48 protein-coding genes are annotated in these 57671 nt (G+C 69.3%); 21 read left to right on the forward strand and 27 right to left on the reverse strand.

Features of this window, described 5'->3' with window-relative positions; genetic code table 11:
* Positions 1–151 precede the first annotated feature (151 nt).
* Complete coding sequence (locus ACGF7Y_RS28520; RefSeq protein WP_393239296.1) at positions 152–736, reverse strand: DUF1003 domain-containing protein; 585 nt, start codon at positions 734–736, stop codon at positions 152–154.
* A 103-nt stretch (positions 737–839) separates the two neighbouring features.
* Positions 840–2120, reverse strand: a complete 1281-nt coding sequence (locus ACGF7Y_RS28525; protein ID WP_393238929.1) for a magnesium transporter MgtE N-terminal domain-containing protein — start codon at positions 2118–2120, stop codon at positions 840–842.
* A gap of 62 nt (positions 2121–2182) precedes the next feature.
* Here ACGF7Y_RS28525 and ACGF7Y_RS28530 point away from each other — a divergent pair, with 62 nt between their 5' ends.
* The 3 genes from ACGF7Y_RS28530 to ACGF7Y_RS28540 are packed head-to-tail and all read left to right on the forward strand — an operon-like array spanning position 2183 to position 4228.
* A complete protein-coding gene (locus ACGF7Y_RS28530) occupies positions 2183–3139 on the forward strand; it encodes an HpcH/HpaI aldolase/citrate lyase family protein (RefSeq protein WP_393238932.1) in 957 nt (318 codons plus the stop codon).
* 12 nt (positions 3140–3151) lie between these two features.
* Positions 3152–3643 carry a general stress protein gene (locus ACGF7Y_RS28535; RefSeq protein ID WP_040869460.1) on the forward strand — a complete coding sequence of 164 codons (492 nt, stop codon included), beginning with the start codon at positions 3152–3154 and terminating at the stop codon, positions 3641–3643.
* Positions 3644–3646: 3 nt separating this feature from the next.
* Positions 3647–4228, forward strand: coding sequence for a suppressor of fused domain protein (locus tag ACGF7Y_RS28540; RefSeq protein WP_357125316.1), 582 nt, complete (start codon positions 3647–3649; stop codon positions 4226–4228).
* Between the two features lie 12 nt (positions 4229–4240).
* Here the strand turns inward: ACGF7Y_RS28540 and ACGF7Y_RS28545 are convergent, their stop codons facing one another.
* Positions 4241–5320, reverse strand: a complete 1080-nt coding sequence (locus ACGF7Y_RS28545) for a magnesium and cobalt transport protein CorA (protein ID WP_393239298.1) — start codon at positions 5318–5320, stop codon at positions 4241–4243.
* 76 nt (positions 5321–5396) lie between these two features.
* Here ACGF7Y_RS28545 and ACGF7Y_RS28550 point away from each other — a divergent pair, with 76 nt between their 5' ends.
* The 4 genes from ACGF7Y_RS28550 to ACGF7Y_RS28565 all read left to right on the forward strand — a co-directional run bounded on the left by ACGF7Y_RS28550 (position 5397) and on the right by ACGF7Y_RS28565 (position 9815).
* Positions 5397–6251, forward strand: a complete 855-nt coding sequence (locus tag ACGF7Y_RS28550) for a PHP domain-containing protein (RefSeq protein WP_393238935.1) — start codon at positions 5397–5399, stop codon at positions 6249–6251.
* Positions 6248–6514, forward strand: coding sequence for a hypothetical protein (locus ACGF7Y_RS28555; RefSeq protein ID WP_051175505.1), 267 nt, complete (start codon positions 6248–6250; stop codon positions 6512–6514). The genes ACGF7Y_RS28550 and ACGF7Y_RS28555 overlap by 4 nt, the downstream gene beginning before the upstream one ends.
* 51 nt (positions 6515–6565) lie before the next feature.
* Positions 6566–8098, forward strand: a complete 1533-nt coding sequence (locus tag ACGF7Y_RS28560) for an FAD-binding protein (protein WP_393238938.1) — start codon at positions 6566–6568, stop codon at positions 8096–8098.
* 520 nt (positions 8099–8618) lie between these two features.
* Positions 8619–9815: an NADP-dependent malic enzyme gene (locus ACGF7Y_RS28565; RefSeq protein WP_040869456.1), complete on the forward strand. Its 1197-nt coding sequence runs from the start codon at positions 8619–8621 to the stop codon at positions 9813–9815.
* 81 nt (positions 9816–9896) lie between these two features.
* Here the strand turns inward: ACGF7Y_RS28565 and ACGF7Y_RS28570 are convergent, their stop codons facing one another.
* From ACGF7Y_RS28570 to ACGF7Y_RS28585, 4 genes are read right to left on the reverse strand one after another with little or no spacing between them, the layout of a single operon-like run.
* Positions 9897–10613 (reverse strand): ABC transporter permease, encoded by a 717-nt coding sequence (locus tag ACGF7Y_RS28570; protein ID WP_062976454.1) that lies wholly within the window; start codon positions 10611–10613, stop codon positions 9897–9899.
* Positions 10610–11278: an ABC transporter permease gene (locus ACGF7Y_RS28575; RefSeq protein WP_393238942.1), complete on the reverse strand. Its 669-nt coding sequence runs from the start codon at positions 11276–11278 to the stop codon at positions 10610–10612. The genes ACGF7Y_RS28570 and ACGF7Y_RS28575 overlap by 4 nt, the downstream gene beginning before the upstream one ends.
* A 6-nt stretch (positions 11279–11284) precedes the next feature.
* Complete coding sequence (locus tag ACGF7Y_RS28580) at positions 11285–12433, reverse strand: ABC transporter ATP-binding protein (protein ID WP_393238945.1); 1149 nt, start codon at positions 12431–12433, stop codon at positions 11285–11287.
* Between the two features lie 13 nt (positions 12434–12446).
* Positions 12447–13331 carry an ABC transporter substrate-binding protein gene (locus tag ACGF7Y_RS28585; RefSeq protein ID WP_393239301.1) on the reverse strand — a complete coding sequence of 295 codons (885 nt, stop codon included), beginning with the start codon at positions 13329–13331 and terminating at the stop codon, positions 12447–12449.
* Between the two features lie 242 nt (positions 13332–13573).
* Between ACGF7Y_RS28585 and ACGF7Y_RS28590 the strand changes: the two genes are divergently transcribed.
* The 3 genes from ACGF7Y_RS28590 to ACGF7Y_RS28600 all read left to right on the forward strand — a co-directional run bounded on the left by ACGF7Y_RS28590 (position 13574) and on the right by ACGF7Y_RS28600 (position 17150).
* Entirely contained in the window at positions 13574–14464 is an 891-nt protein-coding gene (locus ACGF7Y_RS28590) for a glycine betaine ABC transporter substrate-binding protein (RefSeq protein WP_393238948.1), read from the forward strand.
* A gap of 500 nt (positions 14465–14964) precedes the next feature.
* Positions 14965–15660: a PadR family transcriptional regulator gene (locus ACGF7Y_RS28595; protein ID WP_393238951.1), complete on the forward strand. Its 696-nt coding sequence runs from the start codon at positions 14965–14967 to the stop codon at positions 15658–15660.
* A gap of 11 nt (positions 15661–15671) precedes the next feature.
* A complete protein-coding gene (locus ACGF7Y_RS28600; RefSeq protein WP_393238954.1) occupies positions 15672–17150 on the forward strand; it encodes a DHA2 family efflux MFS transporter permease subunit in 1479 nt (492 codons plus the stop codon).
* 177 nt (positions 17151–17327) lie between these two features.
* Here the strand turns inward: ACGF7Y_RS28600 and ACGF7Y_RS28605 are convergent, their stop codons facing one another.
* The 6 genes from ACGF7Y_RS28605 to ACGF7Y_RS28630 form a co-directional block, all read right to left on the reverse strand.
* Positions 17328–17819 (reverse strand): Uma2 family endonuclease, encoded by a 492-nt coding sequence (locus ACGF7Y_RS28605; protein WP_393238956.1) that lies wholly within the window; start codon positions 17817–17819, stop codon positions 17328–17330.
* A 99-nt stretch (positions 17820–17918) separates the two neighbouring features.
* Positions 17919–19757, reverse strand: a complete 1839-nt coding sequence (locus ACGF7Y_RS28610; RefSeq protein ID WP_393238958.1) for a molybdopterin-dependent oxidoreductase — start codon at positions 19755–19757, stop codon at positions 17919–17921.
* A 230-nt stretch (positions 19758–19987) separates the two neighbouring features.
* Entirely contained in the window at positions 19988–21781 is a 1794-nt protein-coding gene (locus tag ACGF7Y_RS28615) for an AMP-dependent synthetase/ligase (protein ID WP_393238961.1), read from the reverse strand.
* A 118-nt stretch (positions 21782–21899) separates the two neighbouring features.
* Positions 21900–22817, reverse strand: a complete 918-nt coding sequence (locus tag ACGF7Y_RS28620) for an alpha/beta hydrolase (RefSeq protein WP_393238964.1) — start codon at positions 22815–22817, stop codon at positions 21900–21902.
* Positions 22818–22839: 22 nt separating this feature from the next.
* Positions 22840–23670 carry an SDR family NAD(P)-dependent oxidoreductase gene (locus ACGF7Y_RS28625; protein ID WP_393238967.1) on the reverse strand — a complete coding sequence of 277 codons (831 nt, stop codon included), beginning with the start codon at positions 23668–23670 and terminating at the stop codon, positions 22840–22842.
* Complete coding sequence (locus ACGF7Y_RS28630; RefSeq protein WP_393238970.1) at positions 23667–25196, reverse strand: flavin-containing monooxygenase; 1530 nt, start codon at positions 25194–25196, stop codon at positions 23667–23669. Before ACGF7Y_RS28630 ends, ACGF7Y_RS28625 begins: the two co-directional genes overlap by 4 nt.
* A gap of 62 nt (positions 25197–25258) precedes the next feature.
* Here ACGF7Y_RS28630 and ACGF7Y_RS28635 point away from each other — a divergent pair, with 62 nt between their 5' ends.
* The 4 genes from ACGF7Y_RS28635 to ACGF7Y_RS28650 all read left to right on the forward strand — a co-directional run bounded on the left by ACGF7Y_RS28635 (position 25259) and on the right by ACGF7Y_RS28650 (position 29469).
* Positions 25259–25900: a TetR/AcrR family transcriptional regulator gene (locus tag ACGF7Y_RS28635; RefSeq protein WP_393238973.1), complete on the forward strand. Its 642-nt coding sequence runs from the start codon at positions 25259–25261 to the stop codon at positions 25898–25900.
* A 433-nt stretch (positions 25901–26333) separates the two neighbouring features.
* Positions 26334–28322: a hypothetical protein gene (locus tag ACGF7Y_RS28640; protein ID WP_393238976.1), complete on the forward strand. Its 1989-nt coding sequence runs from the start codon at positions 26334–26336 to the stop codon at positions 28320–28322.
* Between the two features lie 629 nt (positions 28323–28951).
* Positions 28952–29122: a hypothetical protein gene (locus ACGF7Y_RS28645; protein ID WP_393238979.1), complete on the forward strand. Its 171-nt coding sequence runs from the start codon at positions 28952–28954 to the stop codon at positions 29120–29122.
* A gap of 11 nt (positions 29123–29133) precedes the next feature.
* Entirely contained in the window at positions 29134–29469 is a 336-nt protein-coding gene (locus ACGF7Y_RS28650; RefSeq protein ID WP_393238982.1) for a hypothetical protein, read from the forward strand.
* Positions 29470–29600: 131 nt separating this feature from the next.
* Here the strand turns inward: ACGF7Y_RS28650 and ACGF7Y_RS28655 are convergent, their stop codons facing one another.
* Positions 29601–30578 (reverse strand): ADP-ribosylglycohydrolase family protein, encoded by a 978-nt coding sequence (locus ACGF7Y_RS28655; RefSeq protein WP_393238984.1) that lies wholly within the window; start codon positions 30576–30578, stop codon positions 29601–29603.
* A 241-nt stretch (positions 30579–30819) separates the two neighbouring features.
* On the opposite strand from ACGF7Y_RS28655, the gene ACGF7Y_RS28660 reads away from it, so the two are divergent.
* Positions 30820–31011, forward strand: a complete 192-nt coding sequence (locus tag ACGF7Y_RS28660; protein WP_393238987.1) for a hypothetical protein — start codon at positions 30820–30822, stop codon at positions 31009–31011.
* Positions 31012–31172: 161 nt separating this feature from the next.
* Here ACGF7Y_RS28660 and ACGF7Y_RS28665 read toward each other — a convergent pair whose 3' ends face one another.
* From ACGF7Y_RS28665 to ACGF7Y_RS28690, 6 genes are all read right to left on the reverse strand, one after another.
* Positions 31173–34979: a multifunctional oxoglutarate decarboxylase/oxoglutarate dehydrogenase thiamine pyrophosphate-binding subunit/dihydrolipoyllysine-residue succinyltransferase subunit gene (locus ACGF7Y_RS28665; RefSeq protein WP_393238990.1), complete on the reverse strand. Its 3807-nt coding sequence runs from the start codon at positions 34977–34979 to the stop codon at positions 31173–31175.
* 106 nt (positions 34980–35085) lie between these two features.
* A complete protein-coding gene (locus ACGF7Y_RS28670; protein ID WP_393238993.1) occupies positions 35086–38913 on the reverse strand; it encodes an ABC transporter ATP-binding protein in 3828 nt (1275 codons plus the stop codon).
* A gap of 50 nt (positions 38914–38963) precedes the next feature.
* Complete coding sequence (locus ACGF7Y_RS28675) at positions 38964–39746, reverse strand: ABC transporter permease (protein ID WP_393238996.1); 783 nt, start codon at positions 39744–39746, stop codon at positions 38964–38966.
* Positions 39743–40732 (reverse strand): ABC transporter ATP-binding protein, encoded by a 990-nt coding sequence (locus ACGF7Y_RS28680; RefSeq protein ID WP_393238999.1) that lies wholly within the window; start codon positions 40730–40732, stop codon positions 39743–39745. The genes ACGF7Y_RS28675 and ACGF7Y_RS28680 overlap by 4 nt, the downstream gene beginning before the upstream one ends.
* The gene (locus ACGF7Y_RS28685) at positions 40729–41454 is read right to left on the reverse strand and encodes a hypothetical protein (protein WP_393239002.1); all 726 of its coding nucleotides are present in this window, start codon (positions 41452–41454) and stop codon (positions 40729–40731) included. The genes ACGF7Y_RS28680 and ACGF7Y_RS28685 overlap by 4 nt, the downstream gene beginning before the upstream one ends.
* Positions 41455–41602: 148 nt before the next feature.
* Positions 41603–42628 carry a glutathione S-transferase family protein gene (locus ACGF7Y_RS28690; RefSeq protein ID WP_393239005.1) on the reverse strand — a complete coding sequence of 342 codons (1026 nt, stop codon included), beginning with the start codon at positions 42626–42628 and terminating at the stop codon, positions 41603–41605.
* A 38-nt stretch (positions 42629–42666) separates the two neighbouring features.
* Here ACGF7Y_RS28690 and ACGF7Y_RS28695 point away from each other — a divergent pair, with 38 nt between their 5' ends.
* Together ACGF7Y_RS28695 and ACGF7Y_RS28700 are read left to right on the forward strand one after the other, a co-directional pair.
* Complete coding sequence (locus tag ACGF7Y_RS28695) at positions 42667–43461, forward strand: enoyl-CoA hydratase/isomerase family protein (protein ID WP_393239008.1); 795 nt, start codon at positions 42667–42669, stop codon at positions 43459–43461.
* A gap of 92 nt (positions 43462–43553) precedes the next feature.
* Positions 43554–44801, forward strand: coding sequence for a class I adenylate-forming enzyme family protein (locus ACGF7Y_RS28700; protein ID WP_393239010.1), 1248 nt, complete (start codon positions 43554–43556; stop codon positions 44799–44801).
* A 7-nt stretch (positions 44802–44808) separates the two neighbouring features.
* Here the strand turns inward: ACGF7Y_RS28700 and ACGF7Y_RS28705 are convergent, their stop codons facing one another.
* Entirely contained in the window at positions 44809–45555 is a 747-nt protein-coding gene (locus tag ACGF7Y_RS28705; protein ID WP_393239013.1) for a tyrosine-protein phosphatase, read from the reverse strand.
* 416 nt (positions 45556–45971) lie between these two features.
* On the opposite strand from ACGF7Y_RS28705, the gene ACGF7Y_RS28710 reads away from it, so the two are divergent.
* Both ACGF7Y_RS28710 and ACGF7Y_RS28715 read left to right on the forward strand, forming a co-directional pair.
* Positions 45972–46454 (forward strand): TetR family transcriptional regulator, encoded by a 483-nt coding sequence (locus tag ACGF7Y_RS28710; RefSeq protein WP_393239016.1) that lies wholly within the window; start codon positions 45972–45974, stop codon positions 46452–46454.
* A gap of 43 nt (positions 46455–46497) precedes the next feature.
* Complete coding sequence (locus ACGF7Y_RS28715; protein WP_393239019.1) at positions 46498–47676, forward strand: amino acid deaminase/aldolase; 1179 nt, start codon at positions 46498–46500, stop codon at positions 47674–47676.
* Here the strand turns inward: ACGF7Y_RS28715 and ACGF7Y_RS28720 are convergent.
* A complete protein-coding gene (locus tag ACGF7Y_RS28720; protein WP_393239304.1) occupies positions 47646–51023 on the reverse strand; it encodes an AAA domain-containing protein in 3378 nt (1125 codons plus the stop codon). The two genes, ACGF7Y_RS28715 and ACGF7Y_RS28720, sit on opposite strands and share 31 nt — an antisense overlap.
* Positions 51024–51139: 116 nt before the next feature.
* Entirely contained in the window at positions 51140–52930 is a 1791-nt protein-coding gene (locus ACGF7Y_RS28725) for a DEAD/DEAH box helicase (RefSeq protein WP_393239022.1), read from the reverse strand.
* 62 nt (positions 52931–52992) lie between these two features.
* Here ACGF7Y_RS28725 and ACGF7Y_RS28730 point away from each other — a divergent pair, with 62 nt between their 5' ends.
* Positions 52993–53847: a carbon-nitrogen hydrolase family protein gene (locus ACGF7Y_RS28730; protein ID WP_393239025.1), complete on the forward strand. Its 855-nt coding sequence runs from the start codon at positions 52993–52995 to the stop codon at positions 53845–53847.
* 12 nt (positions 53848–53859) lie between these two features.
* Positions 53860–54483, forward strand: a complete 624-nt coding sequence (locus ACGF7Y_RS28735) for a phosphoribosyltransferase family protein (protein WP_357044672.1) — start codon at positions 53860–53862, stop codon at positions 54481–54483.
* Between the two features lie 6 nt (positions 54484–54489).
* Here ACGF7Y_RS28735 and ACGF7Y_RS28740 read toward each other — a convergent pair whose 3' ends face one another.
* The 4 genes from ACGF7Y_RS28740 to ACGF7Y_RS28755 all read right to left on the reverse strand — a co-directional run bounded on the left by ACGF7Y_RS28740 (position 54490) and on the right by ACGF7Y_RS28755 (position 57662).
* A complete protein-coding gene (locus tag ACGF7Y_RS28740; protein WP_040869343.1) occupies positions 54490–55014 on the reverse strand; it encodes a gamma carbonic anhydrase family protein in 525 nt (174 codons plus the stop codon).
* 113 nt (positions 55015–55127) lie between these two features.
* Entirely contained in the window at positions 55128–55943 is an 816-nt protein-coding gene (locus ACGF7Y_RS28745) for an ESX secretion-associated protein EspG (protein WP_393239028.1), read from the reverse strand.
* Entirely contained in the window at positions 55940–57235 is a 1296-nt protein-coding gene (locus ACGF7Y_RS28750) for a hypothetical protein (protein ID WP_393239031.1), read from the reverse strand. The genes ACGF7Y_RS28745 and ACGF7Y_RS28750 overlap by 4 nt, the downstream gene beginning before the upstream one ends.
* Entirely contained in the window at positions 57228–57662 is a 435-nt protein-coding gene (locus tag ACGF7Y_RS28755; RefSeq protein WP_393239034.1) for a hypothetical protein, read from the reverse strand. The genes ACGF7Y_RS28750 and ACGF7Y_RS28755 overlap by 8 nt, the downstream gene beginning before the upstream one ends.
* Between the last annotated feature and the right edge of the window lie 9 nt (positions 57663–57671).

Here is a 57671-nt window from a genome sequence, read left to right on the forward strand (position 1 = left end):
CCCGAACCACTCACCACCACACCAGCAACAACCAAAGCCGAGACCGTTATCGGAGCAGATACACGCATTCGGCCACACCCAATCCTCGACGTCGTGGGAACGACCGTCGCGACAACCCCTGCGCCGGTCACTCTGGACAACGTTGTCCAGGTTACCCACCAGTCAGGTCCTTATTCGGTATTTTCGGTTGATCACTGGTTCCCGACGGTGAAACCGCTGCTGGAGCGGGCTTTCGGCCGGAGCTTTTCTTGCGGCCGCCCTTTCCGCCGCTTTCCGTCCGGGTCTCGTGATCAGGGGATTCCCCGTACTCCATTCGGTCCAGAATCCCTTTCAGTTCTTCCAATTCCCGGCGCAGGTAATCGCGGGTGGCCACTTCGCCGACGGCGATGCGCAGCGCAGCGAGTTCCCGGGCAAGGAACTCGGTGTCCGCCTTGGTCTGCGCGGCCCGCACCCGGTCCTCCTCCAGGGCGACCCGGTCCCGGTTGTCCTGCCGGTTCTGCGCCAGCAGGATCAACGGCGCCGCGTAGGCGGCTTGGGTGGAAAACGCCAGATTCAGCAGGATGAACGGGTACGGGTCCCAGCGCAGGGCGACCACGAAGATGTTCAGCAGAATCCAAACCAGCACCAGGATCGTCTGGACCGCCAAATACCGTCCGGTCCCCAGGAATCGAGCCACCCGTTCGCTGCTGCGGGCCAAAGCCTCGGCGTCCCACTCGAAGCGGAACCGGCTTTCCATCGGTGTTTCCAAACGTTGGCGCGCCCTGCTGGGACCGAGCCGCACGCCGGGGTCGTTCTCGCTCACGGTGTGTCCTTTCGGGCATGAGCGGGGCCCCGCGCGGTCACGCCCCGCCCCTCTCGTCGGTCTCTTCCTGGTCGCGCCAGTCCTCGGGCAACAGGTGGTCGAGGACGTCGTCGACGCTGACCGCGCCGAGCAGATGGTTCTCCTCGTCCACCACCGGTCCGCAGACCAGGTTGTAGGTCGCGAAATACCGGGTCACCGTGGCCAAGGGGAGATCGGGGCGCAGCGGCGCCAGGTCGGTGTCGAGAATGCCGCCCACCAGGTGGGCAGGGGGTTCGCGCAGCAATTGCTGGATGTGCACCGAACCGAGGTAGCGGCCGGTCGGCGTCGCGGTGGGCGGACGCACCACGAACACCATGGAGGCCAGCGCCGGGGTGAGGTCCGGGTTGCGCACCCGCGCCAGCGCTTCGGCCACCGTCGTCGACGGCGTCAGGATGATCGGCTTGGGCGTCATCAGACCGCCCGCGCTGTAGGGGGAGTGCTCGAGCAACCTGCGCACCGGTTCGGACTCCTGGGGGTCCATCAGGGCGAGCAGCGATTCGGCCTCGCCCTCGGGCAGCTCGCCCAGCAGGTCGGCGGCGTCGTCGGGATCCATCGCCTCCAGCACGTCGGCGGCCCTGCGCACCTCCAAGTGACCGAGCAACTCGACCTGCTCGTCGTCGGGGAGTTCCTGCACCACGTCGGCCAGACGTTCGTCGTCCAGCGCGACGGCCACCTCGATCCGCCGTTTCTCCGGCAGCTCGCGCAACTGCTGCGCCACGTCGGCCGCGCGCATGCCTTCGAACTGTTCGAGCAGTTGCGTGACGTCCTGCCCCGGCCTGCCGATCTCGTAGGGCGTCAGGCCGGACACCATGGTCCAGTCCACCACGTGCACCGTGCGCCTGCGGCCCAGCCTGCGGTGCCCGCGCACGGCGACCCTGCTGACCAGCCAGTCCCTGGAACGGGTCTGCTCGATGCCGAGATCGACCACGTGGACGTCCACGTCCGCCAGGTCGGGCAGGTCCGGGTCCTCGACCCGCACCACCGAGTCGACGACCTGTGCCAGGGCGAGCATCTCGCCAGGTCGCTGGTTGAAACGGCGCAGGCTCACCGTACCGGTGTTCAGCGTGACCACGCCGGGTTCGATCGCGGTGATCCGCAGGATCGGCACGAAAATACGCCGCCGGGTGGGCAGTTCGACGACCAAGCCGTGCACCCGCGGTTGCTGGCGGTCGGAACGGACGGCCACGACGACGTCGCGAATCCGGCCGATAGACTCGCCGTCCGGTCCCAGCACCGCCAAACCGGCCAGCCTGGCGACGTACACCCTGGTAGCTGCCATGCTGTCAGGCTAGATGTTCGCGGGCGGGTGTTCGCACCCCGCCACGATCGACGGGAGTGATCATGAAGCCGCGCCGTTCGGTGCTCGCCTGCCCGGGCAGCAATACGAAGATGATCGAGAAGGCCAAGACCTTGCCCGTCGACGAGGTGTTTCTCGATCTGGAGGACGCGGTAGCCCCGGTCGCGAAGGCCGAGGCGCGGGCCAACATCGTCGCGGCGCTGAACGACTCCGGGTGGGGAACGCAACTGCGCGTGGTGCGGGTCAACGACTGGACCACCGAATGGACCTACGCGGACGTCATTTCCGTGGTCGAGGGCGCGGGCGCGGCGCTGGACGCGATCCTGCTGCCCAAGGTGACCGACGCGGGCCAGGTGCGCGCGCTGGACCTGCTGCTGACCCAGCTGGAGAAGGCCTGCGGCCTCGACGTCGGGCGGATCGGTATCGAGCCGCAGATCGAGAACGCGGCGGGGCTGCGCGATATCGACGCGATCGCCACCGCGAGCCCCCGGGTGCAGACGCTGGTCTTCGGCCCGGCGGACTTCATGGCCAGCATCAACATGCGCACCTTGGTGGTCGGCGAACAACCGGAGGGCTACGACACCGGCGACGCCTACCACCACATCCTGATGACCATCCTGCTCGCGGCTCGTGCGCACGGCTTGCAGGCGATCGACGGCCCGTACCTGCAAATCCGGGATGTGGAGGGTTTCCGGCGGGCCGCGGCGCGCACGGCCGCGCTCGGATTCGACGGCAAATGGGTGCTGCACCCCGGACAGATCGAGGCGGCGAACGAGATCTTCAGCCCGCGCCAGTCGGACTACGACCGTGCCGAGGAGATCCTCGACGCCTATGCCTTTCACACCTCGGCGGCGGGCGGCGCGCGCGGCGCGGTGATGCTCGGTGACGAGATGATCGACGAGGCCAGCGCCAAGATGGCGCACGTGATCGCCGAGAAGGGCCGTGCCGCCGGAATGACGCGCACCACGCGTTTCACACCACCGCGGGATGCGTCGGAATAGCAGAATGGAACCATGACGAATCCCTTGGGGAACTCGAGCCGTGCGCGGCAGGGCCTCCCGACACCCCCGTCGGGCTGGCCGGTCGGCTCGTATCCGACCTATGTCGAGGCGCAGAAGGCGGTCGACTACCTGGCCGACAACCAGTTCCCGGTGCAGGACGTGACCATCGTGGGCGTCGACTTGATGCAGGTCGAGCGGGTCCTCTATCGGCTGACCTGGGGCAAGGTGATCGGCGGCGGCGTGGTGTCCGGCGCCTGGCTCGGCCTGTTCCTCGGTCTGCTGCTGAGCCTGTTCACCACCAGCGGCGCGCTGGGTCCGCTGCTCGTCGGCTTGATCGGCGGCGTCATCTTCGGCGTCATCTCGACCTCGATCCCGTACGCGGCCACCAGGGGCCAGCGCGATTTCGCCTCCACCATGCAGTTGGTGGCGGGCCGCTACGACGTGCTGTGCGATCCGAAGTCGGCCGAACAGGCGCGGGACATGCTCGCGCGGCTGGCGATCTGAGGCATGGAAGTACTGGAGACGGTCCGCACCGAGGTACTGGGCCATTTCGGGGTGGAGGCCGCGCACGTCGACGCCGCGTCGGTCACCTTCCTGGGCCTGGAGCCGATCGAGATCCTGCGCATCGCCGAGGACGATCTGGTGCACTACGTGACGCTCGGCGCCAGCAGGCATCCGATGGGCGATCCCGCCGCGGTGCACGCCGACCCGGTGCGCGGCCCGCGCGCCGAGCTGGTGCTGACGTTGCGGTCCGGGGTCGGCGCCAGCTCCGGCCTGGCCAAATCGCTCGGTGTGCTCGCCGCGGCTCCGGTCGTGGAAGGCGTTGTGCTGCAAGCGGACGCGCTGCTGGATCTGGGTGAGCCGATGTGGCGCGACGCGCCGTTCACCGCGGTTCTGCTCGGCGACAGCGAGATTCCGGCCGTGTCGCTGCCCGACCCGGCCGAGCCGGTGCGGTACTTCGCGGTGACGCCGGTGACCGCGACGGAGGCGGCGTGGGTACGCGTTCGCGGCGCGCAGGCGTTGCGGGAGGCGTGGCAGGAGGCGGGGATCGACGTGCGCGACCCGAGGCGCGGCGCCGCCAGCTTGTGATCGGTCGCCCGGCTACAGCCACTTGTTGCGGCGGAAGGTGAAGAACAAGCCCGTGCAGATGGCGAGGATGAGCACCCACACCATCGGATAACCCCAGACCTGGTGCAGTTCGGGCATGTGATCGAAGTTCATCCCGTAGATGCCGGCGATCATCGTCGGCACCGCCGCGATCGCGACCCAGGCCGAGATCTTGCGCATGTCAGTGTTCTGCTGCACGCCGATCCGGGCCAGCGCGGCGCTGATCAGCGCGCTGAGCGCCTCGTCGAAATCGTTGATCCGTTCCGCGACGGCGGCGTGCTGTTCCGCGACGTCGCGCAGATAGCGCCGGATCTCCTTGGGCACCGGCAGATCCGGTTTGTGACTGAGCTGGTCCAGCGGCGCGGCGAGCGGATTCACCGCGCGCCGCAACTCGACCACCTCGCGCTTGAGCTGGTAGATGGATTCCACGGTGACCCTGCTGCGCGGCGTGAAGATCTCCTCCTCCATCTCGTCGATATCGTCCTCGACCGACTGGGCCACCTCGATGTAGGAGTCCACCACCCGGTCGGCGATCGCGTGCAGCACCGCGCCGGGGCCGAGCGCCAATTGCGCGGGGTCCTCCTCCAGCGCCTTGCGCACCTCGGCCAGCCCGGAATGCTCACCGTGCCGGACGGCGACCACGAAGTCGGTGCCGGTGAACACGATGATCTCGCCGGTCTCCACGATCTCGCTGACACTGTTCAATTCGTGCTCGACGTAACTGACCGTGCGCAGCAACAGCAGTAGCGAGTCGTCGTAGCGCTCCAGTTTCGGCCGCTGGTGCTTCTCCAAGGCGTACTCCACGGCCAGCGGATGCAGCCCGAAGGTCTCGGCGATGTCGGCCATCTGCGTGCGGTCCGGATCGTGCAGCCCGACCCAGACGAATCCGTGTTCCTCGCGGGCTCGCGCCAGGGCCGCTTCATGCGTGAAGCGGCCGGGCACGCGCTTGCCGTCCACGTACACCGCACAGTCGACGATCGCCTGCGCCGTCGGAACCGGAATGAACCGCTGTTCGGGCGTTCGGCTGGATCCACGGAGCGAGGAGAGCGGAGAAAAGGACGGCACGCTGACGATGCTACGTCGCGGTAGGCCTCCCGGAAGGTCGCCTGCGCGTGCGGGAAGACGCCGCCGCACTGTAAGACTTGAAGGCGTGCGCATCGACCTCCATACCCACTCGACCGCGTCCGACGGCACCGACACCCCGGCCGAACTCGTGCGGAACGCCGCCGCTGCGGGCCTGGACGTCGTCGCGATCACCGATCACGACACCACGGCGGGCTGGGCGGAAGCGGTCGACGCGCTACCGGCGGGCGTGACGCTGGTCCGCGGCATGGAGATGTCGTGTGTCGGCCTCGGCGAGGACGGCTGGCCGGTACCCGTGCATCTGCTGGCCTACCTGTTCGACCCGGCCCATCGCGGCTTCGCCGAGGAACGCGAGCGGCTGCGCGCCGAACGGGTGGAGCGGCTGCGCGCCATGGCCGAGCGGATGGCCGCCGACGGACTGCCGATCGATCCCGATGCCGTGCTGGCCTCGGCCGGTCCATCGGCGGGGCGACCGCACCTGGCCCGCGCGCTGGTCGCCGCCGGTGTGGTGCCGAGCGTGGACGCGGCGTTCGACGAATTGCTCGCCCCGCACGGTCGCTACTACGCCGAGAAGGCCGACACCCCGCTGCGTCGGGCGGTGCAGATGATCGCCACCGCGGGCGGGGTCAGCGTGCTGGCGCACACCAGGGCGCGCAAGCGGGGCAGGCTGCTCGCGCTCGACGACATCCGCGAGCTGGCCGCGCTCGGGCTCGGCGGTCTGGAGATCGCGCACCCCGACCACTCCGCGGCCGACCGCGCGGTGCTCACCGATCTCGCCGCCGAACTCGGCCTGCTCACCACCGGTTCGTCGGACTATCACGGTACGAACAAGACCATCCGGCTCGGCGACTACACCACCGATCCCGCGCAGTTCGAGAAGCTGGTCGGCAAGGCATCCGGCGTGCCGGTGGTCACCGCGTGAGACTCCTGCGCGGACTCAGCGGCATCGTCGCCGGGGGCACCGTGGTGGGCATGCTGGTCGTGGTCGGCGCCGCTGTGCTCGCGGATCGGCGCGGATTCCCCGGTCCCGGCGGTGAATCGGTCACCTGGCATGTCGCGGCCGCGGTGGTCGCCCTCGCGGCGCAGATATATTCGGACCGGCACCGTGGGGTGGCCGCCTGCGCCGCATCCATGATCGTTTTTCTGGCTGCTGGACTATTGCTGTGGACGCAATGGTGGAGCTGATTTCCAGGCATTGGTTGCGGGCGGATGAATTGTGCCGGAACATTTTTCTTTGTGACTGAACTCGAGACGGATGTACTGGTAATCGGCGGTGGTCCCGCCGGTGCCTGGGCGGCCGTCTCGGCCGCGGCGGCGGGCGCCACCGTCGTGCTCGTCGACAAGGCGCACTGCGGCTCGAGCGGACCGACCGCGCGCGGCGCGATCTCCTTGTGGCACATCCCGCCCGGTCCGGCGCGGGAGGAGGCGGTGCGGCGCGCGCACGCGCACGGTGGCGGGCTCGGAGATCCTGACCTGATGCACCGCGTGCTCGAGGAGACCCATCAGCGGGTCGAGCAATCGGCCCGATGGGGTAGTCGCATCGCCGGTGACCCGGCGCGACGGCGGATGCATCTGGACGGCGCCCGCTACCTGCGGCGGATGCGCCGGGTGCTGCGGGAAGCCGGGGTGCGCGTACTCGACCATCATCCCGCGTTGCAATTGCTGGTCGATCGCGAAGGGGTGGTGGCCGGCGCGGGCGGACTGAGCGGGCACGAGGGGTTCCGGCGCTGGCGCGTGCGTGCGGGCGCGGTCGTGGTGGCCACGGGAGGCTGCGCGTTCCTCTCCGGCGCCGCCGGCACCGACGTCGACACCGGCGACGGCCTGTTGTTCGCCGCGGAAGCGGGCGCCGAGCTGTCCGGAATGGAATTCTCCTGCGGCTACGGCCTGATCTCGCCGGACAAGGCCGAGCAGGCCGCGCTCCGCGGTTTCGTCTCGCGATCCGCCCCCCTCTACGACGAATCCGGCGCCGAGTTGCCCGGCCATCGCTCGGCGGCGCTCGCGGCCATCGCCGATGGACAGCGCGTATTCGCCGCCTTGGACGACGTGCCGGTCGCCTTCCGGTCCCGGCCGACGCACCAGGGCCACGTCGACCGCGCCACGCGGGTGCCGCTGCGGGCCGTGCTGGAGGGCACCGTGCGCGGCACCGGGGGACTGCGCGTCACCGGGCCGGATTGCGCGACGACCGTCGCGGGCCTGTTCGCGGCCGGCGACGTCGTCAGCCGGGAGGCGATCACCGGCGCGGTGAGCGGATCCGGCGGACTGAGCGGGGCGTGGGCGATCGCGTCGGGTGTGTGGGCGGGCACCGCCGCGGCGAAGTTCGCGCGGACCTCGGATCGCCGCGCCCCGGCGCGCGAGGTGCCGGGAGCCGGGCTGAACGCTGTGGCGCGGATCGACCCCCGAGCGGTGGTCGGCCTCGTCCAGGAGCACACCTTGCCGTTGCGGCGCAGCTACTGGCGCAGCGCGGGCAGCCTGCGCGACAGCATCGGCGAACTCGACGGGATGTGGCCCGGCGCGGAATTCGACCTCGGCGGTAGCGGTGTGGACCTGCTGCGCGCCAGGCAGGCCGCCGCACTGCTCGCGGTGGCGCGCTGGACGAAATACAGCGCGCTCATGCGCACCGAGAGCCGTGGCATGCACCGCAGGACCGATCATCCCGGCGCGTCCGACACCTGGCGGATGCGGCTGATTTCGGGTGGCGTGCGCGGTGTGTGGGTGCGCCCCGACGCGCCGCCGAGCCTGCCGGAGCAGCCCCGCGATATCGTGGCATGATCTTCGCCCGCGCTGCCGCGGCCACGCCCGCCCGCCGCCGCGCGGGACTCACACCGGCAATGCCGCGAGCGGTGCGATCACTCACCGCGCCGGGCTCGTGAACGGGGAGTTTCCGCTTACCTGAAGGTAATTCCCGCCTCCTACCGTTGGGTGATGGAGCGCGACACGGCCCAGGGGGTAACCGGTTTGGCAACTTGCCCACCGGACTGGCAGAATGTGTCGGATTCCTTACCTACGCCACCGCCGGGTGAGGGAATCACGGAGGTCTCCGCCTCGCCGACGTACCGTCGCGACCCGCGAGATCACACCGCATGTTCTGTCCGGGCCCACCTGTCCGGTTTCTGTTTCGCGGATCAGTGCCGCGCCCGCCATCGAGATACCGGCAAGTCGTGTTCGCTCGCTCGCATCCGTCTCGAAACGTACCGGTCAGCGCACTCGATGAGCGTAGTGAAACGACTTATACCCATTACCCAGTGGTAACCGTCCCCCGGTTTAGCCCGACCTGAGCAGGAGTGAAATCGTGTCACCTGTGACTGATGCACCGAATTCCACCGCAAGCCTGTCCGAAATCACAAACGACGAAATCTTCGCGGGACATCTCGGCGGCAAGCTCTCGGTCGAACTCAGTGCGCCGCTGGAGACTCAGCGTGATCTGTCGATCGCCTACACCCCGGGTGTCGCCCAGGTCAGCCGCGCGATCGCCGAGGACGAGGCGCTGGCGAAGCGCTACACCTGGACCGATCGGCTCGTGGTCGTGGTCAGCGACGGCACCGCCGTGCTCGGCCTCGGCGACATCGGCCCGCGCGCCTCGCTGCCGGTCATGGAGGGCAAGGCGGCGCTGTTCAAGAAGTTCGCCGGCCTGGATTCGATCCCGATCGTGTTGGACACCAAGGACGTCGACGCGATCGTCGAGACACTGATCCTGCTGCGCCCGAGCTTCGGTGCGGTGAACCTGGAGGACATCTCCGCGCCGCGCTGCTTCGAGATCGAGAAGCGCGTCATCGAGGCGCTCGACTGCCCGGTGATGCACGACGACCAGCACGGCACCGCCATCGTGGTGCTCGCGGCGCTCAACGGCGCGGCCAAGGTGCAGGGCCGCGGCATCGAGGGCCTGAAGGTCGTGGTGTCCGGCGCGGGCGCGGCCGGTGTCGCGTGCACGAACATCCTGCTCGCCGCGGGTGTCCGCGACGTCACCGTGCTCGACTCGAAGGGCATCGTCAACCGCGAGCGCGGCGACCTCAACGAGGTGAAGGCCGAGCTGGCCACCCGCACCAACCCGCGCGGCCTCACCGGCGGCGCGGCCGAGGCGCTGGCGGGCGCCGACGTGTTCCTCGGCCTGTCCGCCGGTCTGATCGCCGAAGAGCTCATCGCGTCGATGGCGCCGGAGTCGATCGTGTTCGCCATGTCCAACCCGGACCCGGAGATCCACCCCGAGGTGGCGCGCAAGTACGCCGCGATCGTGGCCACCGGCCGCAGTGATTTCCCGAACCAGATCAACAACGTGCTGGCGTTCCCCGGCGTCTTCAAGGGCGCGCTGGACGCGGGAGCCCGGCGGATCACCGAGGGCATGAAGATCGCCGCCGCCGACGCGATCCTCAGCGTCGTCGCCGACGAACTCGGTCCGGACAAGATCGTGCCCAGCCCGCTGGACCCGCGGGTCGCCCCGGCCGTCGCCGAAGCGGTCGCCGCGGCTGCCCGCGCCGAGGGCGTCGCGTAACGCGCATTCTCAGGCAGCGACAAGGACGCCCCGTTCATCTCGAACGGGGCGTCCTTGTCGTAGGAACGGTGTTCGCCGTGATCAGCCGGTGGTCTGCAACTCGGCAGCGGGTGCGGCCACGGGGCGTGGCGCGCGGCGCAACCGGTCCACACCCGGCGCGCTCGCCCACACCGCGAACGCGAGCAGGCCATCCAGCACCATCGCCAGCACGGCCACCAGCAGCGCGCCAACCAGCACCCGGTCGTAGCGGTAGAGGCTGATGCCGTCGAAGATGTACCGGCCCAGCCCGCCGAGGTTGACGTAGGCGGCGATCGTCGCGGTGGCCACCACCTGCAGGGTCGCGCCGCGCAGCCCGGTGAGCAGGATGGGCAGCGCGTTGGGCACCTCCACCCGGAACAGGATCTGCCGCTCGGTCATGCCCATGGCGCGTGAGGCGTCCACGACGTCGGCGGGAACGTTCGCGATGCCGGCGTACGCGCCCGCGAGCAGCGGGGGAATGCCGACCGTGACCAGGGCGAGCAGCGGCGGGACCAGGCCCAGGCCGAGCAGCAGCACCAGGAACGTCAGCAGGCCGAGGGTCGGCAGCGCGCGCATGGCGTTGGCGAACCCGACCAGCACCGCCGCCCCCCGCCGGGTGTGGCCGATGATCAGGCCGAGCGGTACTGCGATCACCGCGGAGACGGCGATGGTCAGGAAGCTGTACCAGAGGTGCTGGACGATCCGGGTCCCGATACCGGACGGACCGCTCCAGTTGGCGCCGTCGGTGAAGTAGTGCCAGGCGTCGAGGAACAGATTCACGTGGCAGCGCCTTTCGCCTTCGCCGTCCTGGCATCCGCGCGCACCCACGGCGTCGCCCAGCGGCCCAGCGCGTACACCGCCCGGTCGGCGATCAGCGCCAGCGCGAGCGTCACGATGACGCCCGCGATGATCTCGTCCGGGTAATCGCGCTGGTAGCCCTGAGTGAACAGCTTGCCGAGCCCGCCGACGCCGATCAGCGCGCCGACCGAAACCATCGCGATATTGGTCACCAGCACCACCCGAAGGCTGGACACGAAGACCGGCACGGCCAGCGGCATGTCCACGGTGAGCGTGCGGCGCAGCGGGCCGTAGCCGACGGCGTCGGCCGCGTCGAGCACGGTGCCGGGCACCGAATCCAGGGCGGCCGGGACCGCGATCACCAGCAGCGCCGTGGAGTAGATGGTGAGCGCGATGACCACGTTCAGCGGATCGATGGCCGAGATGCCCACCAGCGGCGGAATGATCACCAGCAGTGCGAGTGAGGGGATGGTGTAGGCCAGGCTCGCGGCGGTCACCGTGACCCGGCGCAGCCACGACACCCGCCGCACCAGCGCACCGGCCGGAATCGCGATCACCAAGGCCAGCAGCAGCGGCACCAGCGCGAGATAGAGATGGGTCGCGGTGAATCCCATGATCTCCGAGAAATTCTCGACGAGGTATCTCATGGCCGCCTATCGCACCTGTTCTTCGAAGAAGTGGCGGTTGCGTTCGGCGTCCTCCCGTGCACGCTGGCCGGCCAGCTGCTCGAGTACTTCGGTGGCCAGCACGCCACCGCGCACGGCGCCGGAGTCGTCCACGGCCACGCCTGTTCCGGAGGGCGAGGAGATCGCGGCGTCCAACGCTTGGCGCAGGTCGCCGGACGGGGTGAACAGTGAGCCACCGGCCGACATGCTGTCGGCCAGTGCGCGGCCCGCGCGGAACCCTTCGACCCCGGTGACGTCCATCCAGCCGACCGGCTTGTTCGCCGCGTCCACGACCAGCACCCATTCGCCCGCGTCCAGACGCAGCTCCTTCACCTCGTCCGCCACGGCCGTGCGGATCTCGTGCAGCGGAACGTCGTTCGCGACGCGGAAGGACAACCCGCGATAACCGCGATCACGGCCGACGAAATCGGCGACGAAATCGGTGGCGGGCTGAGCGAGCAGGCGCTGCGGCGGGTCGTACTGCTGGAGCACTCCGCCGGGACCGAACACCGCCACCCGATCGCCGAGCGTGATCGCCTCGTCGATGTCATGCGTGACGAACACGATCGTCTTGTGCAGTTCGGCCTGGAGCCTTTGCATTTCGATCTGCAATTCGGCGCGCACCACCGGGTCGACGGCGCTGAACGGTTCGTCCATCAGCAGGACCGGCGGGTCCGCGGCCAGCGCGCGGGCCACGCCGACGCGTTGCTGCTGGCCGCCCGACAGCTGCGCCGGATACCGCTGGGCCAGTGAGCGATCCAGGCCGACCCGGTCGAGCACCTCGAGCGCGGCGGCGCGGGCTGCGCGCCGGGAGTCGCCGCGCAGCACCGGAACGGTCGCGACATTGTCGACGACCGTCCGGTGCGGCAGCAGGCCGCCGCTCTGGATGACGTACCCGATCCCGAGGCGGAGTCGGACCGGATCGACTGTCGAAATATCTTGTCCGGCAATGGTGATCGTCCCCGAACTCGGAACGATCATACGGTTGATCATTCGCATCGAGGTCGTCTTCCCGCAGCCGGAAGGGCCGACGAACACGGTGAACGCCCCGGATTCGATGCGCAGATCCAAGTCGGTGACGGCGTGGGTGCCGTCCGGATAGGTCTTGCTGATACCGGAGAATTCGATATCGGACAACGGATTCCCCTCCCTAGCCCACCGGCTTGTTCAGCCCCTTGGCGGCGACCCAGGCCGCGGCGGCGGCTTTGGGCTCGGTCTTGCCCGTCCCGGAGACGGCCTCGTTCAACTGGAGCAGCTCGTCGGTGGTCAGTTGCGCCGACACCGCGTTCAGCACCGCGAGCGCCTTGTCCGACTTCTTGCTCGCGTTGAGCAGCGGCACCACATTCTGCGCGGGGAAGTTGTGCTTCGGGTCGCGCAGCACCACGAGATCGTTCTGAGCGATGGCCGGTGAGGTGGTGAAGATATCGGCCGCGGTCACCTTGCCCTCGACCAGCGCGCGCACCGTGGCGGGACCGCCGCCGTCGGCGATCGGCTCGAAGTTGCCGGCCGCGATATCGAGGTTGTAGTTCTTCTTCAGACCGGGTAACCCGCCCGCTCGCTCCTGGAATTCGGCGGGGGCGCCGAACTTCACCTCGGCCGAGTGCGCGGCCAGGTCCGCGATGGTGCTCAGATTCCAGCGCTGCGCGGTGGCGCGGGTGACCACGACGGCGTCCGAATCCTCTCCCGGCGCCGGCACGCCGATCGCGAGATCGGAACCGAGGGCCTTGCCGAGGGCGCTCTCCACGTCGGCCGCGCTGGTGGCGGTGGCGTTCTTGTCCAGGTATTGCAGCAGGTTGCCGGTGTACTCCGGGATCACCGAGATGGCGCACTGCCGCAACGCCGGAATATAGGCTTCGCGACTGCCGATATTCAGCTTGGTGTCCACGGTGAAGCCGTTGACGCGCAACGCCTCCGCGTACACGTTGGCGACGGTCTCGGACTCCGGGAAATTCGCCGAACCGACGATCAATCCGTCTCCCGAACAGCTGCCGCCGGTGGCGAGCGGATCGGAATTGCCACAAGCCGACAGGATCATCGCGGCGGCGAGAACGGCTGCGGCGGCGAGGACGCGGGCGGCGCGTAACGTGCCGCGCACGGCGGGCCGCGGACGCGCGGCGGCGTCGGGGGTGCGGGTGGATTTCACGAGAGTCCTTCCGACAGGACGGCGGGCGCGGGCTCGGCACCGAACGGCCGCCGGTACATTCTGGGTGTCCATACTGCCCGCTTCCGGGTTTTCCCGTTGGCTGTGTCGATTCGTCGGAGGGTTGGTGTCGCCGGATGGTGTTGGCCGCGTCACAGCGGGTGCTGGCTCGGTTGCTGGTCGTCGCTTCGGTCGCCTTGGCCGTATCCTGCGGGAACGACGAGCCGGCGTCGTCGATCACCGTCGCCGCGGGTGATTCGATCGAGTCGTCGGTGCTCGCCGAGATCTACGCGGGCGCACTGGCGCGGACCGGCGCGCGCACCGCGGTCGCCCCTGGGCTGGGCAACCGCGCGGACTACCTCGCGGCGCTCGACGCCGACCGGGTTCAAGTGGTCGGTGAGCACACCGGGGCGTTGCTGGCCCACTTCGACGAACACGCGACGGTTCGGCTCCCCGAAGAGGTGGTGAAGGCGGTGAGCGCCGCGCTGCCCGAAGGGCTGGTGGTCTCCGATCGTGCCGAGGGCGCCGATCTGCGGCCGCGGCTGCTGCTCACCGCGCAGGCGGCGGCCCAGGACAAGGTGCGGACGGTGGGCGATCTCGCGCCGCGCTGCGGCGGGCTGACCGTCGGTGTGGCGACCACGCCGGGCCTGCTGCCTTCCGCCGTGCGTGAGCGCGTCGACGGGTGCGACTTCGCGGCCACCGTGGCCATCCCGGATCCGGCCGCGTTGCGGAAGGCGTTGCTGGACGGACGGGTTCAAGTCGGTCTTCTCGGTGGTCCCCCTGAGTTGACGCCCGGCGCCACCGACGGATTGGCCGTGCTGGCCGACGACGACTACGCCGTGCGCGCCGAGAACGTGCTGCCGCTGTTCCGCAAAGGCCTGCTCGACCAGCGGCAGATCAAGAAGCTGAACTACGTCGCGGGCGAGCTGACGACCGACGAGCTGGCGGACATGATCCGCAGCGTCCGGGACGACGGCGCCGCGCCGGGTGACGTCGCGCGTGCTTGGTTGGACAAGCACGCGCTGTAGTCGCGAGGGTCTCCGGCCGGGCGTTCGCGGCGGTCCGCTCTCTCCCGAATCGCCCGACCGCTCGCGGGTGCTGTCGGGAATCGAGCGATAGATGTCGGCTCCGACACTGCCGCCGTGGTGAGCCGCGGCATAGTGTGGCAACCGGGCCTTCTATCGGTCCCGACGAACAACGCTTCATTTCCGGTCTTGCAACAGCAACGGCGCTGGACAGGTCGCCAACGGTGTCGACCTTCGGCCGGAGCTGAAATCGAGAGGCCATCGAGAACCTGACGTCTCGATGGCCTCTCGTCGTGTATCCGCGAAATCATCGGGAACGCGATACGGGAGGCCGGGGATTGTGTGGCTCATCACGGGTCGATCCGTCTTGTCCGCAGACTGTTCCAAGCCGTATATTCCACGTGGAATATTTAGCGTGGAGCATGTCGGCGCCCAGCGATAGCGTGCCGGACGGCGACCGGCCCTCGGCAGCCGAGAACGATCAGCAACGGAGGTGACCCGGCATGGGGCAAGGGCAGGCGCATCCACCGGTGACGCCGCTGGCCATCGCTGTGCTCGCGCTGCTCGAGGAGCGGCCCATGCATCCGTACGAGATGTTCCAGACGCTGATCGCCCGGCGGGAGGACAAGCTGGTCAAGGTGCGGCCCGGTTCGCTGTACCACACCGTGTCCCGGCTGGCCGACCAGGAACTGGTCCGCGCCGAGGGCGTCGACCGGGCGGGCAACCGTCCCGAGCGCACTACCTACCGGATCACCGGGCGCGGCAGGGACGCGCTGCGCAACCGGATCGCCGAGATCGTGCGACGTCCCGTCCCGGAGTATCCGATCTTCCCGGTGGCGCTGGGGGAGTTGCACAATCTGCCCAAGCCGGAGGTGCTCGCGCTGCTGCGCGAACGAATCGGCGTACTGGAAACCGAACTGGCCGACACCGACATGCTGAGCGCCTGGGCCGAAGAGCACGTCGTCCCCCGCCGCTACTGGATCGCCCTGCCCTATCTGCGGGCTCTGCTCGCCGCCGAACTCGCCTGGGTCAAGGAGTTCACCGCCGAATTGGCCAGCGGCGCACTCCAATGGGAGAACTTCGACCCCCTGACCGGCGCGCGCTCCGCCTACGACGGCGCCGATTCCGCGGTGTCGCCACCGGTGCCCCCCGGCAGCGCGGCGAAACCCGTCTCGAATTTTTCGGATAATCCGAGTTAGGAACGAAACAGATGTCCACACAACGTAATCCGTGGCCGGCGCTACTGGCGCTGGTTGTCGGCTTCTTCATGATCCTGCTGGACATGACGATCGTCGCGGTCGCCAATCCCGCGATCATGACCAGCCTGCACGCCGACATCTCGCAGGTGATCTGGGTGACCAGTGCCTACCTGCTCACCTACGCGGTGCCGCTGCTGGTCACCGGACGGCTGGGCGACCGATTCGGCCCCAAGAACATCTATCTGATCGGCTTGGCGGTATTCACCGCGGCGTCGCTGTGGTGCGGCCTGTCCGGCAGCATCGGCATGCTGATCGCGGCCCGCGCCGCGCAGGGCATCGGCGCCGCACTGATGACGCCGCAGACCATGGCCGTCATCACCCGGACCTTTCCGCCGGACCGGCGCGGCGCCGCCATGGGCCTGTGGGGTGGCGTCGCGGGATTGGCGACACTGGTCGGCCCGATCCTCGGCGGCGTGCTGGTGGACGGTCTCGGCTGGGAGTGGATCTTCATCGTGAACGTACCGGTCGGCGTCGTCGCCTTCGCACTGGCGGTCTGGCTGGTGCCCGCACTGCCGACCCACGAGCACAAGTTCGACATCGCCGGCGTGCTGCTCAGCGGCGTCGGCATGTTCCTGCTGGTGTTCGGCATCCAGGAGGGCAACAGCTACGACTGGTCGTTGCGCATCTGGCTGCTGATCGGCGCGGGCATCGTGGTACTCGCGGTCTTCTTGGTCAATCAGGCCAAGACCAAGGGTGAGCCGTTGCTGCCCCTGAGCCTGTTCCGTGACCGCAACTTCGCGCTGTCCAATGCCGCGATCGCCGCGATGGGTGCGGCGGTGACCTCCCTGATGGTGCCGACGTACTTCTACCTGCAGGCCGTGCGGGAGCTGTCGCCGACCAAGTCGGCGCTGGTCTTCGCGCCCATGGCGATCGTGACCGGCTTCTCGGCCCCGCTGGTCGGCAAGTTCGCCGACCGCTTGCACCCGCGGATCGTGCCCACCGTCGGCTTCGGCTTGTTCGCGCTGTCGGTGTTCTGGTTCGCGGCCCTGATGGAACCGCACTCGTCGCTGGCCTGGTTCCTGGTGGCGGCGGCGCTGGCCGGCTTCGCCAACGCCTGCATCTGGGCCCCGCTGGCGTCCACCGCCACCCATAACCTGCCCGTCCAGCAGGCCGGTGCGGGCGCGGGCGTCTACAACACCACCCGCCAGGTGGGCTCGGTGCTCGGCAGCGCGGCGATCAGCGCGCTGGTGGCGGCACGGATGACGGCGAACGGACTGGGCGGCGGAAAGGTCGCCGAAGGCGGCGCGGGCCAGGGGCCGATCCCGGAGTTCGTCAAGGATTCCTTCAGCACCGCGCTGAGCCAGTCCACCCTGCTCCCCTCCGCCATCCTGCTCATCGGCGTCGCCGCCTCGGTGCTGTTCATCCGCCACGGCAAATCCGCCCCGGCGCAATCCGAGCAAGAACGCGCCAAGGCCGATCTCAGCAGTTGACCCCTCGGTGATGCCCGTCCGGATAACGTTTGCGGGCGGGCATCAGCGTGCCAGCGCGTCGAGTCTGCTCCAGTCGATTTTGATCTCGAACGGCACATCGATCACGGTCGGCGAATCGGTGGGCTCCAGCTTCATATGTGGTCGATATCGGCCGAGCACATGGTCGAGTACATAGACCTAAATCGAATCCACGCGATTGTTCGACACCCAGGCGATCCAGTACCACGGGATCCCGGCCAGCGCGTACTCCGCGAGCTTGTCGGCCGTGTCCACACGCTCGGTGCCCGGTGAGACGACTTCGACCACCAGTTTGACCATGGAAGCGGGCAACGGCCGAAGTTCTGGTGGAGCGCAATCGAACAGTGCGATGTCCGGCCGCCGAATCGTCATCCTGGGCAGCTCCCACAGCAGCACGTCGAAATCCATATCGACGTCCAAGCATCCACTACGGTGACGGCTGATATGAGCTTCGGCGGCGGTCTCGATGAAGTCCGCTATCCTGCGAGCGGACTTTTGAAGTGGCCTCGTAGGCGACTCTGCCCGAATGGCTTCGCCGTTCACCACTTCCACCAAGCGACGGAAATCTTCGGGGAGCTTCTTCCAGATCTCCAACGTGATCGGCGCCGGCTGCAGGTTCTCTTCGCGCGCCCAATCCAAGATTTCGGACATGGCCCCCTCCTCGAACGCCGACGACTACCGGACTCGCCCGATGCTATCCGGTCGACAGGTGTTCATTGCCTGCTATTTCGCGCCCCTCGGAATGACAAATCAACCTACGTTGAGGGTGACGGAGGGGTAGCCGGTGGCGCCGTCGGGGATCACGTCGCGGCGGTCGGCGGTTTGGGTTTCGCCGGAGCCGTCGATGGCGCGGGCGCGGACGGTGTGCGGGCCGGAGGTGGCGTCCCAGTCGAAGACCCACTGGCGCCAAGTGTCGATGGATTGTTCTTCGGAAAGGCGGGCCTGCTGCCAGGGACCGTTGTCGATCTGGACTTCCACCGCGCGGATGCCGCGGTGCTGGGCCCACGCGACACCGGCGATGGGGACGCGGCCGGACTGGAGGCGGCCGCGGGCGCGGGGAGTGTCGATGCGGGTGCCGGTCTTGATCGGGCCGAGTGCCGACCAGCCGCGGCGCGTCCAATACGCGGTGGCGCGGTCGAAGCGGGTGACTTCCAATTCGGTGACCCACTTGGTGGCCGAGACGTAGCCGTAGAGCCCGGGCACGACCAACCGGGCGGGATAACCGTGCTGCACCGGAAGGGGTTCGCCGTTCATGCCGATCGCGAGCAGGGCGTCGCGTCCGTCGGTGAGCACCGCCAGCGGAGTGCCCGCGGTCCAGCCGTCGGCGCTGCGCGAGAGCACCATGTCCGCGTCGGGGTGCGGGCCCGCCTCGGCCAGCAGCCGATCCACGCGGTAGCCGAGCCAGCGCGCGTTGCCGATCAGGTCGCCGCCGACCGGATTCGACACACAGGCCAGCGTGACCAGGTGTTCCTCCACCGGACGATTCGCCAGATCCGCCCAGTCGAGCCGGATCTCGCGCTCGACCATGCCGTGGATGCGCAGCGACCAGCCGTCCTTGGACACCTGCGGCACGATCAGCGCGGTGTCGATCCGGTAGAAGTCGTCGTTCGGGGTCAGATAGGGCGTGAGCCCGGGTACGCGGAGATCGACGCCGGGCGCGACCGGCTCGGCAGGGGCGGAGGGCTCCGGCAGTCGCACCGCCGCGCGCTCGCCGGATACGTCGCTGCGGCGGGCAGCGAGCACGCGACCGCCGACCCCGGTGACCACGGCTGATCCGCCGACCACCAGAAGTCCCCGCAAGACTTGCCTGCGCTCCGCAGCGTGGGATCGGTTGGTGTCGGCCACCGGCGAGGACGATCCGGTAGCGCTCGATGCCCCCTCTGCCGGTGCGGTCGCGTTTGTCACTCCAGCCGGATTTGCTTTGTGCTGTTGTGCGTCGAGAGCTTTCGTGCTCGCGGGAGTTCCCGGCGCGTCCCGAGGCGAACCGGTGCCCGCGCCCGCCTGGGCTGCGGCGTCGGACGTCTCGCCGACATCGGACGCAGGTCCGGAGATCCCTCGATTTCCGCGGCCGGTGGTGGACGCCGACCCATCGGCCGCGGTCGGCACCCCGGAATCGCCGGTCGGCAGCGTCGCGCCGGTTCGGCTGTCGCCAGAGGACTTCTCGACGGCCGCATCGATGCGACGGGTCAGCGCGCGCAGCGCGCAGACACCCGCGGCAACGCCGACGACCGTCGGCAACGCGCCGGACAGACCGGTACGCGTCACCGCCACCCATGCCGTGACCACCCCGAACACCACGAACAACCACGAACCGGCGGCCCGGCCGGACCGCTCGATCGCACCGGCCAGTCCGGCGACCAGCACGGTGATCACGCCCATGATCAGGTACAACGCGGCCTTGTCGCTGGTGCCGAAGGTCGTGATGGCCCATTCCCGCAACCCGTCGGGCGTGTGGTCGACCACGGCCGATCCGAGGACGTGCAGCGGCGCGCTGCCGGGATCGAGAACAGCCGCGAGGAGTTCGGCCACGCCCAGCGTCAGGCCCGCCGAGACCATCCCGGCCGGCACGCGCAGTCGCAGATCGGCCATGGCATCGAGACTACTGCGGGTGGGCCGCCGCAACCGCTGGCCCGGTCGGCCACCGTCGTCGACGCTCGAGCGCCGACAACTCCGGCCCGGCCGATCTCGCTCGCGGTGCGTTCGGTCGCGCTTGCTGCGCGTGGTCCGGTGGGGTGGCCGGGCACTGGTAGTCGTGGACGAGCCGGGATACGCGAAAGGCGCTGTCCGCGAACAGCGGACAGCGCCTCACAGCGATCGGCTCAGTTGTAGATGCTCGCCACGTCGTCGGCGTGCTGCTTCATCACGACCGCGCGCTTGAGCGACATCTTCGGGGTGAGCTCGCCGGTCTCCTGGGTCCAGTCGATGGTCAGCAGACGAATCTTCTTGATCTGCTCTGCGTGCGAGACCTTCTTGTTGGTCTCGGCCACCGCCGCGTCCACCTCGGCGATCAGATCCGGGTTCTCGATCAGCTTCTCGATCGGGGTGTCGGCGGGCAGGCTGTTGCGTTCCTTCCAGCCGGGCAGCGACTCCGGGTCCAGCGTGATCAGCGCGCCGATGAACGGCTGACCGTCGCCGACCACCATCACCTGGCTGATCAGCGGGTGCGCCCGCAGCGAGTCCTCCAGCAGCGCGGGGGAGACGTTCTTGCCACCGGCGGTGACGATGATCTCCTTCTTGCGGCCGGTGATGGTGATGAAGCCGTCGCCGTCGATGGCGCCGAGGTCACCGGTCTTGAACCAGCCGTCCTCGAAGGCGTCCTCGGTGGCGTCCGCGTTGCCCCAGTAGCCGCTGAACACGACCGAGCCGCGCAGCAGCAACTCGCCGTCCTCGGCGATTTTCGCGGCGTGACCCTCGATCGGGCGGCCGACCGAGCCGACCCGGATCCGCTCCGGGGTGTTCACGGCAATGGCCGCGGTGGTCTCGGTGAGACCGTAGCCCTCGTAGATGGTCACGCCGACGCCGCGGAAGAAGTGACCCAGCCGCGCGCCGAGCGGACCGCCGCCGGAGACGGCCGCCTCGCACTGGCCGCCGAGGGCGGCGCGCAGCTTGCTGTAGACCAGCTTGTCGAACAGCGCGTGCTTCAGCTTCAGCGCGATGCCCGGTCCGCCGTTGTCGATCGCCTCGCTCCACGCGATCGCGGTATCGGCGGCGGCGTCGAAGATCTTGCCCTTGCCGCCGTCGTGCGCCTTCTGCTTGGCGCTGTTGAACACCTTCTCGAACACTCGCGGCACCGAGAGGATGAAGTGCGGCTGGTAGCTGCCGAACTGCTCGACCAGGGTGGACCAGTCGGCGGTGTGCGCGACGATGACCTTCGCGTCGAACGCGGCCAGCGCGACGGCGCGGGCGAAGACGTGCGCCAGCGGCAGGAACATGAGGGTCTTCTTGCCCTCGGTGACGTACTTGTTCAGCGCGATCCGGTCGGACTTGGACTCCGCGTACAGGTTCGCGTGGGTCAGCATGACGCCCTTGGGACGGCCGGTGGTGCCCGAGGTGTAGATCAGGGTGGCGGGCGACTGCGCGCCGACCTGGGCGCGGCGCTCGTGCACGGCCTGGTCGTCCAGTTCGGCGCCGCGGGTGATCAGCTCGTCCAGCGCGCCCTTGTCGATCTGCAGGGTCTCCCGCAGGTCCGGCAGCGACCCGGATTCGATCTCGTCGATCACCTTGCGGTGCTTGTCGCTGTCCAGGATCAGCAGCTTGGTGGCCGAGTCCTGCAGGATCCACTTGGCCTGCTCGGCGGCGGAACTGTCGTAGATCGCGACGGTGCAGCCGCCCGCGGCCCAGATGGCGAAATCGAGCACGGCCCACTCGTAGCGAGTGGGGGCCATGATGGCGACGCGATCGCCGAGTTCGAGCCCCGAAGCGATCAGGCCTTTCGCCACCCCGGTGACGGTTTTCGCGAACTCCGCGGCGGTGATATCCCGCCAGCCGCCACTGCCGTTCGGCACGTTGAACAGCACCGTGTTCGGTGACTGCTCGGCGTGGCGGAAGACGTTGTCGGAATTGTTCGCGTCATCCGGAATGGTGTAGGAAGCCGGGACTTCGAACTCTCGCATCAGTGCCCTTCCACGTGGGTTTACTCGCCAGTAATCTACGACACCTGCGCGAGGGCCGTGAGGTCGACCACCGGAATCGCCTCCGTACATCACCGCAGGCTGGGGACCCGCTCGGGTTTCATCCTAGTTCGCGCAGGTCCGCCGGTTGAACGGCTTCGCGCAGGAACTCCGCGAGTTCGCGCAGCGCGGCCGCCGCGGGCCCGGCCAGCGCGGCCTGCAGCTGAGCGACGTGCCACAAGCCCTTGCTCTCGGTGAAGCGGACGTGTACGTCCGCATCGCGCAGGGCGGCGACCAGTGCGACGCACTGGCGGTGCAGCAACTCGCTGACGTCCACCTGCACGTAGGTGGGCGGCAGGCCGCGCAGTTCACCGGTCAGCGGGGCGTAGGCCGGGTCGGCCCCGTCGCCGTCGCCCAGGTAGGCGGCCGCGCAGGCTCGTGACCAGGGCTTGTTGATCACCAGATCGCGTTCCCGCTCCGGGATCTCGTTGGGGTCGGCCCAGGGGGCGATCAAACCGAGCGCGGCCGGGGTCTGCCCGTGCCGGGCGATCAGGCGCTGCGCGAGCGCAAGGGACAGTCCGCCGCCCGCGGAGTCACCGGAGACGGCGATCTGATCCGGCCGCAGGCCCGAACTCGCCACGAGCTCCAGGAACGCCGCTTCGGCGTCCTCGAGCGCGGCGGGGAAGGGGTGCTCCGGCGCCAGCCGGTAGTCCAGCACGTAGACCGCGCACCCGGTGTCCCGCGCCAGCCGGGCCGCCAGCGAGCGGTGCGTCGCGGGCGAGCCGACCGCGTATCCGCCGCCGTGCAGATAGAGAACCGCGCCGTGCTCGGAGGTGTCCGCGAAGCCGATCCGCTCGGCGGGCCTGCCGCCGAGGCGCAGGGGCTGCACGACGGCGCCCGCGGGCAACAGCTGCGCCCGTGAACTCACGTCGAGCAGCCTGCGCTGCATCGTGAACGGCAACCGCTTGTTCAGCGTCACCCGGAAGATCGGATTCAGTATCGCCCGCGCCAGGGGCAGCGGAAGGTCGATGTCGCGCATTCGTCGTTCCTCGGATCCCGGCTCAGGGCAGGAAGCGGCGCTCGACGTTGGCCGCGATCCGCTGGTAGCCCGACGCGGTCACCCGCACGAACAGATCCAGCAGCTTGGCCTCCCAGCCGATCAGCACGCGGCCGTGGCCCTTGCGCACGCCCTCGGTGATGGTCTGCGCCGCCATCTCGGGGGTGTGGATGGCCAGCTTCTTGTCGAACATCGAGGCGGCCGACTTGCTGTCGATGCCATCGGCGTAGGTGGCGTTGCGCGCGACCGCGGTCTTGATGCCGCCGGGGTGCACGCAGGTGACCTTGACCGGGTGCCGGGCCACCAGCATCTCCTGGCGCAGCGATTCGGTGAAACCGCGCACCGCGAACTTCGCCGCGTTGTAGGCGCTCTGGCCGGGGATCGCGATGAGGCCGAAGAGGCTGGACACGTTGACGATGTGGCCGTCGCCGGACTCGATCACCATCGGCAGGAACGCCTTGGTGCCGTTGACGACGCCCCAGAAGTCGACGTCCATCACGCGCTCGAAGTCCTTGTACTCCGAGCGGATGATCTCGCCGTGGTGGGCGATGCCCGCGTTGTTGTAGACCTGGTGCACGGTGCCGAAGTGCGCTTTCACCGCGTCGGCGTAGAGGATCACCGCTTCGCGTTCGACCACGTTCAGCCGGTCGGACTTGACCCGCGCGCCGAGCTGCTCGCAGCGGCGCGTGGTCTCGGCGAGGCCGTCGACGTCGATATCCGACAGCGCCAGATGGGCGCCGCGCCGGGCCAGGTTCTCCGCCAGCGCACGGCCGATCCCGGAGCCAGCTCCGGTGATCACACAGACCTTGTTCTTGAAGTAAGCGTCATTGCTCACGATGCCACTGCTTTCACATCGGTTCGGGAAATGGAGATGTCGTACGCCGACACGTCGAATGTCTTGGTAAGGCGACGGAATTCGAAGGTGAAGTCCGGCCACAACGTGGTGTTGTTGCCGTGCTTGTCCAGGTACCAGCTCGAGCACCCGCCGGTCAGCCAGACACTGCCCGCCAGCTTCGCCTGCAAGTCCTTGTTGTAGGCATCCTGCACGTCGCGGCGCACTTCCACGGTACGCAGGTCGAGGCGGTCGATGGTAGCCAGCGCGTCGGCGACGTAGTTGATCTGCGATTCGATCATGTACACCATCGAGGTGTGCCCGAGGCCGACGTTCGGGCCGAGCAGGAAGAACATATTGGGGAAGTTCGCGATCGTGGAGCCCTTGTAGCCCTGCTGGCCGATCTCGTCGAACACCTCCGACAGCGTGCGCCCGTCGCGGCCGAAGATCGTCTCGTAGGTCGGCGAGTCGGTGACGTGGAAGCCGGTCGCCACGATCAGCGCGTCGATCTCCCGCTCGGTGCCGTCCTCGGTGACGATCGAGTTCGCGCGCACCTCGGCGATGCCATCGGTGACCACGTCGACGTTGGGGCGCGCCAGCGCGGGGTAGTAGTCGTTGGAGATCAGCATGCGCTTGCAGCCGATCCGGAAGTTCGGCGTGACCTTGGCGCGCAACTGCGGATCACGAATCTCGTAGCGCAGTTTCGCCTTCGCGATCGCCTCGAACAGCTGCATCAGGGCCGGAACCTTGGCCAGGCCGACCACCTGGGTCTCGCGCGCGGCGTAGATGGCCGCGCGGGATAGTCGCTGCAGGCCCGGCACGTGCTTGAAGGCGAGTCGCTCGGCCTTCGTGTACGGGCGGTCCAGACGCGGCAGCAGCCAGGGCGCGGTGCGCTGGTAGACGTCCAGGTGGCCGACCTTCGGAGCGATGGCGGGCACGATCTGGATGGCCGAGGCGCCGGTGCCGATGATGGCGACCCGCTTACCGGTGAGATCGGCGTCGTGATTCCAGCGGGCGGAGTGGAAGATCTCGCCTTCGAAGTCGTTGATGCCTTTGATGTCCGGCAGCGCGGGCTCGCACAGCGCGCCGACCGCCGAGACCACCGTGTCGGCGGTGAAGCTGCCCTTGCTCGACTCGATCTCCCACAGGGCGGTCTCGGCGTTCCAGCGGGCGCTGGTCACGTCGCAGTCGAAGACGTGCTTGTCGCGCACGTCGTAGCGCTTGGACACGTCCTGGATGTACTGCTGGATCTCGCCCTGCTTGGAGAACGACCGCGACCAGTCCGGGTTCAGCGCGAACGAGTACGAGTACAGGTGCGAAGGAACGTCGCAGGCCGCGCCGGGGTAGGTGTTGTCGCGCCAGGTGCCGCCGACATCACTGCCGCGTTCGAGCACGAGAAAGTCGTTGCGACCCTGCTGGGTCAGCCGGATGGCCAGACCCAGACCCGCGAACCCGCTGCCGATGATGATCGTCCTGGCGTGGCGCGTGGGTCGGCCGGCGACAGCTTTGTCTGTAACCTTGCGACTCATGTAATCGAGCCTACGGTGCTATTGAGCACGAGTCAACAGTGTATTGACTTCCGTTCAGTAGGATGTTCCGGGTGACCAGAACTCAGGGAGATGCCCCCAAGCGCACGCGGCTCAGCCCCGACGAGCGCCGCGAGCAGCTGATCACCCTGGGCGCCAAGATGCTCGGCGAGCGTTCCATCGACGACATCTCCGTCAGCGAGATCGCCGCCCAGGCCGGCATCTCCCGCGGGCTGTTGTTCCACTACTTCCCGACCAAGCAGGATTTCCAGCTTGCGATCGTGCGACACGCCAACGCCGAACTGCTCGAGCGCGTAATCCCGGACCGCTCGCTCGGCCTGTTCGAGATGCTGCGCGACTCCATCGAGCGCTACATCGAGTACGTCACCGAGAACCGCACCTCATACCTCGCGCTCCTGCGCGGCCCCACCAGCGTCAGCCCCGAGCTGGCCCCGCTGGTCGACCAGACCCGCGACGCCATCATCGGCATCATCCTCGCCGAGACGCCGGTGCCGATCGCCGAAGGCGACCACCCCCGGCTCATGCTCGCCATGCGCGGCTGGATCGCGTTCGTCGAGGAATCCACGCTGACGTGGTTGCGGTCCGAACCTGTCACCCGCGAAGAGTTGGTCGATCTGCTGGTCGAGTCGTTGATCGCCATAGCGTTTTCGGTGGACCCCGCTCTAGCTGCGGCGCTGCGGGGCTGAGAATTATCTGTGTCGGACTACGACCGGTGGCCGTTCGCCTCGGGCAGGGGGTGCCGATACTCCGTGGATCCGCCGAGGCTCCCGCGTCGATCTGCCGACGACTGTGCCGTTGATTCGGCGGGCACAGGATCATGCGGCCCCCCGGCCATCCTCCGGTGAGGGACGCACAACGGACGGTCGAGACCCCGCGGTTTCGCTGACAGGCAGTGGGTGGTTCCGTCAACTCCGCGGCGCGTAGGCCGGATTCCGGTGGCACGACGCCACGCAGGCGGTCGTCCGGCGTACGCGGTGACTGTGGCGCTGCCCACACGCCGAACTTCGTACGCCTTTGTGCTGCCAATACTGTGCTCTTACAGTGCCTTTCGATTTTGTGCCGATCACCCCGGCGCATACCGTTGTGTCGTCCATGGTGTGACGGCGATGGAGGCCGCCGATGTTGGTCATCAACGAACGAACGACGGCACCGCGATCCGAACAGCGTGTGCTGAGCTGGATGCGGACCTGGACCGGCCAGTACGTCATTGTGGGGCTGGCGATCTCGGGGTGTTACCTACCCGACCGCGATCACAAGGGCGAGGCCCGGGAAGCCGATCTGGTGGTGATCACGCCCAGGGCCGCGGTCGTGATCGACGTACAGGACACCGTGCCGGAAGCCACGGCGGGCGTCCTCTCGGTGCAGGCCAACGGCCGCTGGCGACTGTCCGGCTTCGCGGGCGACCCGATCCAGCCGCGCCACGACGACAGCAGCCCGTTCGACCGGGTGACGAGCAACGTCGTCAACCTGCGGGCGCTGGTCCGTAAGCAGCACGGCGACGCCTCTGTCGACGGCCTGATCGTCGTAGTGCCACCCCAGGACTCGGCCCTCACGCTGAACATCGAGTCACGCAGGCGCGGTTGCGCGGTGGTGCTCGGAGCCGGGCAAGCCGACCTGCGCGCCTGGTTCCACCGCACCGCGAGCCGCGAACTCATCTGGACCGCCGAACGCACGCACGCCCTGCTCACCGACTTGAACCTGGGCGACCAGGTCACCGTCGACGACCTGGCGGCGGACGGGTTCCCGCTGGAGCGGAAGTTGCGGGCCGGGACGCTGGCGGCGCTGGACAGTGTCACGCGAAAGACTCCCGAGCTCGAGGGCAGGATGTCCGCCGAAGGTTCCGACACCGACGACGTATCGGCTGATTCGGCCGCACCGCCGGTGGATGGCGTGCCCGAGCCGTCGAACGCGGTTCCGCATGCAGCGCGGCTCACCGCATCGACGGGAGCCGCCGAAATCTCTGACGAGACAGACGATGTCGACCTTCGGGTCTCGGAGACCGATCAGTCGACCGCGTCGCCGTCTACGCCGAAACAGACCGACGCCACGGAACCCGATACCGGGGAGCGCGAGGGGTCGGAGCCCGCGCTGCCGACGCGGTCCGGTGCGGAAGGCGCACCGCAAGTCGATCGGTCGCTGTCGGAGGCTCGGCGGCCGGTGGAGCATACCGCTGTTACGGACGGCAACCAGGACGTATCCGCGTCCGAGTCGCATCCCCCGCAGGTGCCCGTTGCCGGGGTGGTGCAGATGCAACCTACCGAGGCGGATCCTTTCGCACCGGAATTCCTCGTGCCGGAGCCTCCGCCGATGCCCGCGTCGTCGGACACGACAGCTCATTCGTATGCCCACGAAGAAGAACGCCGGTCGGCATCCTCTCGCGCGGATGCGCGGCAGCTCGAGCCCGGTGTGCCAGAAGATGATCATCCGGAGCCGCCTCGCTTCGAAGGCCGACTCACGGCGAAGTCCGCACAGGAAGATGTCGCCGAGCCGAATTCCTATGTGACGGAGCGCTTCGCCACCGGATACGTGGCGTCGATACGCCCCGCCGCCGCTGAGTCCTCCACGCCGGAACGAACCGAACCCTCGCCCGCCGACCAGGATTTCGATCCGGCTGCGCAATCGTCGCCCGCACCGTCGTCGTTCACGGACAGTTGGTCGTCGTGGATCGAACCCGCTCCCGACCGGCCGCTGAGCCCACCTCCGGCGCAGGCACCTCAGCCCAGTCGGCCCACAGCGTGGTCCACACCCGCCCCCGAACCGCAGCCATTGCGCCGCTCTGTACCGACCGCTGTGCTCGAGCGTCCACGCGTCGCGGTTCGCGACCAGATAACCGCACTGTCCGCGCGCGTCTCCGGCCGCACCTCCGAAAAATCCGAACCACGTGGCCACCGCTCGCAACAGATCGCCGCGGTGGCACTGATCGCGCTGGTCATCGGGGTGATCTGGATACTGGCGGCCTCTTGCTCGACGCCGACGGGAGGCGCCGTGCGACCCACGCAAGCTCCCGTGCCGACAACCGAGGAAGTCCCGACACCGCCGACCGTCACGGAAACCCCAGGCCGCATGAACCTTCTGCCTTTGTGCACTCCGCTCACACCCAAATGCTGACTGATGCGGCCGAGCGCGTGGGGCCGATTCCGGTCGGACACCGGAGCGGGCCGACGGACATCGACGGGCGTCCGCATCATGATCGATGAGTTTCCGCTGTACCCGAAGGGTTGCTGCGTTCCAGAAGCGCCCGCGCCTTCCCCATGTGCCGAACGGGATCGGTCGAATCGGGCCAGTCGGGTGCTGTAATTCGCCTGTCTCCCAGCGGAAGCACGTTCCGTCACGGCATCGACGCAGCGGCGCCGCGATCGGTCCCGGTAGTTTCGGTGACGTCGAATCGTGTGGGAACTCGCGGTGTCCCATGGCTTCGCAAGCGTCATCCGGCCGTGCACGCGCAGTCGGCGGAAGAAGCTGTCCACCCATTCCGGCACCGATTCGGGCTCAGCGGTTCGTGTCTGGTCGAGCATGTCGAGGTCGGGCCTCAGCCCGGATGGAACCGGATGAGCGTTAGGTTCGTCCTACTGATCGACCGCATCTCGCGCCGGCAGGTGGTGAGGTGACCTCGGCCCGGTTCGATTCGAGACGGCCAGAAGAAGGAGAGTCTCGCTCGCTATGAGCCGGGCAAACCGACAACGGAACTGGGGTTCACCTCGGCATCCAACAAGCCGAGCGGCGTCAATGACGTTTTCGTGCAGAACGCCGAGGTCGAGATGCAGATCATCAGCAAGAACGGGCGAGTCTACGGTGACTACGGAACTCCCGACGAGGTGCTGTTCCCGTCGAATACAGGGTTCCTTGTGCACAACAAGTTTCGCGATCCCGCCACAGGCAGGATCATCATCCAGATGTCGGAGATCTAGGAGTGGAATCAATGACGAGAAAATTCGGAGGCAAACTTTTCTTCAGCAACGCCGATGCCGCAGCGAGAAGGCCCAGCGACGAGGAGATCGAACGCACCCGCCGACAGCTCGAGGCGTTCAACACCGAACTGCGAGCGGCGGGCCCGTCCAGCGATGGGCATGTCGGTGGGCTCGGCGGACGGTTCTCCGATGACCTGTCAGGAACCGAGTTCCAAGGCTGGACCTTGGAAGCAGGCACGTGGCGCGACGCGAACGGCGAAGTCGTCTACACGCGGGGCTCGGATGGCGGATGGTACGACACTGCAGGGAGCTTGGTGTTCGATGCACTCGGTAACCGGCCGCAATGACGGCACCGGCAGCGGAGAGTTCGAGTCACCAGATGGCGCGGAGGCTATCCAGCGCCGCGATCCGCTGAGTCGTTGCCCGAAGCCGGGCAGTGGCAACAGTATGAGGACCCCGGCGGCCACCACTGGCGTGCTCACGACGCGCCGGAGAACCATCGTCGAACGCGGCCGGACGCAGATCTGTTGCGTCGTCGCGTTCGAAGAGTCGGGTTGAACCAGCCGGGCAATGGCTCTCGCGCGGCAAGCCAGGTCTGCGGCACGCCGGCGATCGGAGCGGGTCGGCTTCCGATGCCGGTGTACGCGGCGACGATCCCGCCTACGATGGCGCTCGTGGTGTCGATATCTCCGTCCGCCGCAATACATGTGGTGATCGCGACGGGGTAGTTGTCCAGATGCGTTGCCGCGACCCACATGGTGAACGGCACCGTGTTCTGTGCGGTGACCAGGGATCCGTTGCCGAGTTCCCTTGCGGCCTCCTTCACCGAGGCTCCGAGCAGGGTGCGAGCACGGCGAATCAGTCGACTGGTCTCACCGTCGTCGAGATAGTCGAGGACGGCAGTAAGGAATTCCTCTGGCGTTGGCCGACTCCCGCTCAGGCGAGCACGAGCGGCTTGCCCGGCCGCGAGGGCGACCGCGACCGCGCCGAGGACACCTTCGGGATGCAGATGTGTCACCTGCGCCGACCGGGCCGCCTCGGTGGCGGTTCTTTCCGGATCGTCGGCGAAGAAGGCGCCCAGCGGGGCGACTCGCATGGCCGCACCGTTGCCACAGGATCCCTGATGATCGAAGGCGGCTCCGGCCGCTTCCCGCCAGTGCGTGCCGTTGCGGATTCGACGCAGGGTGTCGACCGCGAGGAAGCCGTATTCGCGGCGTGGGTCGAACCGTCGCGCGAAGGCGGCGGCAAGCCGATCCTGGTCTATCCCAGCATTACTGGAAAGGTGGGCGACCACGGTGCATGCCATCTCGGTGTCGTCGGTCCACCCCCACTGCCGGGCAGGAAGCTCTCCTGCCCGAAGATCAGGAATAGACCGGCCCATGATGGGGAATTCGGCACCCAGCGCATCCCCCACAGACAGTCCATCGAGTGAATCGAGCATCAAGTCAACGTGCATCGCGTCAGATGCTAGCCATGCCGAATCCGTCGCGCGAACGATGGCGGCGGTGGACCTCGACCGAAGAACGTCGACACCGGTCTGTCGCCAGTAGTGCCGGTCAGACGCTATGTATTGCGGTCACCCATGCACTTATGGGGCAGTCATCGGAGCTGTTACCTCTCAGACAGGTCGAAGCCGACTACAACAAAGTGCATGCCGCACGGATCGCATGGACGCTGTCGCAGATCGAGTTCACGCCGTGACCCGAGAGTTGGCCGCGCGGGCCGCTGCGCTGTTGCGCGAGCACAGCCTGAGTGGACACAAGTACGCGATCGACGCCGTTCTGGCGGCGTCGGCCCAATCGGTTCGCGGGCTGGCCACGGTGGTGACGTCAGACCCCGAGGACATGGCGTTGTTGTGCGGTCCGAAGTTCGAGATTGTGAAGGTGTGAGCGCGTTGTAGCCGTGAGCAGCGATCCGAAAAACCACGGCCGTATACTGCAGCAAGCGACGGGCTTTCTTCGACGCCCTGACCCGCCCTTCCTTACAGATGCGAAACCGGGCCGGATCGCTCAAAAGGGTAGAGCGGTCCGGCCCGGTCTCGGGTCAGGAACTAGCTGGTCGGCTCGAACGACTCCGCGATGATCTCCGCCTGTTCCACCGCGTGCACCTTGCTCGACCCCGAGGACGGGGCCGACATCGCCCGGCGGGAGATGCGGCGCAGCTTCGTGTTGGCGAAGCGGGCGGGGAGGGTTTCGGGGAGGTTGAGGCCGAAGAAGGGCCAGGCGCCCTGGTTGGCCGGTTCCTCCTGGACCCACGCCAGATCGGTGGCGTTGGGGTAGCCCTCCAGGGCCTCGTTCAGGCGGCGGACGGGCAGCGGGTAGAGCTGCTCGATGCGCACGATCGCCACGTCTTCGCGCTTCTGCTTGGCCTTTTCGGCGGCCAGCTCGTAGTAGAGCTTGCCGCTGGTGAGCAGGACGCGCTTGACCTTGCTGCGGTCGCCGATGCCCTGCTCGTAGGCGGGTTCGTCGAAGACCGAGCGGAACTTGCTCTCGGTGAAGTCCTTCAGGTCCGAGACCACGGCCTTGTTGCGCAGCATCGACTTCGGGGTGAAGACGATCAACGGGCGGCGGATGCCGTCCAGGGCGTGGCGGCGCAGCAGGTGGAAGTAGTTGGCCGGAGTCGACGGCACCGCGACGGTCATCGAGCCCTCCGCGCACAACTGCAGGAAGCGCTCGATGCGGCCGGAGGTATGGTCCGGGCCCTGGCCCTCGTGGCCGTGCGGCAGCAGCAGCACGACGTCGGAGAGCTGGCCCCACTTGGCCTCACCGGAGGAGATGAACTCGTCGATGATCGACTGGGCGCCGTTGACGAAGTCACCGAACTGCGCTTCCCACAACACCAGCGCGTTGGGGTTGCCCAGCGAGTAGCCGTATTCGAAGCCGACGGCGGCGAATTCGCTCAGCGCCGAGTCGTGCACGGCGAACCAGCCCGGGTTCTCGCTGCCGATGTTGTGCAGCGGGGTGTACTCCTCGGCGGTCTTGCGGTCGATGATCACCGCGTGCCGCTGGGTGAACGTGCCGCGGCGGGAGTCCTGACCGGTCAGGCGCACCGCGCGCCCCTCGTCGATCAGGGTGCCGAAGGCGAGCAGCTCGGCGAACGCCCAGTCGACCTTGCCCTCGTAGGCCATCTCGCGGCGCTTCTCCAGCACCGGCTTGACGCGCGGGTGCACGTTGAAGCCGTCGGGCACGTTGAGGAACGCGTCGCCGATGCGCTGCAGGATGGATTTGTCCACGGCCGTCACGACGCTCGCGGGCACCGGCTGGTCGCCTTCGACCGACTCGCTCGGCCCTGGGGAGTACTTCTCCAGCTCGCGGACCTCGTTGAACACCCGCTCCAGCTGGCCCTGGTAGTCGCGCAGCGCGTCCTCGGCCTCTTTCAGCGAGATGTCGCCGCGGCCGATCAGGCTCTCGGTGTACGCCTTGCGGACCGAGCGCTTGGTGTCGATGACGTCGTACATCCACGGCTGGGTCATCGACGGGTCGTCGCCCTCGTTGTGGCCGCGCCTGCGGTAGCAGATCATGTCGATGACGACGTCCTTGCGGAACTTCTGCCGGAAGTCGACCGCCAGGCGCGCCACCCAGTCGCACGCCTCCGGGTCGTCGCCGTTGACGTGGAAGATCGGCGCGCCGATGAACTTCGCGATGTCGGTGGAGTACTCGGTGGAGCGGCTGTTCTCCGGCGCGGTGGTGAAGCCGATCTGGTTGTTCACCACGATGTGGATGGTGCCGCCGACCCGGTAGCCGCGCAGGCCCGACAGGTTCAGCGTTTCGGCGACCACGCCCTGACCGGCGAACGCGGCGTCACCGTGCAGCATGAGCGGCACGACCGAGAAGCCCTCGGCCCCGTCACCCTTGTCCAGCAGGTCCTGCTTGGCGCGGACCAGGCCCTCCAGGACCGGATCGACCGCCTCGAGGTGCGAGGGGTTCGCGGTGAGCGAGACCTCGATCTCGTTGTCGCCGAACATCTGAAGGTAGGTGCCCTGCGCGCCGAGGTGGTACTTCACGTCGCCGGAGCCGTGCGTGGCGGCCGGGTTCATGTTGCCCTCGAACTCGGTGAAGATCTTCGAGTAGGGCTTGCCGACGATGTTGGCCAGCACGTTGAGCCGTCCGCGGTGCGGCATGCCGATGATGACCTCGTCGAGGCTGTGCTCGGCGCACTGGTCGATCACCGCGTCCATCATCGGGATGACGGCCTCGGCGCCCTCCAGCGAGAAGCGCTTCTGCCCGACGTACTTGGTCTGCAGGAAGGTCTCGAAGGCCTCCGCGGCGTTCAGCCGGTTCAGGATGTACTTCTGTTGGGCAACCGTCGGCTTCGCGTGCTTCTGCTCGACCCGCTCCTGGATCCACTGCAACTGCTCGGGTTCGAGGATATGGGTGTACTCCACACCGACGTGGCGGACGTAGGCGTCGCGCAGGACGGACAGCACGTCGCGCAGCTTCATCTGGTCCTGGCCGTGGAAACCCGCCACATTGAATGTGCGGTCCAGGTCCCACAGCGTGAGCCCGTGCTGGGTGACGTCCAGGTCCGGGTGACTGCGGAACTTCTCCTTGACCAGCCGCAGCGGATCGGTGTCGGCCATCAGATGGCCGCGGTTGCGGTAGGCCGCGATCATCTCCAGCACGCGCGCGCTCTTGTCGACGCCGCGTTCGCGGATGTCCTTGCGCCAGCGGATCGGCTCGTACGGCACGCCGAGACCGTGGAAGATCTCATCGTAGAACTCGTCGGCGATCAGCAGCCGGTGGATGGTGCGCAGGAAGTCACCGGACTCCGCGCCCTGGATGATGCGGTGGTCGTAGGTGGAGGTGAGCGTCATCAGCTTGCCGACGCCCAGATCGGCGATGCGCTCGTCGCTCATGCCCTGGAACTCGGCGGGGTACTCCATCGCGCCCGCGCCGATGATCGCGCCCTGCCCGTTCATCAGGCGAGGCACCGAATGCACGGTGCCGATGGTGCCCGGGTTGGTCAGCGAGATGGTGACGCCGGAGAAGTCCTCGGCGGTGAGCTTGCCGTCGCGGGCGCGGCGCACGATGTCCTCGTAGGCGGTGTGGAACTGCCCGAAGGTCATCGCCTCGCAGCCCTTGATGGCCGCGACCACCAGCGACCGGCTGCCGTCCTTGCCGGGCAGGTCGATGGCCAGGCCGAGGTTGGTGTGCGCGGGGGTGACCGCGTTCGGCTTCCCGTCGACCTCGGCGTAGTGCCGGTTCATGTTCGGGAAGGCCTTGACCGCCTGCACGATGGCGTAGCCGAGCAGGTGGGTGAAGGAGATCTTGCCGCCCCTGGTGCGGGCGAGGTGGTTGTTGATGACCAAGCGGTTGTCGATCATCAGCTTGGCCGGGATGGCGCGCACGCTGGTCGCGGTGGGGATGCTCAGCGAGGCGGCCATGTTCTTCGCCACCGCGGCGGCGGCGCCGCGCAGCACCTTCGACTCGTCGGCGGCGGTGTCGGCCTGCTTCGGACCGGAGGTCGGCGCGGCGTTCGACGTCGGCGCCGGGGTGGTCTGCGGGGTGCGCGCGTTCACCGCGGCCGGCTTGGCGGCGGCCGGTGCGGGCTTGGCGGCGGCCGGTGCGGGCGCTTTCGGAGCCGCGGGGGAGGCGGGCTTGGTGCCGGCGGGCTTGGCGTCGTTGCGCTTGGCGGCCGCTGGAGCCGGTGCGGGAGCGGCAGCCTGCGCGGGCGCGGGGGCGGACTGGCTGTTGCCGGAGTCGCCACTCACCTCAGGCGTGTAGTCGGCCAGGAATTCGTGCCAGCTCTCGTCGACCGAAGATGGATCTTGCTTGAACTTCTGATACATCTCATCGACTAGCCACTGGTTCTGTCCGAACTGGGAAGTTGAGCTGCTCACAGCAGGTGTTCGCCTCATTTCGTTCTTCGCGCTGCGACGTTTGTGACGTGCCCGGCACGGGGATCAGCGGATTGCGCGCCGATGCGCCCTATCTGAGGATAGGCCCAGCAGCAAATCGGCGGATTCACCGACCACCCGACACCCCCGACCCTATTGGTGATGACCCGGCGTCACTCGAGAATATTCCCTCCGACGCCCGCGCCGCTGCCCACAGCCGGGTATACGGCCCGCCCGCCGCGAGCAGCTCCGCGTGGGAGCCGATTTCCACGATTCGCCCATGATCGACGACGGCGATCCGGTCGGCGCGCGCGGCCGTGCCGAGCCGGTGCGCCACGAGCACCGTGGTGCGGTCCCGGCTCAGTGACCGGCTCGCTGCCAGCACCGATGCCTCGGCGTCCGGGTCGAGTGTCGCGGTGGCCTCGTCGAGCAGCAGCAAGTCCGGAGCGACCAGTTCGGCGCGGGCGAGGGCGATCAGCTGCCGCTGCCCGGCCGACAGACCGCGCCCGCGCTCACCGACCGGCTGGTTCATCCCGAGCGGAAGGGCGGCGATCATCTCCGTCGCGCCCACCGCGGCGGCGGCCGCGGCGATCTCCTCGGGTGTCGCGAATGGTTTCCCGAATGCAATGTTGCTCGCCACGTCGCCGGTGAACAGGTGAGCTTCCTGGGGGACGATGCCCAGCCGAGAGCGGTACTGTGCGAGGCGGTAGTCGCGGACGTCGACGCCGTCCACCCGGATCGCGCCCGGGGCATCCGCGACTACTCCGGTTTCGCTTTTCGGTGCGGCGGCCGCAGGTTCTGCGTCACCGGCGGAACCGGAGTCCGGGGGCAGGTCGTACAGCCGTGCCAGCAGCTTGACGACGGTCGACTTGCCCGCCCCCGTCGGCCCGACCAGGGCCAGGGTGGAGCCCGCCGGAATGTGCAGCGAGACGCCGTCCAGCGCGGGAACGCGACTGCCCGCGTAGTGGAAGCGGACGTCGTCGAACATCACCTCACCGCGCAGCCCGCCGTCGATGGGCGCCGGGTCGGCCGAATCGGCGGCGATCGAGGAGGGCGTGCGCAGCAGGTCCCCGATCCGGCGCACGCCGACCCTGGCCTGCTGGTAGCTGTCGAAGACCTGGGACAGCTGCAGGATCGGCACGAACAGCAGCTCCAGATACAGCACGAACGCCACCAGCGTGCCCGCGCTGGCGGCGCCGGTGGCGACTTCGCGCGCCCCGAAGTACACCACCGCCGCCAAGGCCACGTCCGCCCATCCGACGACGAACGCGAAATACAGCGCGATCGCCCGCTGGGCCCGCAACCGGCTGTTGCGGTAACGCTGTGAGTACTCGGCGAATCGACGGGCGGCGCGTGGCTCGTGCCGGTTGGCCTGCACCGCGCGCAGGCCCGTCACGTTCTCCTGGAAGTCGGCGTTGACCGCCGACACATGCTCGCGCGACACGGTGTAGGCGGTGGACGACACCCGCCGGAACAGCACCGTCGCGATCGCCAGGGCGGGCACCGTCGACAGCACGGCCAGCGCCAGTGAGACGTCGATGACCAGCAGCGCGGCTGCGATGCCGACCAACGTCAGCAGGCCGATCAGGCTGGTGGCGACTCCGGTCTGCAAGAAGGTCGACAGCGCGTCGACGTCGGTGGTCATCCGCGTCATGATCCGCCCGGACAGCTCGCGCTCGTAGTAGTCGAGGCCGAGCCGTTGCAGGTGCGCGAAGCTGCGCACGCGCAGGGCGAAAAGCACCCGTTCCCCGGTGCGGGCGGTGAGCATTGTGGTGGCCGCGCCGACCGCCCAGCCCGCCGCGGCCAGGACCGTGCCGAGCAGCGTCGCGCGGACCAGCGCCCCGGCGTCGTCGCCGAGCACGCCGCCGTCGATCGCGTAGCGCACCAGCGGCGGGAAGGCGATCGCGATGATCGCGTCCGCGGCCAGCAGTGCGATCACCGTCAGTACCAACGCGCGGACCGGTCGCAGCAAGCGGGTGAGCCGGAACGCCGGATCCGGCTCGCGCAGCCGCTCCGCGTCCATGCCCGGCTGCTCGGTGGCGGGCGGGAGGAGCCCGATGGTCTTGCGCAGCTCGGGTGTCTCGCTGATGTCGGCGGCCGCGCTGCCGAAGCGGCGACCGGAGGGTCCGTCGAGCGCTCGCCCCCGGGAGACCGGCGTCGCGGCGGGGTCCGGCTCGGCAGCGACGTGCCCGGCGGGAGCGGGCAACCGGATCACGCGGTCGGCGTGGGCCAGCGTCGACTCCCGGTGCGCGAGGATCAGCGTGGTCCGTCCACCGTTGTCGGGCAGGGCATCGAAGATGGCGGCCTCGGTGACCGCGTCCACCGCGGAGGTGGCGTCGTCGAGCACCAGGATGCGCGGGCGGGCCAGCAGCGTTCTGGCCAGCGCGATCCGCTGGCGCTGGCCGCCGGAGAGGGTGAGGCCGCGCTCGCCCACCACCGTGTCGTAGCCGTCGGGCAATTCGGCGATGAAATCGTCGGCCGCGGCCTGGACGGCGGCCTGCCTGATCTCCTCGTCGGTGGCTTCCGGCCGTCCGAGCGCGATATTGGCCGCGATGGTGTCGGAGAACAAGAACGGATCGTCGAAGACGACGCCGATGGCGGCGCGCAGGTCGGCGGCGCGCACGTCGGCGATGTCGACGCCGACCGATTCGGCGGTGTGGTTCCCGGCGGGCGCGTTCGCCCGGGTGTCGGAGCAGGCGTGCGACGCAGTGGTGTCGGTGAACAGCCGGATACTGCCCGCGTCCGGCGCGTAGAACCGGGGGAGCAGCAGGGCGAGCGTGGACTTGCCCGACCCCGCCGGGCCGATGACCGCCACTGTCTCGCCGGGCCGCACGCGCAGATCCAGCTCGCGCAGCACCGGCCGGTCGGGGTCGAAACCGAAGCTGAGCGCATCGATCTCGATGCCGAGCGGTCCGTCCGGCAGTTCCACCGGGTGGTCGGGCTCGGCGATGACCGGCGCGGTGTCGATCACCTGGAACACCCGCTCGGCCGCCGCCCTGGTCAGCTGGGCCATGACGATCACAGAGGACAGGATGCGCGCGGTGCCGGTCATGACGGCGACATACGCGGCGAACGCGACGAAGGTGCCGATGCCGATGCTGCCGTGCAGCGCCAGCAGTCCGCCGAGCGCGATGACGGCGACCATGCCGATCTGCGGAATCGTCGCGACCGACGGCGCGAACCCGGCATCGATCCGCGCGGCGCGCATCCGCTCCGCGAACAGCTTGCGACCGTGCCGCTCGAGCAGATCGACCATCCGCGCTTCCTGGCCGAACCCTTTGACCACCCGCACGCCGGTGACCGTCTCCTCGACGTGCTGGGCGAGATCGGCGGCGCGCTGCTGCGCCGACCAGGTCGCCGCGTGCAGGCGCGGCCGCATGCGGTAGACCACCACGCCGATCGCGGGGACCACCAGCAGCGCGACGGCCGCCAGCGGCGGGGACAGCCAGATCATGACCGCGGCGGCCAGCCCGAACTCCAGCAGGGCCATGCCCGACAGCGGCACCATCGCGAGCAGGCCTTGGACCAACTGGAGATCGGTGATCGAGCGCGACACCACCTGCCCGGTGCGCAGCGTGTCCTGTCCGACGCCGTCCAGTCGCTGCAAGGCGCCCAGCAGTTGCACGCGCAGCGCATGCTGCACGTCCAGGGACAGCCGCCCGGCCAGCCAGCGCCGCCCGAACCCGGCCGCGGACCGGCTGACGGCCAGTATCAGGATCAGTCCGGCCACGGCGCTGATCGCCGCCGTGTCACCGATCCCCGCCGCGTCGACGGCCCGTTTCGTCAGCAGCGGCCCAGCGGTCTCGACGACAGCCCCGCCGGCCACGGCCGCCGCCAGTCCGCCCAGCACCGCGCGGTGCGGTAGGCATTCGGCCCACAGCCTGCGTATCCAGCCGGGTCTACGTCCCCCGTCCACGTCGTTCGCTCGCCCCCTTTGTCGTACCGCGTTCGTCATCGACGGTACCGACACCGGCCGACAAGCCGTTGTTCCCTACCGGCCGCGGATCACAGGTCGCGGGTGCGCAGGCTCCACCAGCTCGCGGCGCCCAGGCCGATGGTCCACAGCAACAAGACCACGACGGCGGCCGGGGTGGGGGCGAGTAGATCGCTGTCGGGGTAGGAACCCACCGCCACGGTGCCGACGGTCGCGGAGACGGGCAGCAGGGTGACCACGCCCGGGATGCCGAGGCCGCGGGCGATCAGCCAGATCAAGGGTTCGGCGAACACGATCCAGCCGAGCAGCAGCGGTACGGCTCTGGTCGAGGATTGCAGCAGGATGCCGGCGCTCGCGCCGATCAGCGACCAGCAGACCGCGGCGAGCAGCCCGCCGCCGAGCACCGCGAAGAACTCCCCGGTGACGGCGAGCTTGCCGTGTCCGACGCCGAACAGGGCCGCGACCGACACCAGCTCCACCGCTACCGCCGCCACCAGCGCACAACACCCGATGACCAGGAATTTCCCGGCGGCGAGCCGGTCGCGGTCGGCAGTGAACAGCGCGGTCACCGCCATGCTGTGGTACCGGTACTCGGCGCCGGTGCCCACCGCGCCGAAGACCGCGGCCGCGAGCACGACCAGCGCCAGCGCGACGTAGAGCCCGATCGTCGCCGCGCCGGTGGCGGGCTGGCCGCGCGGATCCGGCGGCCCGGCCAGGCTCGCCGACACGAGGCTCGCGAACAGTGCCACGGCGAGCAGCGCGGCGGCGAGCGTCCTGGCGCGCGGCATCGTGACGACCTTGCGCACCTCGGAGTTGACGTTCGGCACCAGGTCCGCGGGCAGGATGGTGATCATCGTGGGATTCCGTAGGGCGTCGGCGAGGGTGGCTGGGCGCCGGGCGCGGCGAGACCCGGGTAGTGCGGCACGGGCGCGGCGGTGGGTTTGGTCAGCGACGCGAGCACGCGGTCGGGATGGATCGGGTCGGCGACGATGCTATCGATGCGCACCTGCGCCGCGGTGGCGGCCGTGCGGATCTGCGCTTCGCTCGCTTCGGCGACGGCGAGGCGACCGTCCGGCCGGATCACCGCGTCGGTGAATCCCTGTGCCGCGAGCATGGTGGCCAGCGCGATGGGCGTGGACGCCGCGACCACCAGACGGTCCGGGTGCCCGCGCCGCAGCCGCGCCGGAGTGCCCTGGTACACCACCGTGCCCTCGTTCAGGACGACCAGTTGGTCGGCGGCGGGCAGTACGGCGCCGAGGCTCTCGCTGGTCAGCAGGACACTGCCGCCGCGGCGGGTGTGCCCGCGCAGGAAGTCGTGCAGCCAGCCGCGTTCGGCGGCGTCGAGCCCGTCCATCGGATCGTCGAGCACCAGCAGCGGAGGATCGGCGAGCAGCGCGGTGGCCAGGGCCAGCCTGGTCTGCTGCCCGATCGACAGGACGCCGGTCTTGGTCGTGGCGTGCTCGTCCAGCCCCACCAGTTCGAGTACCTCGGTCACCCGGCTGTCGGCGACGTTCGCCGCGGCGGCGTGGATCCAGAGGTGCTCTCGCGCGGTACGGGCCGGAGGCAGTCCGCGGGGCGCGAGGACGCCGCCGATCACGCTCGCGGAGCCCGTGCCGTTGCGCCGGGCACCGGGCCCGCCGACGGACGCGGTTCCGGAGGTGGGGACGACCAGTCCGAGCAGCACCCGCAGAATCGTGGTCTTGCCCGCGCCGCGCGGCCCCACCAGCGCGGCGATGGCTCCGGAGGGCACGGTGAAGCTGACGTCGGCCACGGCGGTCGCCAGTTCGTACCGCTTGGTCAATCCCTGGACCGCGAACGCGATCGGCAGCGCCCCGCTCATCGTGGCTCGGCGGGAGGTCGCGGCTCGGCCGGGTCGATCGCGGTGAACGGATCGGCGTCGATGATCAGGTGCCCGGGCCAGGTGGCCGGTGGCTTCCCGAACGCCTTGCGCGCGTTGTTGATCGTGGCCTTGCCCAGGGCGCGGTTGCCCGCGCCGCCGATCACGGCGCCGATGCCCGCGGGCAGCACCTTGCCCGCCATCAGCGCGGCGCGCTTGGTGATGAACCGGATGATGAACCGCTTCAGCAGCGAATCGTTCATGCTCGACAATCCGGGGATGCGGTTGGCGAAGGCCGAGCCCCAGTTCTTCGCGGAACTGCCCACGCTCTTCTGCACGATCTGCATGCCGCTCTCGCCGAGCACTACGGCCAACACGAGCGCCCTGCGCTGCTCCTGGTCCTCCGGCGAGATGCCGTGCACCGCGGCCACCGCCAGGGTGAACACCGCCGAGGCCTCCATGAAGAAGGTGGCCTCGGCGCTGACGGCGGCGATGGCCGCGATGGTGCCGACGCCGGGAACGGCCGCCGTCGCGCCGACCGCGCTGCCGCTGCCGGTCACCGCGAGCAGGTACTGCTTCTCCAGCCGGTCGATGATCTGCGCGGGGCTGTCATCCGGGTGGGAGCGACGAATTCGGTCCACGTACTTGGCGACCGCGGGGGCCTGCAGGCGGGACCCGGTGTCGAGCAGTTCGACCACCGTCTTCTCGAACGCGCCTTTGAGCATCGGCGGCATCCTCCTCTTCCGGTCTGCTGGGTAGAACTGTATGGCACCGGTTGCCGTCAGCTCGTCATGACAACGAAGTACCCAGCCGCATCGGTTCCACCGGCGGCTGCCTCGCTTTCGTCCGGACGGATGTCGTCCGGATCGCCCGTTACGCGGGAGTGCCGATCGCGGGCACGCGTTCGTCCGACGGCGGAGGGGATGGCGGGGTTCCGTCACCGAACGGCCTGCCGCCGAGGGCCTCCCGGCCGTGCGGGGTGAGCCAGTTCGCCAGATCAGGGCCTTTGGGAACGATCCCGGTCGGGTTGATGTCCCGGTGCACCACGTAGTAGTGCGTCTTGATCTGACCGAAGTCGATCGTGTCGCCGAACCCGGGGGTCTGGTACAGATCGCGCGCGTACGCCCACAGCACCGGCATCTCACTGAGCTTGGACCGGTTGCACTTGAAGTGCCCGTGATACACCGCGTCGAAGCGGACCAGTGTGGTGAACAGCCGGACATCGGCCTCGGTGATCGTGTCGCCGACCAGATACCGTTGCGCGGCAAGGCGTTCGGAGAGCATGTCCAGGCGGTGGAAGAGCCGGTCGTAGGCGGCCTCGTAGGAGTCCTGCGCCCCGGCGAACCCGCAGCGGTAGACGCCGTTGTTGACGTCGCGGAACACCGCGAGGTTCACCTCGTCGATCTCCGCGCGCAGCGGCTCCGGGTACAACTGCGGCGCGCCGGGCCGGTGGTGCGCGGTCCACTCGGTGGAGAAGTCGAGCGTGATCTGCGCGTAGTCGTTGGTGACGACCTGCCCGGTCGGCACGTCCACGACGGCGGGCACCGTGATACCCCGCGGATAGTCCGGGAACCGGGCCAGATAGGCGTCGCGCAGCCGAGGGATGCCGAGTACCGGGTCGACGCCGCCGGGGTCCAGATCGAAGGTCCAGCTGAGCTTGTCGTGCGTGGGCCCGCACAGTCCGAGCGAGAGTACCGGCTCGAGTCCGAGCAGCCTGCGCACGATCAGCGTTCGATTGGCCCACGGGCAGGCGCGCGCCGCGACCAGCCGGTAGCGCCCCGGCTCGACGGGGTAGCCGTCGCGGCCGTCGGCCGTGATCCTGGTGGTGATGTAGTTCGTGTCCCTCTTGAACTCCCCGGGCTCGACGTAGGAACCGCGCTCGCTGGCCGACTTGGTCACATCGACATTCTTCCAGATCGACCTCGTACGCTGACCGGATGAGTGAAACGAAGGCCACCCGGCTGGAACGAGTCCGCACCGACGGCGGCGCGGAAGTGGCGACCCTCACCCTCGCCCATCCGCCGCTCAATCTCTTCGATCGGGCGATGCTGGACGCGCTGATCGCCGATATCGCCGAGCTGTCTGCGCGGCCGCCGCGCGCCCTGCTGCTGCGCGCCGAGGGCAAGGTGGTGTCCGGCGGGGTCGACGTGCACGTTTTCGACGGCCTGACCCCGGAGCAGGGCGCCGAGTTGTGGCGCACCCTGTTCGCGCAGATCATCCACCCGCTGGAGGCACTGCCGTGCCCGGTGGTGTTCGCCGCGCACGGGTTGACGCTGACCGCCGCCTTCGAGATCGCGCTCGCCTGCGACATCCTGCTCGCTGCGCCGAAGGCCCGGTTCGGATTGGTGGAGATCGTGGTCGGGCTGACCCCGTCGATGGGCGGGCCGCAGCGCCTCGCCGAACGCGCGGGCTCCGGACGGGCCCGCGAGTTCGTGATGACCGGCGACCTCTACGACGCGGCGACGATGGCCGAGTGGGGCGTGGTCAACGCCGTGCACGAAGACCTCGACGCGGCGGCGAAAGCGCTGACCCACCGGCTGGCCGATGGCCCGACGAAGGCGAACGCGGCGACCAAGAAGATCATCGAGGCCTGGCGTTCCGGCGGTGTGGCACACGCTGATTCGGTGACGCCCGAGGTGTCGGGAGTGCTGTTCGACACCGAGGACCTGAAGGGCGGGGTGCGCAGTTTCCTCGAGCAGGGTCCGGGGAAGGCTCGCTACTCGGGGCGGTGACAGCTGGGACACGTTCATCGCCTATCGCAGCGAAGTTGTGACATGCGTCATATAGTCGCAGTGCCTGAAACCTCGAGGCACGCGGAGGACGAATGTCGCAGTTGCTCGTCGAATATCCCCTCACCGGCTCGCACGCCTGGGACAACCCGCTGGCCCGGGGCGCCGACGGGGTGCTGCGCTACGGAAACCTCACACCCGCGCTGACCGAACTGCTGGATCTGCAAGTGCACGCCTTCGGTAACCGCGAAGCCGTGGTGGAGATCGGCGGCCCGCGCCTGACCTACCGCGAGCTGTGGCTCTGTGCCTCCCGGATCGCGGGCGGCTTGCAGGAGCACGGCATCGGATACGGCGACCGCGTCGCCGTGCACATGCCCTCCGGCGCTCGCTGGGTGCAGGCATTCCTCGGCGCCTTGCTCAGCGGGGCGGTACCCGTGCTGGTTCACGATGGGTTGCCCGAGGCGGTGGCCGAGCGCGTGATCGCCGACAGCCGTGCCGATTTCGTGCTCGGCCCCAAGGGCGCCGAGCTGCCCGACGGCGCCGCCTACATCGACGACGGCGCGGCGCTGGGCGACCTGGCACTGCTGAGCTACACGAGCGGGACGTGCACGCCCAAGGGTGTTGAGCTGACCAACGAGAATCTGCTGTCGGCCGTGCGCTCGGTGGTCGCGGCGCTGGACCTGCCCACCGACGGCCTGCGCAACCTGGTGCTGCTGCCGTTGGCGCACGCCAGCGGCTGCGTCGATCAGCTGTTGCCGACCTTCGCCGTCGGCGGCACCGTGGTGCTCACCCGGGACGCCCGAGGCATGGCCGAGGCGATCGCCGCCGAGCGGATCGACATGGTCTCCGCGACGCCGCGGATCTTCGCGGGCTTGCTGCCCGAACTCGCCGAACTGCGCGCCGAAGGGCTGTGCACCGAGGGCATCGCGCGGATCAGCAAAGCCGGTCATCGCGCCGAACGCGCCGCGTCCCCGGTCGCTCCCGTCGAACTCGCGGCCGAACTGCGCGGCGTGTTCCCCGCGGCCCGGCAGTGGTCGGTGTGGGGCGCGACCGAAACCAGCGGCATCGGTCTCGCGGTGGACGACGCCGAGCAGGCGGACTCGTCCGACGCGGCCGCGGTGCTCGGGTTTCCTTTCGGCGGAACGGAATTGGCGCTGTGGGGGCCGCGGGCGACGGCGGGCCGCGGCGAATTGCTCTGTCGCGGGCCGAATGTGACCCCGCGCTACTGGAACGACCCCACCACCACGGCGGCGCGGTTCACCGGAACCTGGTTCCACACCGGCGATCAGGTGACGATCGACGCCGACGGCTTGGTACGCAGAGGGGCGGTGCCGGTCGAGTGATCGGTTCTCACTCCAGCATTCGCTCGCGCAGCCGCGTGAGCAGGTCGGGCGTCAGCCCGATGGTCGCGAGGTAACCGTTCAGGTCGCCGTGCAACTCGCGCATCGACGCGGTGGCGATGTCCAGGTACTCCTCGCGCACGCCGAGCAGGTCGATCGACAACTCCTCGCCGGCCAGCAGTTTGCCCGTCATCAGGGCGCGCAGCGCGGGGACGGCCCCGTTGCTGAGCAGGTAGTCGGCCTGGACGTCGGCCTCGGTCACGCCGACCGCGCGCAGCAGCGTGGCGACGGCCCAGCCGGTGCGGTCCTTGCCCGCCGCGCAGTGCACCAGCACGGCGCCTTCGCCGCGCAGAATGGACTCGGCGAGCGAAGCGATGGCGGCGTGCGCCTCGGGCAGCGCCGGGAACATCCGGTAGACCTCGAGCATGTGCGTGTAGGCCGTCCGCGCGGTCGCCTCGTGCGGCGGCGCCTCGGCCATTCTGGAGTCGAACGGAGTGATGGTCAGCCGGACCTCCGGGGGTAGCCGGTCGGCGCCGATGTGGTCGATCTCGCGCTGGCCGCGCAGGTCGTGGACGTCGGTGATGCTCAGTTCCCGCAGTGCGACGTGGCCCGCGTCGTCGAGACCGCTCAGCTGGGCCGAGCGCAGCAGGACACCCGGGCGAACCTTGGCGCCGTCGTGGGTGCGCAGCCCGCCGGTGTCGCGGAAGTTGAACGTGCCGGAGAGGAAGTACTGGTCGGCGGGGGGCGAGAGAGTCACCGATCCAGGCTATCGGGCACGCGGAACGAAACGGTGTCGGGAGCGGATCGAACCCCGCACGTTATGCTGACCGATTCGCGCGGTTTCACTGTGGCATTTGCCACAGGATTTGGGTCGCCGACGACTCGGACCGTACCGTTGTCAACGGTCTGCCGGGGTGTGGGTAGCGACCCAGATCCGCCGTCATAGCGGGATTTCCGGGCGGCACGGCATGATCGCGCTGCGATCCCGGTTGGGTAACAAAACATTCTTTCAGTCTGGAATTACCCATCGAACCCGTTCTCAAACCCCGAAAACGCTCTACCATTGGTGAACGTTGGACCGGGCAGCCCGAGTATTTCCCGATGTTGCCCGCCCTGTTCAGCGAGTCGCGCCAACGCAGGTGCGTGAGTTCTTTCGCCGAGAGGGAGTCGTCGTTGAGCGCACGTGGAGAAGTGATAACAGAAATCCGGCTACGCCCCGCCGTCACCGACGCGGTCGAAACGGCGGCCGCCACGCTCGACTACACGGGCCTGCGCGCGCTGCGGGTGTTGCTGCACGCGGGGGTCAGTGCCTACTGGCCGCTGGTCAAGGCCACTCCGGAGCGGCAGATCCGCTCCTATGAGATGACCTTGCAGGCGCTGCGCGCGCGGTGGGAGGACAGGACCGATTGCTTCCCGGATCCGATCGCGACGGAGTTCTATCGCGAGAAGGACGCCGAGGTCACCGCGTTCCTGAAGCTGTGTGCCGAACGGTCTGGAACGCAATGGCTGGAGCCGGTGGAGGCGATCGCCTGCAACGTCGTCTCGATCGTGCAGGGCACGGTCCTGCGCTGGCTGGCCGATTGCAACGACGAGACCATGCTGGTGGTGCTCGACGAGATGGTCAGCGGACTGGCCACCAAGGCCGCGGAGATCTGACAAATACTGGACGTTTGACCAACTTGGTGGTTGAGTTGTCCTGGTGACCGAGACGTCGCCGATCGCGGGGCTGCACGCGGCCACCGCCGAACTCGACCCGCCCCTGGCCGCCCTCGACCTGCCCACCCTGCGCGCGAACGCCGCCGACCTGGTGCGTCGCGCGGCGGGCACCCCGATCCGAGTGGCCAGTAAATCCGTACGCTGCCGCGCCGTACTCGCCGAAGTCCTCGGCACCGATCTCACCGCCGCGGGCGGCTTCGCGGGCGTCATGTCCTACTCCCTGCGCGAGGCACTCTGGCTCGTACGCCACGGTGCGCGCGATGTCCTGCTCGGCTATCCGACCGTGGACCGCGCGGCACTGGCGGAACTGGCCGCCGACGACATCGCGTCGCGATCGATCACGCTGATGATCGACGACGCGGCGCAACTCGACCTGATCCGCGCCGCCGTGGGCACCGATCGGGTACGGCCACGGGTCTGCCTTGACGTCGACGCGTCCCTGCGCATCGGCCCGCTGCACCTCGGTGTGCGTCGTTCTCCGGTCCGCACGCCGCAGCAGGCGGCCGACCTGGCGGGTGCGGCGCTGCGGCGGGGCTTCGAGGTGGCGGGCGTGATGACCTACGAGGCCCAAATCGCGGGGCTTCCCGATTCGAATGTCGCGGTGCGACTGGTGAAGCGGGCGTCCGCGGCGGAGATCCGCAAACGCCGGGCCCAGGTGCTCGACGCGGTCCGTTCGGTGACCGGTGAACTCGAGATCGTCAACAGCGGCGGCAGCGGCTCCATCGAGGTCAGCGTCGCCGATCCGGGCGTCACCGAGGTGACCGCCGGGTCCGGGCTGTACGTGCCCACGCTGTTCGACGACTACCGGGCGTTCACCCCCAGGCCCGCGCTGTATTTCGCCATGCCCGTGCTGCGCAGGCCCGCGGCCGATATCGCTACCGTCTTCGCGGGCGGCTACATCGCCTCCGGCCCGGCCGGATCGTCGCGGGTACCCAAGCCGGTGTGGCCGCGCGGATTGAAGCTGCTGGGTGCCGAGGGCGCCGGTGAGGTGCAGACCCCGCTGTCTGGCGCCGCGGAACTCCGGATCGGCGACCGGGTGTGGTTCCGGCACGCGAAGGCCGGTGAATTGTGCGAGCGGTTCGACGCCGTGCAGTTGGTCGACGAGGACGGCTCCCGGGTCGGCGTGCCGACCTACCGGGGCGAGGGCGTCTGCTTCGGCTGATCCGCGTCGGTCAGCCGCAGGAACGCACCGAGATCGGCGAGTTCATCGGTGCTCGCGGGCAGATACTCGGTGAGCAGCGGCGAGCGGATGACGATCGCCTTCCACATGGCGCGGCACAGCGCGTGGATCAAGCCGCGCGACAACAGCGACGGCATGCCGTAGGGCGCGTCGGCGGGGGAAGAGGTGGTCATGGACAGCAGCACCACCGCCGCCTCCCGGCCGCGGAAGCGATCCGGCGTGCCCACCAGGACGTCCTCGATCTTGGCGCGGGCCAGCAGGGTGCGGATGCGCCCCACCTGAGCGGCGTACGGCGCGACCACGAAGATGTCGTGCGGATGCAGCCTGCGCGTGGTCGCGCCGATCGTCCAGGACATGCCGAGCAGGGCGCGGACCCGGCGCACCACCTCGCGGGCCTCCGCCGGTGATTCGGTGGCGTTGCCGTAGTGGTCCACCAGGACGGTGTCCACGCCGGGCTGCTCGCCGTCCAGGCGACGGGCCAGCGTGACCGTCTCGTTGGCGCGCAGCCGCCCGTCGTAGTAGAGGCGGGAGACGGGTTCGCAGACCGCCGGGTGCATCCGCCAGGTGCGGTCCAGGAAGTAGCCCCGCTCGGTGGGCAAGGTCTGGCGTCCCTCGGCCAGCCAGCCGAGTACCGATTCGCCGATCGGCGCGGGATGGGCGCCGCGTGCGCCCGACGCGACCGGGTCGCCGAGCAGCAACAGATTGCGTGCGCACGCCGCGACGGAGACGGTCTCGGCCAGCGGGAAGCGGCCCGCGTCGGCCACGACGAGCAGGTCGAGGGCCGCGCGCGGCACCAGATCCTCGTTCGCGAAATCGGCCGGATCGCCGCCGAGGACGCAACCGCTGATCGCGTTGTCCAGGAATCGCGGGTAGCGGGCGGCGTCGATCACCACCCACTCCGGGGCGACCGCCGCCGCGTCCTTCTTGGCGACCAGTTCCGGCAGCACGCCCGCCCGCACAACCGCGTCGAGCAGGTTCTCCACGGTGGCGGCCTCTCGCGCGACGATGCCGATCCGCCACTTGTTCCGTGTGATCAGCCGCTCCAGCACCCGCGCGGCGGTCGCGGTCTTCCCGGTGCCCGACGGGCCCTGCACGGCGAGGTAGGAGTCGTCGAGGGCACACAGCGCGGCGGTGATCGCCACGGCGTAGTCGCCGTGCACCTCGGGCAACCTGGCCTCGCCGCGCAGCCGCGGCGGACGGCGGGCGAGGATGTCGAAGACGGCCGAGCGTGGGGCGTCCGGCAGGGTCATCAGCAACTGCTGCGCCGCGAGTTCGATCGCCAGTTCCGCGTTCTCGTCCCAGTCCGGGAGGCCGGGCGCGATCGCGGAGGGCAGATCGTCGTAGGGTTCGCAGCTCTCGGGCAGCAATTCCTCCAGCCGGACGGTGTCGTCGAATTCGGTGTCCACCGAGCAGCCGAGCACCGTCGCCGTCGCGGTGGCCCGCAGGCCCGCCCCGGTGACCATGCCGTCCGGCATCGGCTGGTCGTAGAAGGTGTAGACGGTGGTGCCCGGGGTGAGTGTGCTCGGGCCGGGTGCGCCGCTCGAACCGGTGCCGATCCGGCCGGTCAGGGTCAGGTAGCGCCGCATCGCCGGGCGGTCGGGGCGCCGATGCCACTTGGTGTCGACCGTGCCCCAGTCGGCGACCAGAACGCCGGGAGCCTCGGCCCATTCGTCCACCGGATGGCTGAGCCGGTCGGCGTGCGCCCACCACAGCGGCTGCCGCTCGCGACGGTGATAGCCGAGCGCCGCGGCCATCATCGCGGCCGGGTGCAGCGGATCGCCCTGCGCGGCGGCGTATTCCGCGAGCGCGGCCTCCAGCGACGACGGCCGGGACGACGGCGGCGGCGCGGGCTCACCGGGGACCGCGGCGCACCACGCGTCCGGCCGCCCCGGCGCCACGGCCTGCGTGACGATGCGCTGCTCGCCCGCGCGATCGAGCAGCCAATCGCGTAAGCGCAGCACCGTGTGGCAATCGTGCTCGGCGGCGGTCGAATCGGGAAGCACTCGCCGCAGCCCGCTGAGCCGGTAGGAGGACTCCCCGATGAGCAGCGCGTTACGAAGGATCGGATACAGGTCGACCAGGACGCCGTCGCACAGCAGCTCGTCGACGAGTTCTTCGTTGACGCCGTGCCGTCCGGTACAGCGCAGCAGTGCCGTGCGCACCATGGCCGAGTAGTGGTAGACGTGCAGGTCGGGATAGATCCGGCGGCGCTGGGTCAGATAGTCGAGCACCTGCTCGAGCACCCGGCGTTCCGCGGCGGCGGCAGCGCGGGGTTCGCTCGATCCGCTCGGCCCACGCAACGAGAGGTGCACCGTGTCCGGCCCGCCGACCTCCACGACGAGCGGAGTGCGCCCCCCGCCCGCGATGGTGAGCGAGAGATCGCCGGGGGAGGGCGCGGGCAGCGCCCCGAGCGCGGCCGCGTCGAGCAGCGCGTACGTGGGCTCGCCCGAAACTTCGCGCCGCAGCTGGATTTCCGCCTGGCGGCGCAGCGCGGAGACGGTGCGCGGCGGCACGCCTGGCACCGCGATCTCCGTGGTGGCCAGCCGATCGAGAGTGTTCACCCCGGCGTCGCGCAGCCGGGCGCGCGCCGCGGGCGGCATACCGGCCACGAGCAGCAGATCACGCGCGGCGGACAGGGCCCCGATGCAGGTGCGGCAGCGGCCGCAAGCGAGATAACGGGGATCGCCCCACTGCACGGGCAGCAGTTCGCCGAGCTTCTCCTCCACGATGCGTTCGACCCTGCGCCTGCGCGCCCGATGCAGCGGAAGCAGCTCGCTCAGCGCCTTGGCGCTGCTCTCCTCGCCCAGGTGCAGCCGCACCAGCGGCGCGGTGAGCGCGCCCGAGCGGTCGAGGGCCTCGGCGCAGGCGGCGAGTTCGAGTGCGGCGGCCACCCGGTCCGCGGTGGTCGGCGCGATGCCGTGCACGGTGTAGCGAACGCGGTGTTCGGCCCGCACCAGGAAGTCGGCGGAGCACTGGAACCGGCCGTCGAAGAAGGTCGCGCCGTGCACCACGTGTGCGCCCGAGCGCAAGGCGGCGACCGTGTCGGCGTGGGCGGCGGTCAGTGCCGCGACGTGGCGGGCCGGATCGCCCGGTTCGTCCGGCGGACGGTCGATCTCGACCACCGCACCGCCGAACCGTGCGCGGTAGTCGGTCAGAAGGCGTTGCCGCACATCCTCGGTTCCCCGCGCGGCCTCCTGGTTCGCCGCGGTGCTTCCTGGTTCGGCCGGGATGGTGCCCAGTTCGGCGTCGAGGGCGCGCAGCAGCGCGAACTCGCAGTGCGCCGCGCGGACGAGATCGACGGTGGTGCAGACGACACGATCACCGAACACGAACAAACGCGGCCCTCCTGTGTCTTCGCGGGACACCCGCTGCCGGCGTGCGCCGAATTACACACGGACCGCAACACTGTAGCTAGCGCGCCTGACCTCGGCCTACCCTCCCCGGCTCAAGAACGCGGCTTACGACGCTCCGTCCGCTTGACGCCCTCGCGCTCGCGGCGCGGACCGCGGGTGAACGAGCGTTGCTGCGGCGGACCCTGATCCAGTTGCAGCTGAATGAGCACACCGCTGATCCGGGTGCGCCGCAACGCCTCCAGCGTTTCCTCCGGCAGCTGCGCGGGCAGCTCGACCAGGCTGTGGTCCGGACGGATGCTGATGTGCCCGAAGTCGCTGCGGCGCAGGCCGCCTTCGTTGGCGATGGCGCCGACGATCGCGCCGGGCACCACGCGATGCCGCTTGCCCACGCTGATCCGGTAGGTCGCCAGCTCGGTTCCGGTGGCGCGGTGATGCGCACCGGCCTGCCGGTCCTCCTCGAAGCGCCGGGCGGGCCGCTCGCGCGGGGTCCGGTCACGCTGCGGGCGCTCCACCGGCTCCGGCTCGGGCTCCATGAAGAAGTTGTCGCCGTCGTAGGAGCCCACCGCCAGCGCCGCGGCGATGTCGGCCAGCGGGATGTTGTGCTCGCGCTCGTAGTCCTCGATCAGCTTGCGGAACAGCGGGAGATTCGCCGAGGTGAGGTTCTCGGTGATGGTGTCGCCGAACTTGGTGACGCGCTGTGCGTTGACGTCCTCCACGCTGGGCAGCTGCATTTCGGTCAGCGGGTGGCGGGTGGCCCGCTCGATCGACTTGAGCAGGTGCCGCTCGCGCGGCGCGACGAACAGCAGTGCCTCGCCGCTGCGCCCGGCCCGGCCGGTGCGGCCGATGCGGTGCACGTAGGACTCGGTGTCGTGCGGGATGTCGTAGTTGACCACGTGCGAGATGCGGTCCACGTCCAGTCCGCGCGCGGCCACGTCGGTGGCGACCAGGATGTCCAGGGCGCCGGACTTGAGCTGGCCGATGGTGCGCTCGCGCTGGTTCTGCGCGATATCGCCGTTGATCGCGGCGGCGGAAAAGCCCCTGGCGCGCAGCTTCTCCGCGAGCTCCTCGGTGGCCTGCTTGGTGCGGACGAAGATGATCATCGCCTCGAACGACTCGACCTCGAGCACCCGGGTGAGCGCGTCCAGCTTGCGCTGATGCGAGACCTGCACCCAGCGCTGGGTGATGTTGGTGGCCGTCGAGGTCTTGGCCTTGACCGTGATCTCCACCGGATCGTGCAGGTACTGCTTGGAGATCTTGCGGATCGCGGCGGGCATGGTGGCGGAGAACAGCGCCACCTGCTTGTCCGACGGAGTGTCGGCGAGGATGCGCTCGACGTCCTCCTGGAAGCCCATCTTGAGCATCTCGTCGGCCTCGTCGAGCACCAGGTACTGCAGCTGCGACAGGTCGAGCGTGCCCTTCTCCAGATGATCGATCACCCGGCCCGGCGTGCCGACCACGACGTGCGCGCCGCGGCGCAGGCCCGACAGCTGCACGCCGTAGCTCTGTCCGCCGTAGATGGGCAGCACATGCAGCCCGGGGATGTGCGCGGCGTAGCGGCCGAACGCCTCGGCGACCTGGATCGCGAGCTCGCGGGTCGGGGCGAGCACCAGGGCGCGCGGGGTGCGGCCGGTGGCTTCGAGCCCCATCAGGATCGGGATGGCGAAGGCCGCGGTCTTGCCGGTACCGGTCTGTGCGAGACCGACCACGTCGGCGCCGGAGAGCAGCGGAGGAATCGTCGCCGCCTGAATAGGCGACGGCGACTCGTAACCGACGTCGGCGATGGCCGCGAGGATGCGGTCATCGATGCCCAGATCGGCGAAAGACGGGCCGTCGGTGTCCCTGTCGTTGTCGCCAGAAACGCTGTCGACCTGATTGGTGCTCATTGACCAGGAGTTTACTGCCTCGTGCTGGTCGTCCCGGCCACCGCCCCAATACGGTGAGACCTATGCAACTGGACAACTCGCCCGCGCGGCAGGACGCGACGCCGGATCAGCTGGACGTGGCGGTCGTCCAGTTCGCCCCCTCGACGGACCCCTCGGCGAACCTCACGGCGGTGCGCGAGCACGTGCGCACGGCCCATGAGCGCGGTGCCCGCGTGGTCGTCGCACCGGAATACTCGATGTTCGCCGTCACCCGGCTCGACGAGCGGGTCGTCGCCGTCGCCGAGCCCCTGACCGGCCCATTCGTCACCGGCCTCGGGGAGATCGCGCGCGAGTTCGACGTGTTCCTGGTCGCCGGAACGGTGGAGCAGGTCGCGCCCGGCGGCGACCGCATCCGCAACACCCTGGTCGTGCTCGGCCCCGACGGATCCCTCGTCACCCGCTATCGGAAGGTCCACCTCTACGACGCGTTCGGCCACCTCGAATCCGACGTGGTCGAGCCGGGCGCGATCGAGGCGCCGGCCACCTTCGCGGTCGGTGATGTGATTTTCGGCATGCAGACCTGTTTCGATCTGCGCTTCCCCGAAGGCGTCCGCCGGGTCGCCGCGGCGGGCGCGCAGGTGCTGCTGCTGCCCGCCCAATGGATCCCCGGACCGGGCAAGGTCGACCAGTGGACCACGCTGGTGCGGGCGCGGGCCATCGAGAACACCGTGTACGTGGCCGCCGCGGACCAGGCCGCACCCCGGGGCGCCGGCGCGTCGATGATCGTGGACCCGGCCGGTTCGGTGCTCGCCGGACTCGGCGACGAGACGGGCGTGCTCACCGCGGGAATCGACCTGGCGTACCTGAGCAAGGTGCGCACCGCAAACCCGAGCCTCGCGTTGCGGCGATTCGCGATCACCGAGCGCGGACCGGAGTAGCGTTCGACATCGATGATGTACGCCGATCGGACCTCGGCCGGTCACGCACTGGGTGAGCATCTGGAACACCTACGCGCGTCGAACCCGCTGGTGCTCGGTCTGCCGCGCGGCGGAGTGCCGGTAGCGGCGGCGGTGCGCGAGGTGATCGGCGGTGACCTCGACATCCTCCTGGTTCGCAAACTGGGTGTGCCGTGGCAGCCGGAGCTGGCGCTGGGCGCCGTCGGCGAGGACGGGGTCCGGGTGCTGAACCCGGATGTGCTGGCGCACACCGGGTTGACGCCGAGGAAGGTCGACTCGATCGAGGCGCGGGAGCGCGCCGAACTGGAGCGGCGCAGGCAGGTGCTGCGCGGAGCGTCGCGGCCGATTCCGCTGGCGGGGCGCACGGTGGTGATCGTCGACGACGGCATGGCGACCGGCGCCACGGTCGTGGTCGCCTGCCGGGTCGCGCACCTGCACCAGCCCGCGCGAGTCGTCGCCGCCGTCCCGGTCTCCTCCACGGAGGCGATGCGCCGGGTCGCCGACGAGGCCGACGAGGTGGTCTGCCCGTGGGTGCCGCGCTCGCTCGGCGGCGTCGGCGGCGCTTACCGGGATTTCCACCAGCTCGAGGACGCCGAGGTTACCGCGCTGCTGTGCTGACGGCGGTCAGATCTCGACGATGCCCTTGCGGTGGCGCTGCGCCAATTCCGCGTAGAAGCCCGGGTTGAGCCGCACCCACATCTGCGCCTGGGTGCCCTCGATCGGCCGTTTCACCTCGGCGGGAGATCCGGCGGCGAGCACGCCGTCGGGAATCTCGGCCCCGGGTGGCACCAGCGAGTGGGCGGCGATCATGCTGCCCGCCCCGATCTTGGCCAGATCCAGCACCGTGGTCCCGTTGCCGACGATGGCCTCCGCGCCGACCGCGGCGCCGTGGAAGACCACACTGTGCGCGATCGTCGCGCCGGGCCCGATCTCCATCGGCACGTCCGGCGGCACGTGCAGCACCGCGTTGTCCTGGATGTTGGCGCGTTCCCGGATGACGATCGGCGCCAGGTCCGCCCGCAGCACCGCGCCGTACCAGATGGAGGCGCCCGCCTCGACCCGGACGTCACCGATCAGGGTCGCCGTCGGCGCGACGAACGCCGTCGGATCGACCTGCGGCCGTTTGCCTTCGAATTCGTAGAGTGGCACTCGTACACCGTAAACGGTCCGGTCGCGCCGTTGCCGGAGGCGTTGGGAACCCGCCGAGGGATGGGCGGTCGACCCCACAAGGCGGTTGACCGCGTAACGGGCCGCCGAGATGTTCAACGCCCGGCGAATGCCGTCGACGTGCGCGCGGCCGCGGTGACGAGCGGTCGCAGGTGGGCGGCGAAACCCTCCGCGGTCACCGCGACGACATCGACGTCCGTGCCGGTGCGCACCGCGTACCGGCCGTCGGCGAGGACATCGATCCAGCACAGCACGCCGAACGGGCGCAGTTCGCCCGCGCCGCGTCGCGCGGAGACCACCATCTGGCCGATGCCTTCGCGCGGCTGTTTGAGCAGCTTGCGGATCCGGGACGAGGTGGAGGGCCCGGCGACCGGAACGGTGACCAGGTTGCGACTGTCTTCACCGACCTGGGCCAGCGGAGCGGTCATGCGCGGAAGCGTGCCGGGAGTGTTGTCCGGAAGCATCGAAACGATCCGCGCGCAGAGGCTCTTCGAGCTGCCCGCGAACAGCCGCACGTCGCCGCCGCGGTCGGCCGTCGCGCCGGGGCGCTGCGCCGCGACCACCGCGATGTTCCCGGCGGCGGCGCCGAGAATACGGATCGGGCGCGCCGGTTCGCTTTCCGCGGATTCGACTGACGGCGGGCCACCGATTCCCCGTGCGGGCGGGACGGGCGCCGTCTCACGCTGACCGAACACCTCCACTCGCAGATCCGGCTGGGCGAGGATGCGCAGCGCCGCTTCCAGGTCGGCATCCAGCACCTGAGCACACCAGTGATCGAGCGCCGGAAGCTGCGCGGCGCGCTCACCGCTGTCGCGGGCCGACAGGCGCACGGCCAGCGGATAGGGGATGCGATCACCGTCGGTGCGTGACCAGGCCAGCGCGAACTGGTCCGGGGTCAGCGTCCAGTTCACTCGTACTCGGACCATTCACCGAGCACGGGCGGCGTGGTCGGATCGAGGGATCCGATGAGTTCGCCGCCGTCGTCGGAGGGTTCGAGGAAGGTGGGGAGATCGTCGAGATCGAACTCGTCGTCCTCGTCATCGAGCGGCGCCGAGCGTGCGGACACAGCGTTCGCGGCCACGCTCGAACCCGCGCGCGGGGTGTCGACCGCGGCCACCGCACCGCCCATCAGACCGCCCATCGCGCCCGCGCTCAGGCCGGTGACCGCCGCGTCGCCGCTGTCGTTGTTCTTGCGCCGCTCGTCGCGCTTGCGTTGTTCCTCGGGCGGCACCTGGCTCCCCACGCCCGGTACGGCGGGCGTTGTCATCGGCTCGCTCGTCGCCGAGGCGGATGCGGTGGCCGGTCCCGACGCGGCCGCGGCGGGCGCGGTGCGCAGGAGGGATGCGGCCGCCGCCACCGTCGGGAACGCCGCCGTGGCGGCGGTTGCCACCCTGGGCGCGGTCGTCGCCGGTGTCTCGGCCGTGATCGGCGCGGCAGCGGCAGCGGACGTGGTCGGAGGCTCCGCCGCGGGCGCCTGATCGGCGGGCGCCGTGCCTACGCTCCGCTCCGCCGCACCGTTCGGTTCCTGCGCGTGCGTTCCCAGCGATATCGGCTGCGCGTCAGCGGATGGCTGCACGGTCCCGACGAGCTTGCTCGCCGGTGCGGGGGTGGGCGCCGTGGCGGTCGGCCGGTCCGCTTCGTCTGGGTACGCGGGCACGTCGGTGCCGGTCTGTACGAACACACCCGCGTAGATGTCGTTCATCGCTCGCACGACGTCCTGGCGGGCGTGCTCACTCGCCTTCTGTCCTTCGACATTGCTGGTCGCCCGGGACGGATCCAGCAGCGCCCCCGCGAGATCCGGTGCCGCGGTGGGCGGCTCGGTCACCGCGGCGCGCAGCGCTTCCGCCGCGTCGCTCGCTTGCCCGAGACGCTGCGAGACCACCGCGAACACGTCGGCCAGGTCCTGGCCGCTCTGTTCGAACACGCGCACCACCGCGTCCGCGCTCTTCGCCGCGGAACCGCGCCAGCCGTCGGCGATGGCCGCGCGAATCTCGGTGTGCGCCTGGAAGACCGCGTCGGCGAGGTGCGCCGCCGCGGCGCTCCAGGCCTGCGTGCCGCCCGACAGCACGGCCGGGTCCAGCAGCTGCACCTTGGCGTGGATCTCGGTGTGTGTGAGGTTGTCGAACACCTCGACGTTCGGCGCGTACGCGGGGTCGGTGCGCCGGTGGGTGGCCCGCTCGCCTGCGCGCGGCATCTCACGCATGCGCGGCTCCCGTCACGTCGATCCGTTCGACCGCCCGCGCGAGCGCCTCGTCGGCCTGCTGGTAGGTGGCGGCCGCGGCGCGGAAGGTCTGGGCGAGATCCCTTGCGGCGGAGGCATACTCGGTCAATCGCGTGATCGCGCCGTCGGCCTTGCGCTCGAAACCGGCGCGCAGCGCGTCGCCGGAGGCGAATCCGCCGAATCCCGGCAGCCCGGTGGCGGCGCTCAGGATGCGGATCTGCTCTTCGACCCGGTCGGCGAGCAGCTCGTACTGGCGCGCGCAGCGTTCGTGCGCGCCGTCGGCGACCAAGAGGCCGTCGATCCACAGCGAGCCGTCGTCGACCGCTCGGTTCAGTGCGGCGATATCGACACCGGGTGCGGTGACCTCCGCGGGCGGCTCCCCGCCGAACCCGTTCTCCTGTGATGGCATCTGCGCCGT

This window comes from Nocardia sp. NPDC047654 (assembly GCF_043205035.1).
In the GTDB taxonomy this organism is placed as follows: domain Bacteria; phylum Actinomycetota; class Actinomycetes; order Mycobacteriales; family Mycobacteriaceae; genus Nocardia.

Bases quoted from the DNA above. Each gene is read 5' to 3' on its own strand.
- ACGF7Y_RS28520 (WP_393239296.1), bottom strand. From the start codon at position 736: ATGGAAAGCCGGTTCCGCTTCGAGTGGGACGCCGAGGCTTTGGCCCGC.
- ACGF7Y_RS28525 (WP_393238929.1), bottom strand. From the start codon at position 2,120: ATGGCAGCTACCAGGGTGTACGTCGCCAGGCTGGCCGGTTTGGCGGTG.
- ACGF7Y_RS28530 (WP_393238932.1), top strand. From the start codon at position 2,183: ATGAAGCCGCGCCGTTCGGTGCTCGCCTGCCCGGGCAGCAATACGAAG.
- ACGF7Y_RS28535 (WP_040869460.1), top strand. From the start codon at position 3,152: ATGACGAATCCCTTGGGGAACTCGAGCCGTGCGCGGCAGGGCCTCCCG.
- ACGF7Y_RS28540 (WP_357125316.1), top strand. From the start codon at position 3,647: ATGGAAGTACTGGAGACGGTCCGCACCGAGGTACTGGGCCATTTCGGG.
- ACGF7Y_RS28575 (WP_393238942.1), bottom strand. From the start codon at position 11,278: ATGAGATACCTCGTCGAGAATTTCTCGGAGATCATGGGATTCACCGCG.
- ACGF7Y_RS28585 (WP_393239301.1), bottom strand. From the start codon at position 13,331: ATGATCCTGTCGGCTTGTGGCAATTCCGATCCGCTCGCCACCGGCGGC.
- ACGF7Y_RS28590 (WP_393238948.1), top strand. From the start codon at position 13,574: ATGGTGTTGGCCGCGTCACAGCGGGTGCTGGCTCGGTTGCTGGTCGTC.
- ACGF7Y_RS28595 (WP_393238951.1), top strand. From the start codon at position 14,965: ATGGGGCAAGGGCAGGCGCATCCACCGGTGACGCCGCTGGCCATCGCT.
- ACGF7Y_RS28600 (WP_393238954.1), top strand. From the start codon at position 15,672: ATGTCCACACAACGTAATCCGTGGCCGGCGCTACTGGCGCTGGTTGTC.
- ACGF7Y_RS28605 (WP_393238956.1), bottom strand. From the start codon at position 17,819: ATGTCCGAAATCTTGGATTGGGCGCGCGAAGAGAACCTGCAGCCGGCG.
- ACGF7Y_RS28610 (WP_393238958.1), bottom strand. From the start codon at position 19,757: ATGGCCGATCTGCGACTGCGCGTGCCGGCCGGGATGGTCTCGGCGGGC.
- ACGF7Y_RS28615 (WP_393238961.1), bottom strand. From the start codon at position 21,781: ATGCGAGAGTTCGAAGTCCCGGCTTCCTACACCATTCCGGATGACGCG.
- ACGF7Y_RS28620 (WP_393238964.1), bottom strand. From the start codon at position 22,817: ATGCGCGACATCGACCTTCCGCTGCCCCTGGCGCGGGCGATACTGAAT.
- ACGF7Y_RS28630 (WP_393238970.1), bottom strand. From the start codon at position 25,196: ATGAGTCGCAAGGTTACAGACAAAGCTGTCGCCGGCCGACCCACGCGC.
- ACGF7Y_RS28635 (WP_393238973.1), top strand. From the start codon at position 25,259: ATGTTCCGGGTGACCAGAACTCAGGGAGATGCCCCCAAGCGCACGCGG.
- ACGF7Y_RS28640 (WP_393238976.1), top strand. From the start codon at position 26,334: ATGTTGGTCATCAACGAACGAACGACGGCACCGCGATCCGAACAGCGT.
- ACGF7Y_RS28650 (WP_393238982.1), top strand. From the start codon at position 29,134: ATGACGAGAAAATTCGGAGGCAAACTTTTCTTCAGCAACGCCGATGCC.
- ACGF7Y_RS28655 (WP_393238984.1), bottom strand. From the start codon at position 30,578: ATGCACGTTGACTTGATGCTCGATTCACTCGATGGACTGTCTGTGGGG.
- ACGF7Y_RS28665 (WP_393238990.1), bottom strand. From the start codon at position 34,979: ATGAGGCGAACACCTGCTGTGAGCAGCTCAACTTCCCAGTTCGGACAG.
- ACGF7Y_RS28670 (WP_393238993.1), bottom strand. From the start codon at position 38,913: ATGACGAACGCGGTACGACAAAGGGGGCGAGCGAACGACGTGGACGGG.
- ACGF7Y_RS28675 (WP_393238996.1), bottom strand. From the start codon at position 39,746: ATGATCACCATCCTGCCCGCGGACCTGGTGCCGAACGTCAACTCCGAG.
- ACGF7Y_RS28680 (WP_393238999.1), bottom strand. From the start codon at position 40,732: ATGAGCGGGGCGCTGCCGATCGCGTTCGCGGTCCAGGGATTGACCAAG.
- ACGF7Y_RS28685 (WP_393239002.1), bottom strand. From the start codon at position 41,454: ATGCTCAAAGGCGCGTTCGAGAAGACGGTGGTCGAACTGCTCGACACC.
- ACGF7Y_RS28695 (WP_393239008.1), top strand. From the start codon at position 42,667: ATGAGTGAAACGAAGGCCACCCGGCTGGAACGAGTCCGCACCGACGGC.
- ACGF7Y_RS28700 (WP_393239010.1), top strand. From the start codon at position 43,554: ATGTCGCAGTTGCTCGTCGAATATCCCCTCACCGGCTCGCACGCCTGG.
- ACGF7Y_RS28725 (WP_393239022.1), bottom strand. From the start codon at position 52,930: ATGAGCACCAATCAGGTCGACAGCGTTTCTGGCGACAACGACAGGGAC.
- ACGF7Y_RS28730 (WP_393239025.1), top strand. From the start codon at position 52,993: ATGCAACTGGACAACTCGCCCGCGCGGCAGGACGCGACGCCGGATCAG.
- ACGF7Y_RS28735 (WP_357044672.1), top strand. From the start codon at position 53,860: ATGATGTACGCCGATCGGACCTCGGCCGGTCACGCACTGGGTGAGCAT.
- ACGF7Y_RS28750 (WP_393239031.1), bottom strand. From the start codon at position 57,235: ATGCGTGAGATGCCGCGCGCAGGCGAGCGGGCCACCCACCGGCGCACC.
- ACGF7Y_RS28755 (WP_393239034.1), bottom strand. From the start codon at position 57,662: ATGCCATCACAGGAGAACGGGTTCGGCGGGGAGCCGCCCGCGGAGGTC.